The sequence below is a fragment of the Haloferula sp. BvORR071 genome (genome assembly GCF_000739615.1).
Lineage (GTDB): Bacteria > Verrucomicrobiota > Verrucomicrobiia > Verrucomicrobiales > Akkermansiaceae > Haloferula.
Genome location: NZ_BATP01000057.1, coordinates 115,343 through 173,013, shown reverse-complemented (window position 1 = coordinate 173,013; position 57,671 = coordinate 115,343). Strand labels below are relative to the sequence as shown.

The following is a 57,671-nucleotide window of genomic DNA, read 5'->3' as shown; positions in this document are numbered from 1 at the left end:
CTCGCGCGAGCGCCACTGGCCTTTGTCGTCCTTCGAGACCAGCCAGACGAGGGCCTTCTCCCAATTCACTTCGTTGGCAACCACACAAGCCGTAGAATTCGCGTTCCAGGCGGCTTGGGTGGAGCGCGAGGTACCGACAAAGGAGAACAAGGTGCTATCAGGATCCGATGAATCGCGGACGGCAATCGAGCGGGTCACGCCAAAGGGCTTGCCGCCATCATGATCGAACCAAGCGGCGACGATGCGCCCGTCCGGCGACCAGGATGCCTGCTCCCCTGCCGCCACAGCTTGGCCGGAATCCTTCCGCCACTCGGCAAGGCTCACGATGCGATCCGCCACCCGGTCCCACGCGTGGATCTCACCATCCGCATCCACGATGAAGCGATTCCAGAGCGATAGATGATCAGCCACCGGATCGTGGACCAGGGTGTGCACGTCCAAGCGCCATGCGGGGAGCTTGATCGCTTCTGGAAGTTCGCCGCGTTCGGAGATCGTTTCGTTGTCGTCGAAGGTGGACTCGTGGGCCGCCGCGTAGTGGATGAACTCGGGGAGAGCCCTCACCTTCTCCATCGCCTGCTCTTCCGTGATTTCGGCAGCAGCTACCAGGCTTGACCACACGAGAACCAAAGGCAGCAAGAGCGGTTTCATCGGATTGACGATGGAACGACATTCGTAGACGGCATCTTGCAAATGGCCGCAAGCAATGCCTCTTCAGGGCCAAAGGCCCGGCCTATCGTAGCCTAGGCCAACGGCCTAGGAATAGGCCTAACGAGGTTCCGAGGGCTGAAAGCCCGACCTAAATCGGGGACGCTTTGATTCGCCCATCCCCCATGTTAGATCGGGCTTTCAGCCCTGCGTCCCTGTGGTGCCGGCAACCTAGGCCTCTGGCCTAGGCTGGTATAGGTAGGGCCTTTGGCCCTAAAGCAAACGGCCCGCGGTTGTTCCCGCGGGCCGTTCACAGAATGAATAACTGAGCTGCCAGGAAGCCCTCCTCACATCTCCAGCATCAACCGCGTCGGGTTCTCGATGCAGTCCTTGATGCGGATCAGGAAGGTCACGGCCTCCTTGCCGTCCACCAGGCGGTGGTCGTAGCTCAGGGCGAGATACATCATCGGGCGGATCACCACCTGGCCGTTCACGGCCATGGGGCGCTGCTGGATAGAGTGCATGCCCAGGATGCCGCTCTGCGGCGGGTTAAGGATCGGGGTGCTGAGCAGCGAGCCATAGGTGCCGCCGTTCGAGATCGTGAAGACGCCGCCTTGCAGGTCCTCGATGGTGATCTTCCCTTCCTTGCCCTTCTTGGCGTAGTCGATGATGTCCTGCTCAATCTGCGCGAAGCTCTTCTTGTCGGCATCGCGCACCACCGGGACGATCAGGCCCTTCTCGGTGCCGATCGCCACGCCGATGTCGTAGAAGTGGTTCTCGACGATATCCTGACCTTCGATCATCGCGTTGACCTGCGGCACGTCCTTGAGCGCCTGCACCACGGCCTTGATGAAGAAGGACATGAAGCCGAGCTTCACGCCGTGCTTCTTGAGGAAGTCCTCTTGCACCGCCTTGCGCAGGTCCATGACTGCAGTCATGTCCGCTTCGTTGAAGGTGGTGAGGATCGCCGCGGTCTGCTGGGCATTGACCAAGTGCGTCGCGATCTTGCGGCGCAGCATGCTCATCTTCTTGCGGGTCACGCGACCATCGGCAGAAGCCGCGGGAGCGGCTGGTGCTGCCGAAGGAGCCGGGGCGGCCGGCAATTCAAAGGTGCGGGGCTTGGGAGCCTCCGCAGCAGGTGCAGGAGCGGCAGCCGGGGCCGCTGCTGGAGCAGGTGCAGAAGCCGGGGCGGCGGGAGCCGGGGCCACGTTCTCCGGCGACGAGGCCGAGTTGCCGACGGCGATCTTGGCGATCAGCGTGCCGATTCCAACTTCGGAGCCTTCCGCGACGAGGATCTTGAGCAAGCCGGAAGCTTCGGCTTCGAGCTCGCTGGAGACCTTATCGGTCTCAAGCGTCACGAGCACATCGCCCTTGGTCACCGCGGAACCGTCACTCTTGTGCCAGCGCGCGACGTTGGCGGAGGTGATCGATTCACCGGCAGCCGGGACCTTCACGTCCACCACTTGGGCACTAGCAGCCGGGAGCGGCGGCGGAGATGCTGCGGCAGGGGCCGAAGGCGCAGGCGCACCGGCCGGAACCGGAGCCGCGACGGAAGCCGACGAGAGAGCACCATTGGCCGTGCCACCTTCCAAGGTCGCAATCACGGTGCCGATGGCCACTTCCTCCCCTTCCGCGACGACGATCTTGAGCACACCGTCGGCCGCGGCTTCGAGTTCGCTGGAGACCTTGTCGGTTTCCAAGGTCACGAGCACCTCGCCCTTCTTCACGGCATCGCCGCTTTGCTTGTGCCAACGGGCCACGTTGGCGGAGGTGATGGATTCGCCGGCGGCGGGAACTTTGACTTCGAGAGACATTTGAGGGCGGAGCAGTGTGGAAGAAACTTCGGCAAGTGAACTAGGCGTCGTGCAAGATGGCAATCGTATCGCCCGCGGAAACGAATTTTCCCTCGGGAGCAAGAATCTCAAGTTCCCCCGGGTCTGCCGCTTCAATCTCCCAGACGGCTTGCTCCGACTCCATGGTCACCAGAGTATCGCCAACGGCGATTTTCTGCCGGGGAGTCGCGTGCCAGCGGGTAATCTGAAACCGCTCCCCGAATACGGGACCTGCTGCAGATGGAACTTGGATCGATATGGCCACGAGCGACGCTGGTGAAAAAGTTGTGAGAGGGGGCGGATGTGACATTATGCCCCACCCGCCATCTCTCCTCACCGCCTTCAGACCGTGAAGGCGGCTTCGACTAGTGCTTTCTGTTCGGCGTAGCTTCTGGCCTTGGAGCCCGCGGCGGGGCTTGAGGCGCGGCCACGGCCGGCGTAGCGGACCTTGGTGCCGACGACCTCTTCAAGACGCGGGAAGATGTAGGACCAAGCGCCCATGTTCAGCGGCTCTTCCTGGCACCAGACGAACTTGGAAGCGGAGCCATACTGGCTGGCCAGCGCGCCCACGAGTTCCTTGTGGAAGGGATAGAGCTGCTCGACACGCAGGATCGCGGTGTTGGTGATACCCTTCTCCTGACGGTAGGCGGCCAGATCGTAATAGACCTTACCAGTGCAGAAGACGATACGCTCGACCTTCTTCGGATCGTCGTGGTGCAGCGGATCCGGCAGCACTTCCTGGAAGCAGGAACCTTCGAGGAAATCGGCCTCCGTGGAGACGGCTTCCGGGCGGGTCAGCAGACTCTTGGGCGTCATCAGCACCAGCGGCTTGCGGAAGGACCGCATCTTCTGGCGACGCAGGGCGTGGAAATATTGGGCCGGCGTGGTGAAGTTGCCGACGATCATGTTCTTGTCCGCGCAGAGCTGCAGGAAGCGCTCAAGACGGGCACTGGAGTGCTCCGGGCCCATGCCTTCGTAGCCGTGCGGCAACAGCAGCACGAGGTCCGTCGGCGTCTGCCACTTCGACTCCGCGGAGGAGATGAACTGGTCGATGATGACCTGCGCGCCATTCGAGAAGTCACCGAACTGGGCTTCCCACATGGTCAGCATATTCGGCGCACCGATCGAGTAGCCGTAGTCGAAGCCGAGCACAGCGAACTCCGAGAGGAAGGAGTTATACACGCAGAACTTCGCCTGTGTCGGGCTCACGTGCTCCAGCGGGATGTAGCGGGCACGGGACTCGGAATCGTAGAACACCGCGTGGCGCTGGGAGAAGGTGCCGCGGCGGCAATCCTGGCCGGAGAGGCGGACTTGGTGGCCTTCAGTAAGCAAGGCACCCCATGCGAGGGATTCGGCGAAGGCCCAGTCGATCGGGCCGCCATTCTGCAGCGCCTCCTGGCGGCGCGGGATGAAGCGCTTGGCCAAGGTCGGGTGGAGATTGAAGCCATCCGGAACCGTGGTCAGCACCTTGCCGACGTGTTGGATGATGTCACGCGAGATGCCGGTCGGCACCGGGGCGTGGTTGTAGGGCTCCTGCTCGACGGCGGTGGAGCCGCTGAAGACGCTGCGGTCACCAGTGGCCTGCATCTCCACCATCTTGGCATGGCCCGCCTCGAAGCGGTCCCAAATGTCCTTCTCGATCTTGTCGGCTCCCTCTTGGGTGAGGACGCCCTGCTCCACGAGCTGCTTCTTGTAGATCTGGCCGATCGTCTGGCGGTCCTGGATCAGCTTGTAGATGTGCGGCTGGGTAAACGCGGCCTGGTCGGTCTCGTTGTGACCCTGGCGGCGGTAGCAATACATGTCGATGATCACGTCGCGGCCGAACTTCTGGCGGAATTCGAGGGCGAACTGGGCGGCCCAGTAGAGCTCCATCGGCTCCTCGCCGTTCACGTGCAGGATCGGGGCCTCGATCATCTTGGCCACGTCCGTCGCATAGGCGGAGGAGCGCGCGTCAGCCGGCATCGTGGTGAAGCCGATCTGGTTGTTGATGATCAGGTGAATCGTGCCGCCGGTGCGGTAGCCCGGGAGCTGGGAAAGGTTGAGCAGCTCGGCGACCGAGCCTTGGCCTGCAAAGGCGGCGTCCCCGTGGAGGAGGATCGGCAGCACGCGCTTGCGATCGGTGGCAGCGCCATCATCCCCCAGGATACGCTGGCGGGCGCGGGCCTTGCCCTCGACCACCGAGTTCACGGCTTCGAGGTGGCTCGGGTTGGCGGCCAGACTGACGCGGACCTTGCCGTCCGGCAGTTCGCGCACGCTCTCGTAGCCGAGGTGGTATTTCACGTCGCCGTCGCCAGCGACGAGGTCGGGCATGTAGTTCGGCGTGAACTCGTACAGAATGGTAGTCAGCGACTTACGAACAAAGTTCGCCAGCACATTGAGGCGACCGCGGTGGGCCATGCCCATTTCGATCTCCAAGACCCCTGCGGCAGGGCATTTTTCGAGAATGGCATTCAGGACGACCATGGCGCCTTCGCCGCCTTCCATCGAGAAGCGCTTCTCGCCGAGGAACTTCTTGCCGAGGAAATTCTCGAAGCTGTCCGCCTCGATCAACCAGCCGAGGGCGCGGACCTTGCGGTCGGCGGGATCGGCAGAGCGCAGGGCGTGGGCCTCGATCTGCTCGCGGACCCAGTGGCGGACCACGGTATTATTAATATGCGTGAATTCGAAGCCGATGAAGCCGGAGTAGGTGGCCTCCAAGGCCTGCAGCATGTCGCTGAGCTTCATCTTCGCGCCGTCGCGGAACAGCGGATTGGAAGCCTCCTTGTCCATGTCCTGCTGGGTGAAGCCGAACTGGGAGGGTGCCAGACGCGGGTTGCGCTCCGGGCCGCTCAGGGGATTGATGTGGGCCTGGGTATGGCCGAGAGCGCGGAAATTGTACACCAAGCCGACCACCCGGCCGTAGAAAGCCAGTTGGCCCTCGCTCGGGGTCGCTTCCAAAACTGGAGCGGCAGCGGGAGCCGGGACGGCGGCGCCGTTCGCAGCTGGCGCTGCCGCGGCTTCGCCGCGGGGCCGGAGCTGGGCGACTCCCAGTTCAAAACCTTCAAAAAAGGCCGACCACGTGGGGTCGACCGAGCGCGAATCCGCGCACCACAGCGCGTATTGTTCCTCCAGCAAGTCCGCATTGAAGCGGGCGGAAACCGACGATTTCATGGGCGGTGATTACGGGTGCCGAGCGGGAGATTGCGGAAATTCCCGCTTGGCCCCTCGCGCGTAGCGCTTAGGTAAGAGGCCGCCCCGGAACCGTCAACGCACAAGGCCGGTTTTTCCGGTAATTCCAGTAATCGCCGTCTTTCCTGCCATTCATTCGCACCCGCCATCCATGATCGAAGTCCGGCAACTTACCAAGAGCTTCGCCCGCCACACGGCGGTCAAAGGCATCGATTTCAGCGTCCAGAAGGGCGAAATCGTCGGCTTCCTCGGGCCGAACGGCGCCGGGAAGACCACGACCATGCGGATGCTGACCGGCTACCTGCCAGCCAGCTCCGGCAGCGCCAGCATCGCCGGGCACGACGTCTTCCGGGCCTCGCTGGAAGCCCGCAAGTGCATCGGCTACATGCCGGAAAACGTTCCACTCTACGATGACATGCGGGTTCGCGAGTTCCTGCGTTACCGGGCCTCCCTCAAGGGGCTTTGCGGCAGCGAGGCCAAGCGCCGGGTGAATGAGGTGATCGAGACCTGCGGCCTGGAGGCCGTGCGCCGGAAAATGATCCGGGTGCTCTCCAAAGGCTACCGCCAGCGCGTCGGCTTGGCTGACGCCTTGGTCCACGAACCGCAGCTCCTGATCCTGGACGAGCCGACCAACGGCCTCGACCCGAACCAGATCCGCCAGATCCGCGAGCTGATCAAGCGGCTGTCCGAGAATCACACGATCCTGCTCTCCACCCACATCCTGCACGAGGTCGAGATGACCTGCGGCCGGGTGATCATCATCGATGGCGGGGTCATCAAGGCCCAGGACACGCCCCAGAACCTCGTCGCCGGGATGCGTGCCGCCGGCCGGATCCACGCCGAGATTTCCGGAGACCCGGCGGTGATCGCCCCTGCCCTGCAGCGCCTCGACCACGTCAAGCGCGTGACCAACGAGGCCAAGGGGGAGGACTGGTCCCACTACGAGATCCTCGTCGACTCCGGCAGTGATGCCCGTGAGCGCATCCACGAGCTAGTGTCCCAGTATGGCTGGCCCCTGCGCAGCCTGCACCGCAAGGACGCGACGCTGGAAGATGTCTTCGTGGAGCTGACGCGGAGAGATTAAGAGTTCGAAATCACGGGGGCGGTCATCCCGAGAAGGCCGCCCGTGACCTCGCGCCTTCCTCCTTTTACGGCGCCTGCGTGACCTCTACCCGGAAGTAGCGGCTCGCGCCCTCTTCCGGGAAGGCGACGGAAATCACCTCGATCTCGCCGTCATCGGCGATCACCACGGGTTCGCTCTCCGCGTCCAGCCAGGTCGAGAGATCATTGCTGAAGACCGGACGAACGATCAGACCGACGCCCGCTCCGCCCTTGCGCTGGCAGAACATCGCGCGCCGGACTCCGACGGTGTCAATCTCCGGGACTCCGCGGGCGGCGAAAAGCTCGCCCTGGATCTTCAACCTCTGGGGACTGGGGACCTGCGGATCGGTGCCGAAGGCGTATTCGCAGAGGTTCAGCACGCCGTCGCCATCGCGATCCGCATCCGGACCGCTGATCGTGAGGTCAGCCAGTTCCGCTGCACTGAAGTTGAGTTCGCGCCACTGGGCAAAGGTCATCACTCCGCCGCCCGTGTGCGGCGGTGGATCTTCCTCGCCCGGCGAACCGCCGAGATCAGAACTCGCCCGCCAGCCGGCGGCGGAATTCCACAGCGCGGCATCGCCGGCCGGTTGGGCCGCCACCAGTGAGTAGCCACCGCCATTGGCCGTCGGGAACCAGGTGACGTCATAGACGAAGTCGATCAGGGTCTCCCCTTCCGCGCTCTTCAGGCGGATCCGTTCGCCGGTATTGTCCAGGCTGCCCTCAAAGGTACCCGCGATGTTGAGGCCACTGCCATAGCGGAGCGAGAAGGCCGCCGGGTTGTGGACCAGCAGGATGCTTTCGCCGGGGTGCAGGATCCGCTCGCCGAAGGTGAAGTCGATACCGCTGGTGAACTTCGCACCGCTCAGGTTGATGCCGTGGTCGCCGTGATTGTGGAGTTCGATGAACTCAAACTGCTCGTTATCGGTGAAGCCTTCCGCGATCTCATCTGGGGTCGGCTGAGACGGATTGTACATCAGCTCGGTCACGCGGAGCGGCGGCAAGCTGCCGGAGACGAAGTTCCGCTCGTTGAGCGCGCTCCAGGTGCTGCCATTGAGCACGCGTGCCTTCACCGCCAAGGTGTAGCCGATGCCCACCGGAGAACCGTAGACCAGCGCTCCCGGGTTCAGTGCGCCACCGGAGAGGCGTGGGTCAGAACCGTCCAGGGTGTAGTAGATGACCCCGGTCGGGTTGGGATTGCTCATCGCCAGGGTGAAGCCCTCGGGAACGGCACCTCCCTCCTGGCTGAAGGCCGGCGGGTCGATATTGGGATAGAAGCCTTGGGCCCGCATGGCAGCGCGGAGGATATTGGCGTTACTGGAAGTGCCGGTGCCATCGACGGTGCCCTTCAGCATCAGGTTGCGAACGCGTGTCACCTCCGCCTGCCACTCCACGTCGCGGCGGGCCGGCGGCTCCTGGATGGCATCGCCCCAGCGTGCCGACTCGGCGATGATCGCGTTGCGCAGATGGTTGTTGAGGATATCCCAACGCGCGACCGCTTGCTCCGGACTGAGGGCCCCGCCCTGCGAGAGGTGTTTGTGGACGCGGTCCGCCACCGTCATCAGGAAATCGGGATTTACACGCGCCGAGTTCCAGATGCGGGTCGCGGGAGCGCTGGTGTCGATCGAGGTGGCACGGAAAAGCGGATGCACCCAAGCCGTTAGATTCGAGCCGTTGCCGGTGCCCCAAGAGGTCTCACCGTCCCAGTTGTAGAAATAGAAGGGCCCAGCCGGATTGTTGCGGTTGCCGCCCCACCAGTTGTTCACCGGCCAGTCGTCCATCCCAATGTAGAAGGAGCAGAGCAGGTAATCCACGAAGTTCGGGATATCCACGTAATCCTTCAGCTCCGAATAGTTCTCCGGGATGGCCATGTTCTTGGCCGTGAGTTCGCCGATCGTGTAGTAGAAGCGGGTGGAATCACCGTCGTGCGTGCCACCGTGGTTCACGCTGAAATAGTCTTCCTTGGAACCGCCGAATTCACTCGCGGAGAAGCTCGCATCCGGACGCTCCACCGGGTTGTAGAGACCCCAGTAGATGCCGTTGATGAAGAGGTGCACGAAGCGTCCCGGCTCGGCAGGTCCACCCATCGCGACACGGGTGGTGCGATACCATTCATCCTCGGTGTAAGTGCTGCGGGTCGGGTTCCAAGTGCGGGCGAAGCTGTGATTGTTACCCGCGCGCAGGATGATCTTGTCCACGGAGGTGTTCCCCGCCTCCGGGAACAGCGGCGAGCCCTTGAAGAGCATCGACTCGAACTTCGACTCACCGTAGGCGCTGGAGAAGGACAGGCGCAGCGAACGCTTCAAGCGGTCATGGCTATGGCCTTCCACGCTGCAGTCCGCCTGCACGTTCTCGGTCGGATCCTGTGGATTGATGTACTCGATCGAGGCGGGCTTCTTCAGGTCGTCGTTGCGGTAGAAGCCGCCGCCGCCGGCGGAATTCCACATGTCCGATTGCTTCACCACCAGGGACATGGTGGGGATCTCGGTCATTCCCTTGATCAGATCCGCGGTGTAGGCGGGATCGTTCACGATCTCCGGGTCCATCTCGTAGTCATGCGTCCGCGAGCCGACGCCCACCGGAACCACCGGCTGCGGCCAGCCCGGGATGGAAGCCGGCTGGTGAATGATATCGGCGATCTTCAGGTAGGTCCGGGTCTCCGGCTTGCCGGTACTATAACCGCTGCGGAAGCCCGCCGCGCGGATCACCGTGGTCGTGCTGATCGGGATCGGGGCGGTGTAGATGGTGCCGGTGGTCGCCGTGGGAGCGGAGCCATCGGTGGTGTAGCGGATGGTCGCCTCCTCCATCTCATTCGAGAGGGTGAGATTGAAGGGCTCAGTGAAGTAGCCGCGCTCGATATCGAAGGTGGTCTCCGGAACGATGCCCAAGGTGCTGTTGTCATTCACCGCACCGGGCGTGGCGATGGTGTAGTACTGGTAGTAGGGCTGCACCTCGCCGCCTGCGATCAGTTCCGGAGCGAGCAGGAACTTCACGTCATTGAGGGACGAGTTGAGGCCTTGGATCGCCAGCACGTTCGGTTGCCCGGCGACGAGCAAACTCAGGTAGGCACTGATATCGATCGTCTCGGCAATCAGACCGGTCTCGGTCGTGCGGGTCGCGGTTGCCACGGAATCCCAAGCCACCACCGCGGGAGCATTCCGGCGGGCCACTTCCACGCCATTGAGATAGGCTACGAAGCCGTCGTCATACTTGATCCGCAGCAGCAGCGAATCGAAGGAGTTCACCGATTCCGGGACAAAGGGGATGCGCAGCAGGGCGCTGGTGCCGAGCCCCTTCATGCTGCCGACGATGTTCGTCTTGTAGACGTCGTCGTAGGGGTTGGTGGGCGTGTAGTTGCCGAGAGCGTAGACCACGCTCGCATCGAACAAGGCCACACCTGCCGGGGTAAGCGGGGGAATGCCATCGTCACCCAGGAAAGTCTCGATCCGCACCGCGGGAGCCACGGTATTGCTACGCAGCATCTGACCTTGGTCGACAACCAGAATCGCAGGCTCGCCGGTCGTTGCGGTCGCGAGCACTTTCGCACCCGGCGCGATGTTGCTGATGGAGGCGACATTGAAGGTGCCCGGATTCTGGCGAACCGTCAGTGGCCCGGCTGGAAGACCGGCACCCAGCACGTGGGAGGCACCCAGCGTGGTCATCGTGATATCCGTCTGCAAGTTCACCGCGCCGCCTGCGCTGCTGAGCAGGAAGTCATCGGTCAGGCCGCGCTCCCAGTTGATCACAGGCACCGCCACATCGCGCAGCTTGGTATTCACCGCGCTGGAACTGACGGATGAGGAAACGATCACCAGATTCATCCCGGCGGCATTCGCAGCCACCACCGCGTTGTCATCAACCACTGTGACGCGGTGCCCCATCACATTCCTCAGCCGGTCGATCACCGTCTGGTCACCGGCCGGAGCCGTGCCGTTGGACGCCAAGTTGCCGACGAAAAGAATCTTCGCGCCGCCGAAGGCAATCGGCGTGTCATCGAAGCCGATGCCACTGCGGCATGACGACCACCCCGCCGCCGGAGTGAACCCGGTTTGGATCCAATCGGCGGGAGGGGCGGCCGGGGGGATCATGAATTGGGCCTCCGAGCCGGTTCCCGCCAAAGTCGTGGGCGGGCCCGGGATCGGGGTAATGCCATAGGAAATATTCGTGAGCTGCTCCGGGAAGACCGGCGCATACTGCCAGGAGACGGTCACCCCGTCCGGCTTGATCAAGCCCAGATACTCGCCGCCGGCACTCAACTTGAAGTTGGTGTGCAGGGGCGCGGCCGGATTGCGGCGGTTCTTGTCCGAGGCGAAGACCACCAGGAAGCCCTTCGAGGGCAGGGTCACCGCGGGGAACTTCCACTTCTTGAGGTTGTTCGCGTCGTCAGTGAGGTACCAGCCGTCCAGATTGACAGCAAAGGGCGTGGGGTTGTGGACCTCCAGCCAGTCTTCACGGGAGCCGTTCTCATCCGCCAAGCCATTGCCATTCGAGGCAAGGAACTCGCTGATGACGATGCTCGACGAATAGACGCCGACGGCGTGGACGGGGGCAAGAAGGAGCGCCAGCAGTACGCAGACGATCCGAAAACAGGGGAGATGAACTCTCATGCGCGGGGGAACGTAGAGATTGGGGGGATGGTTCCGCCGGCGTGGGAAGAGGGGTGCGCCGTGCGGGACAGACCGAGAGAACCCGATTCCCCCCTTGATTTACAATGTCAAAGCCCGGAGAGGGCCACGAGTTGGGGTTTCCCCTACAAGAAACTAAGACCCGGAGGAGCCTTGGGCGCGCTGGAACCCGGAATTTCGTGAAATTTGCAACTCGGGATGGAGGCATCCAGTTAGCATTTCCCTGCGCGCCCCGACCCGCCGACCGATTCCGATCCTCCGCTCTGCCCCCCCGTTTGGTGGCTTGCCACCTCCCCGTGGGGAGTGATTGGATGATACCCCGAATGAATGGCTCCGTCTGGTTCCTCCTGCCTCTCCTTACGTCCGTCGCCCATGCCGCGCCGGAGACCTACCCCTGCCAAAATGGCCTGGTCCGGAGCCTTGTGGCACGGGAGCCGATGTTCATGAACCCGGTGGCCGTGGCGGTGGATACCGACGGCACGATCTACGTGACGGAGACCACCCGCCGGAAGCAGGCGGACCTCGACATCCGGGAGATCATGGCCTGGGTCCCGGAGGACCTTTCCCACACCAGCGTCGAGGACAAGCGCGACTTCTTCCACCGCTCGATCGACAACGAGCTCTTCCGCAAGCACCCCTCGCTGAAGGACCACGACAAGAACGGCCAGATCGACTGGCATGACCTGACGGTCCACAGCGAGAAGATCCACCGTCTGGTCGATACCGATGGCGACGGGGTGGCAGACAAGGCGACGGTCTTCGCGGAGGGCTTCAACACTGAGGTCACCGGCATCGCCGCCGGGGTGCTGGCCCGCCATGGCGATGTCTATGCCACGATCATCCCCGATGTGTGGAAGCTCCGGGATACGAATGGCGACGGAGTGGCGGACGAGCGCAAGGCGATCGCCAGCGGCTTCGGCGTCCACATCAACTACGCCGGCCACGACATGCACGGCCTGATCTTCGGGCCGGATGGGAAGCTCTACTGGACCATCGGCGACAAGGGGACCAATGTGGTCAACGGCGGCAAGCGTTGGTTCTATCCCCACGAGGGTGCCCTGCTGCGCTGCAACCCCGACGGCAGCGACTTCGAGGTCTTCGCCCGCGGCCTGCGCAACGTCCAGCAGATCGCCTTCGACGATTACGGGAACATCTTCGGGGTGGACAATGACTCCGACCAGAAGGGCGAGAAGGAACGCTTGGTCTACATCGTGGAGGGTTCGGACACGGGCTGGCGCTGCTACTACCAGTATCGTGGCGGGAAGTACAACCCGTGGATGGATGAGCGGATCGCCTTCCCCGATGGCGAGGACCGGCCGGCTGCGATCCTGCCGCCGCTCTCGCTCTACCTCGATGGTCCGAGCGGCTTCGCCCACAATCCCGGCACTGCGCTGAACGAGCGCTACCGCGATCACTTCTTCCTGACCCAGTTCCCTGCCGGGAAGATCAATTCCTTCAAGCTGGAGCCGGATGGCGCGGCCTACAAGATGGCCGACGACCATCTGATGGCAAGCGGCACCCCCTTTGTGGGCTGCAACTTCGGGCCGGACGGCGCACTGTATGTGGCCGATTGGCAGGGCGGCTATCCCCTCAAGGAAAAGGGCGCGCTCTGGAAGATCGATGACCCGGCGGCGGCAGGCAGCGCTGTGCGCAAGGAGGTAGCCGCAATGCTCAAGGAAGGCGCGGGCAAAGCCAAGGACGAGGAGCTGCTGGAGCGGCTGGGCCACGTCGACCAGCGGGTGCGGCTGGACGCCCAGTGGGAACTCGCCCGGCGGACCAAGTGGCAGGCCCTGATCAAGGAGGCGGGAACCGCCAAGGTGCCCCAGATCGCAAGGATCCATGCGCTATGGGGTCTCTCGCAAGGGAAGCAATTCGATGCCTCTCTGTTCTCGGCGCTGATCAAGGAGCCGGATCCCGAGCTGCGGGCTCAAGCGGCAAAGTGGGCGGGTGAGTGCCAGGCGACCCCATCCGCGCTTGGCCCCTTGCTGGGTGATCTTTCGCCACGGGTCCGCTTCCAGGCGGCGATCGCCATCGGGAAGGCTGGCATGCGGAATCAGGCCGACGCGATCCTCGCCATGCTGTCTGAGAATGCCGGCAAGGATGCCTATCTCACGCACGCAGGAAGCCGCGCCTTGAGCCATTTCATCGATGAAGCGCTCGCGACCAAGATCACCAGGCACCCCTCAACAGCGGTCCGGCTCGCCGGTGTCGTAGCCTTGAGGAATTCGATCGAGGACTCGCTTCGCAAGATCCCCGCGGAGAAGAGCGGCGGTGGAGAATCCAAGTCCTTCGACGCTCACAAGGCGCTCGCCCTCTTCCTCTCCGATGCCGAGCCCGCCGTGGTGGCGGAGGCGGCAAGGTCCATCTATGAAACCGCCCAAGGAGAGCAAGGAGTGGCCCCGCTCGCGCCGCTGCTTGAGGCGAAGCCCGAGCCACGAGTTTCCGCGCTCCGCCGCTCGATCAGCGCGAACCGCCGAATCGGCGACGAAGCCGCGCTGCTGCGTCTCGCCACCTATGCTGCCGATGCCAAGCGTCCAACACCCCTGCGCACTGCCGCACTGGAGGCGCTGGCCAGCGTGAGATCGTCCGAACTGCTCGATTCCGTGGACGGCCACTTCAGCCCGACGCCTGCAGTGGATCTGGCCCCGGCGCTGGCCGCGAAGCTGGCGGGAATGATCACACCACTCGGACGCGACGCCGCGGTGGCCAAGGCCGCGAGCGCCGCGCTGGACGCACTCGGAGTGGAGCAGGACTTGGCGACGCTGGCCAAGCAGGCAGCAGATCCGCAATTGGATCCCGGTGCGAGAATCCGCGCCCTGTGGCATCTCAAGAATTCGCGGGCCCCGCAATGGGCGGACCTCGCGGAGGCCTTGCTGCGGCAAGAATCCCCTGCCCTCCGCTCGGCGGCAGCAGACGCTCTTTCCGACGAGCGGCCCAAGCTGATCCTCGACTACGTCCGCCAGACCGGCCTCAAGTCTCCGGACACGACCGAGCGTCAGATCGCAGTGCGCCTTTTGCTGTTCCTGCCTGACTCCAAAGCCGTGCTTGATGGCCTCGTCGGCGACCTCGGGACCGGCAAGCTTGATCCCGCCATCCAGCTTGAGGTGATCGAATGCGCCTCCAACCTGCAGCTCGACAGCATCCACGAGGCGGAAGCCGCCCTCGCCGTGAAGGGCGGACTGGCGAAGTGGTCCTATGCCCTGGCCGGTGGCAACGCCGACGCTGGCAAGAAAGTCTTCGAAACCAATCTGGCGGCAAACTGCACCGCCTGCCATCGCGTCGGTGAGGAAGGCTCAAACGTCGGGCCGCCGCTTTCAGAGATCGGCAAGAAGGAGCGCAGCTATTTGCTGCAGTCTCTGCTCGATCCGCAGGCCGTGATCGCCCCGGGCTTCGGGATGATGACCTTGACCAAGAAGGATGGCAGCGCAGTGGCTGGCACCCTTGCCGAGGAGAAGGATGGTGTCATGACCTTGCAACTGCCAGACGGCAGCAAGACCAGCGTGCCTGCCGCGGAGATCGCCACCAAGACCCCGCCGGTCAGCCCGATGCCGCCCATGGGTGAGATCCTGAAGCCGCAGGAGCTACGCGATCTTTTAGAATACCTCGCGAGCTTGAAGTGAGGCTGCTGGGGACCGTTCCCCGAGCGAAGTCCGGGGAACGCGATCACGTAATGGTGGATGGTGCGGGATCGGGGCAGAGTGTGCGAGTAAGTCCGGCCGCACCCTCCCCGCGGCCGGGCTTACCACCTCCCGAAAATGGAGCCGTCCGCCCTCCCGGCGGACGGCGCACCCCACCCCCCTTTCCCTGATTCACCCAATAATCCATCCGGCCGCACCCACGGCCGGATCACCGCAAGCGTGATCGGCGAGGGCTCCGATGAATGGTCCATCCCCGTCCAAGCCGACACGCTGCGGCCCCTCACCTGCTCTGTTTTTCAAAGAGGTGAGTTGAGTGGCTCTTGCCCAGGCGGAGAATGTGGTGAAGGAGGACTAGCCTGGAACTTGGTTCCCTGGGTGAGTCCGCCGAAAAAGCGGCGATGTTCGCCGCACTCCTAAAGTGGCTGCGCCACAAAAAGGACCACGCGGCGGTGGAGCCGTATCGGCACCAAACCATGCCGGACAAAAAATAGGACTTGCAATTCCCACCTCCAAGTGGGAATTGAAATCAGCATCGCGCAGCTAGCCCTTCGTAGGGCCGCGCCGGGTTGCTCCCGCGGTTCCGCCTTCCTGCGGACCATTTGAGACCCTGCTTCCTAGAAAATCGGATTCCATGATCCTCGTTCTTACCAGCTTCGACACCGCGAGTGGACGCCTCGGCGACACGGGACGTTGTTGTTGCTGTCTTTGAATCGATCCTGTGAGAGCCGATTCCAGCCTGAGGGCATGATGGGATCGCGTGTCCCTTCTCTTCCCCGGACCTTGGCTTATTTGCCAGCCGGCCGGATCCAAAGTGGCACTGCCATCGCTCGCACTTCCTGCTCCGACAACTTGTTTCATCCATCCTGGCACCTTGCTTTCCCAATTCATCCTGACATGAAGAATCACCTCCTGGTCCTCCTGCTCTTTGTCGCTCCCCTTCTCAGAGCCGAGGAGGCGCGTAGGCCCAACATCCTGCTCATTGCTGCCGACGACCTGAACCATTGGGTCGGCTATACAGGCCGCAACAAGCAAACTAAGACGCCGAACATTGACCGGCTCTCGGCCCGGGGCCTTAGCTTCACGAACGCCCACGCCACCGTGCCGGTATGCAATGGCTCACGCTCCAGCCTTCTCTCCGGGGTGCGTCCCTACACCTCGGGGGTTTATGGAAACGGCGATGATTGGCGGAAGGTGATCCCGCCGGAAAAGACGCTGATCTCCGTATTCCGCCAAGCGGGCTATCTCACGCTCGGCTCCGGCAAGATCTATCACGGTGCCTATGACCGGAAATCGGAGTGGGATGACTATCTGCAGAATGAGGGCCCGATGGGGCCTTCGCCGGCTGGCAGCAAGGGAGTGGGCGGGATCCGCTTCGGTGCGGTGGATGCCGATGACTCGGAGCTCAGCGATCACCGCATTGTCGACTACGGGATCGCCCAGTTGCAGAAGAAGCACGACAAGCCTTTCCTCCTGACCGTGGGACTGCACAAGCCCCACATGCCGTGGTTCGTGCCGAAGAAGTACTTCGATCTTCATCCTCTGGAGTCGATCGAGCTGCCGCCCATCCAGGAAAACGATCTGGCCGATGTCCCAGAGGCAGGCGTGGCCTTCGCGCGGCCCAAGGGAGATCACCGGCAAATCATTGAATCGGGTCGCTGGAAAGAAGCGATACAGGCCTACCTGGCCGCGGTCTCCTATGCGGACGCGGAGATCGGCCGCTTGCTCGACGCACTGGATGCTTCCAGCTATCGTGAGGACACCATCGTCATCCTCTTAGGCGATCACGGCTGGCATCTCGGCGAGAAGGAGCACTGGAGGAAATTCGCCCTGTGGGAAGAAGCGACGCGCGCGCCCTACATCTGGGTCGTGCCTGGTCTTACCAAGCCCGGAACACTCAGCACTCGTCCCGTTGACTTCAGCAGTCTCTATCCCACGCTCACGGAACTTGCGGGCATCCCGAGGCCATCCCACGTCGAGGGTGATAACATCCATCGCCTTCTCGAGGATCCTGCGGCGGAATGGAAAGGCTATGCATTGAGCACCTGGCTGCAGGGGAACCACTCCATCCGCACCGAGCAATGGCGCTACACGCGCTATGCCGACGGTTCGGAGGAACTCTACGATCATCTCAGTGATCCCTATGAATGGAAGAATCTCGCCAAGGACGAAAGCCAGGCGTCCGTGAAGCGCGAGTTGGCGGCACTGCTGCCAGACCACAACGCAGCGGGCCTGACCAATGGTGACGGATGGCAGGACGCTGGCCGGGGAAACGCCAGGCGAGCTGCCGCCGACAGCGAAGGAGACACGGATCCCGACTAAGCTGGGAGCGGGCTTCCGAAAGCTTCCACACTTCCCACCTTCCCAAGATGAAGCAAACCTCTCGTCGCGTGATCGCGGCTACGGTGGCGTCAGCCGCGGTCGCCGGCGGCCTCTACTTCTTGAACTATCGGGAAATCCCTCAAGAGGTGCGGGTCGAAAGAGCTGAGGGCCGGCGGCGCACGCTGCCTCCAGCTCCAGCGGAGATGCCAGCGAAGATAACGACCTTACCTGTCGCAAGCGAGGCATCAGCGGCCTTGGGTGCCGCAGATGGCACCGTAGAGGAAGATCTCTCCACGATCGAGTTGCTGCTTTCAACCTATGGACGCACTCACGGTGGCAATCCGACCGGAGAGAATGAGGAAATCGCAGCTGCGCTCCTTGGGAAAAATCCGGAGCGTCTGGCCTACTTGGAACAAGGCGGAAGCTATTTGGACAGATCGGGACGCTTGATCGACCGCTGGGGAACTCCCTACTACTTCCATAGTATCACGGCGTCCAACACCGAACTCCGATCTGCCGGCCCTGACGGAAGAATATTCACGAGTGACGATGTCGTTCACGGCGACGGCGAGACCGTGAAGTAGCAGGGTTGCCACGCGAGGCATCCGGCCCAAGCACGCCCAGATAAGCCGCGGAGGCTCAATCCATACGAATTAAAGCACTATTTGCATATGGTTTTTAGTTGCGCATTCCGATCAAGGTAGTAACCAATGATCCAGCTTGAGCACTCTGCTAGATCCGAGTGCTTGAGCAGCGACTGAGACCTCCGAAGAGGATCGTCAATTTCGCCCACCGCGTCTTCCCCGCGGCGGCGGTCCAGCCCGGAAGACATTCGGGCGACCAAGCAACCGAGAAATCCACCCTCGCCCCAGGCCACGTGGCTCCTGGCGTTGGAAATCCTTACGTTTCTAACATGAACTATCCCTTGTCAGGGCGGCGTGGCGTCGCCCTCAGCTCCTTGTTGTCCGCCGGCCTCGTTGCCAGTGCGGTAGCCGCCCCGAAATATGAGTCCGGATCACTGATCCTTTCCCAGCCGAATGCCGGGACGTGGCAAGAGGTGACCTTCACCACCGCCTTCCCTACGGCTCCGGTGGTGGTGCTCGGCACGCCGACGAACGCGGATGCGGCGGGCTTCGCGGCCCGCGTTCGCAATGTCACCGCGACTGGCTTCGAATACCAAATCGATGAGTGGGACTACCTCGACGGTGTCCACGGACAGGAGACCTTGAACTACCTGGCGATCGAGGCAGGGACCCACACGATCGATGGCAAGACCTGGCAAGCGGGCCGGACCTCTGGAGTGACCCGCACGACGCAGACAGTGACCTTGGGCAGTGGCTTCAGTGCTGCACCGGTGGTGCTGGCTCAAGTAGAGTCCACGGCGAATGCCAAGGCAGTGACCAGCCGGGTCCAAGCGGTGACCACCTCGAATTTCCAACTCAAGGCAATCACGCAGGAATCCGATACGGCGGCCCTCTCGAATGAGTCCGTCGGCTGGATCGCGATTGCGGCTTCGACCGGCAACTTGGACGGAGCGGTCTTCCAAGCCGCGAAGACCGGCGCAAACGTGACCGACGCGTGGAAGACGATCACCTTCGGTAGCACGGTACGACAACCGCTCATTTTCGCACAGTCGCAGACCAACAACGGAGTCGATCCCTTCACCATCCGCCGCCGGAATCTGAGCGGCACCGGCGTGGACATCTTCCTGCAGGAAGAGCAATCCGCCGGAACGGAAACGGTGCATGGCAACGGAGAGGACGTCGGCTTCCTCGTTCTCGGCGAGACCGAGGGCGAGGTGCGTGCGAAGCTGGAGATCGGCAAGCTGGTCCACGACCAGGCAACGGCAGCTACGTGGCACACGGTGAACTTTGCCGTGAACTACACGAACCCGGTGGTGATCTTCGGGCCGTCGACGCAAAACGACAGCGAGCCGGTGGGGATCCGCGTACGCAATGTGACGTCCACGGGATTTGAGTGGCAGTTCGACGAGTGGGACTATCAGGACGGCAGCCATGCCCAGGAGCAGGTCCACTATCTCGTGGGGGAAGAGGGCAGCTACATTGTTGGCGGCCTTCTTTGGCAGCTTGGACGCGCCAGCGCGGTGAACAACACGGCAGCGGCGCTCACCTTCCCGCAGGCATTCACGGCGGCACCCGTGGTGCTGACGCAGACGGCTACACGGAATGGTGCCAGCGCGGTTAAGTCCCGGATCAGCGGTGTCACCACCACCGGCTTTTCCGTAAGGCTCGAGGAGGAAGCCGGGCAGGATCAGACGCACGTCGATGAGACAGTGCACTACCTCGCAGTGCAGCCCGGCAATGGCCGCTGGGTCACCCCGCCCTTCCTCTCGGTCAACTCTGTCGTGACGGCAGCGGATGTGACCGAGTTCTTCAAGTCGCAGTCCTTCACCCGGAAGGTCGCCGATCCCTTCCTCTTCGCGGATGTGCAGACGCGCAACGATACCGATCCGGTCACGCTGCGTTTCCGCAATCTCAGCGCGAACGGCGCGGACCTGCGCTTGCAGGAGGAAAGCTCGCTCGACGTGAACCTCGCGCACACTGCTGAGAAGACGGGATTCCTCTCGATCGCCAGCGTGCTCGATACGGACGAAGACGGGCTTCCCGATGCGTGGGAACTCGCCAACGGGCTGAACCCTAACAACGCTGCCGATGCCACGCTTGATCCCGATGGTGACGGGCTCAACAACCTCGCCGAGCAGACTTACGGGACCAATCCGAATGCCGCCAATGGCGCAGGAAGCATCAGCGTCACGACTTTGACCCCGGATGCCTTCGAGAAGGAAGGCGGACGTGCGGCCTTCCTGATCACCCGCAGTGGTGGCGTGGCACCAGCGACAGTGGCATTCGCCCTCGGCGGAACGGCATCGGCCAGCGAGTATGCGGTGAAGGACGACCGCGGGGCAACGCTCAGCGGCTCCATCTCCTTCGCGGCCGGTGAGACCTCGCGCACGGTATTCATCGTCCCAACCCTCGATGCGGTGGAGGAGTATCCGGAAAGCGTTTCGCTGACGGTCTCCACCGGCTCCGGTTACTCGGTCGGCTCGCCGAACGTGGCGACGGTGAAGATCAAGGACGCGACTGATGTCCCGGCCAATGAGCAGCTCTTCGTGGCCTATCTCACCCGGCAAGGCACGGCCCAGAGCTATGGCTCCGGCGTGGCGACACTGTTCCTGAATGGTTCAAAGACCGCCGCGCGCGTGAATCTCAGCTTCAGCGGCCTTACTTCGAATCAGGTGAATGCCTACCTGCGCTATGGCGTGACCTCCGGGGTAGGACCGGAACTACGCCCGACCCTGCCGATCGGCCAGGTGACAAATGAAACCTGGACCATCAATCCGGTGGGAGCACTTGCCGGACAGGATCTCATCGATGGACTGCTCCAGAGTTCGGGCAAGTGGGTTTACCTGAACATCGGCACCGGCACCTATCCGGGTGGTGAGATTGCGGGCACCTTCACCAAGCAAACGGGATCCAGCACCTTCACAGCGCCCCCTGCCCCGCCGACACCGGCGGTACTGACGGGCGATGCGCTGACCCGCGACGTGTCCCGCTTCCTGACACAGGCGACCTTCGGCGCGACCAAGGCGGAGATCGATGCGCTGGTGAGCTCGATTCAGACCACCTACGGCGGCGACCGCCTGGCGGCCTACTCGGCATGGATCGACACCCAGCTGGGCTACGACCAGACCAAGCTGCTGGACTACACCGAGGCGGCGGATGCCCACGAGTGGAACCTGCGCGGTGCCTCGCCCTCGAACTTCACCAACAATGACGAACCGGCCTACCACAACCGGCGTCGCGGCTGGTGGTTGATTTCGACCAAGGCCCGGGACCAACTGCGCCAGCGGGCGGCCTTTGCGCTGAGCGAACTCTTCGTGGTCTCGGAGGATCTCGCCCTGCTGCGGAACAAGCACTACGGCCTGGCGAATTACTACGACCAGCTCGGCAGCCGTGTGGACGGCAACTTCCGAACCCTGCTCGGGGACGTGAGCAAGAGCCCGGTGATGGGTAAATACCTGAGCCACCTGCAGAACCAGAAGACGGTCACGGATGGCAGTGGCAACGTGCTGATCAGTCCGGATGAAAACTACGCACGGGAGATCCTCCAGCTCTTCTCGATCGGCCTGGTCGAGCTGCATCCGGATGGCACGCTGAAGCTTGGAAGCGACGGCTTGCCGATCACCACCTACGACAACGACGACATCACCAACCTCGCCCGTGTCTTCACCGGCTGGAGCTTCAGCAAGAGGAATGGTGCGGCAGGCAGCGGCTATCCTGTTCAGGACAACACCAGCTTCTTCCAGGGGAATGGACCAGCCTACTACCAGGCCTCGTGGACCAATCCGCTGAAGAACTTCGTGGCGTATCACGACACCGATGCGAAGACCTGTTGGGAAGCGCCATTCCGTCGGGACTGGCCGGCCAAGCGGATCTCGATGCAGCGCTGGACATCATCTTCGCGCATCCGAACGTCGCACCGTTCATCAGCCGCCAGCTGATCCAGCGGCTGGTGACCTCGAACCCGAGCCGCGGCTACGTCTATCGCGTCGCGCAGAAGTTCGAGAACAACGGTTCCGGCACCCGTGGCAACTTGAAGGCGGTGATCAAGGCGATCCTCCTCGATCCGGAAGCCCGCGACCTGCAGCTCGTCCAGCAAGTCGGCTACGGCAAGCAGAAGGAGCCCATCGTCCGCTACATCCAGCTGCTGCGCGCCTTCGATGGCAAGTCGGCCCTGCCCCTGTCCGCGCTGAGCGCCTACGGCTATCCGGAGGGCCAGCTCGACAACTTCCCCACGGGCACCACGCTATATCGCTATCCGAACACGGACGACGCGCTCGGCCAGACCCCGCAGAACGCGCCCACCGTCTTCAACTGGTTCCTGCCTGGCTTCAATCCTGGCGGCGAACTGGCCGCAGCCGGACTGGTCGCGCCGGAGCTCCAGCTTAGCACGGAGACCGGGGTGATCCGCACCGCGAACTACGCGAACACCATCATCCAGAACAACGACGGCCAGAACGTGAATCGCCTGGTCGGTTCCACCGATGCGCTGGAGGAAAACGTGAAACTCGATCGCAGCACCTACGAGCAGCTCTACGACGCGCGCATCACCGCGGGCGATAGCGTGGCGCAGGCCGCCACGGTGGTGCTCGACCAGCTCGATCTGCTGCTCACCGCGGGGAACTTCAAGGCCAGCTACGCCGCCGCCGCCACGCCGAACCCGCGAAGCATCGTGATCAACACGGTCGCCTCGCTGGATCCCGCCACGACAACCACCGCCGCACGGGTGAAGGAGCTGCTCTACCTGCTCGCCACCTCGCCGGAGTATGTGAACCAAAAGTAATCCCACACCATTTCCTCATCATGAAATCACAGGACAAAGATTCGCTTCAAGGCCGCCGCTCTTTCCTCCGCCAGTCCGCCTGCGCTTCGCTTGGCTTGACGGGCGTGATCAACACGCTGGCACACCTGCGGCTGGTGAACTCGGCAATCGCACAAGGAGTTCCGGCGGGTGACTACAAGGCCCTCGTCGTGCTCTTCCTCTTCGGAGGAAATGACTCGAACAACCTGCTCATCCCGCGCCAGACCCATGGCTCATACAGCCAATACAAGTCTGCTCGCGGCGTGCTGAAGATCCTCGATGCGAACGATCCCGCCTATGTGGCAGGTCAGCCGGCTTCGATCCCGCTGACAGGAGCAGGCGCGAACTACGGTGTTCATCCCGCGGCGGGTGGCCTCGCGCAGCTATTCAATACTGGCGAACTCGCCTTCGTCGCCAACGTGGGCACGCTGGTGTATCCGACCACGCGAAACGAGTACAACGCAGGCACGGTGCCGCTGCCACCGCAGCTCTTTTCCCACTCCGACCAGCAGGTCCAGTGGCAGAGCTCGGTGCCGGATCAGCCGTTCAGCCGCGGCTGGGGTGGACGCATCGCGGATCTGCTGGCCTCGCAAGGTCATGCCCAAGGACAGGTCTCGCTTTCCGTGAGCCTGGCGGGAATCAACAGCCTGCAGGTGGCGGACCAAGAGGTGCAATACGCGGTGACCCCGGATGGGGCCATTCCCCTAGCGGGCTATGCCGCCGGCGGTGCCCCCTACGGCAATGCGCTGAATGGCGACGGCAGCTACAAGACGACGATCCAAGGCAAGCGTCTGAAGGCCTTCGACGACATCACAAATCACACCTACCAGCACTTGCTCGACGACGATCATGCCAAGGTGGTGAAGCGGGCGCGGGCGAATGAAGGACTCGTCGGTGCGGCGCTCACCGCCGCCGCGACCAGCGGGGTGGACTTCGACAACCTCTTCCTGAACGCGCAGTCGAGCCTGGGAGATCAGTTGAAAGCGATCGCCAAGCTCATCGCCGGACGCACCGCCTTGGGGAATAGCCGCCAGATCTTCTTCGCGAGCATCGGTGGCTTCGACACCCACCAGGATCAGCTCGACGCCCAGACCAACCTGCTCGGCGAGCTCGGCAACGGACTCAAGGCCTTCAACGACACCTTGAAGGCGCTCGGCGTGAACGACAACGTGGTTACCATCACCCACTCCGACTTCACCCGCACGCTCACCCCGAACGGGCAGGATGCCGCCACCGCTGGTTCCGACCACGGTTGGGGTGGTCACCAAATCGTGCTGGGTGGTCCGGTCAACGGCGGCCAGATCTACGGTGCCTTCCCCTCACTGGCCCTGGGCGCCGGACTCGACGCCGGCTCCAGCAACCGCGGCCGCTGGATTCCCACAACCTCGGTGGACCAATATGCCGCCGTGTCCGCAAAGTGGCTCGGCGTCTCGCCCAGCTACCTCGCGGACATCTTCCCGAATCTCGGGCGCTTCGAAGACCCCTTCGGCAGCGGCGCGAATCTCGGGTTCCTGTGAATAAAGCGATACGAGAAGCACGACTGCTCGCGCAGGAGGTTTTCCTGGCGGTGACGCGGTAACTGCGGGGTGGAGGGAGGCTATAGGGTCTTCCTCCACCCTCGACCGAGGCGGAGACTACTCGCCGCGGTCGATGATTTTGCCACCGCGCTTTTGAACGGCTTCCATGAGCGGGCCGTTGGGGTCTTGCCAGGCGGGGTCGTGGTTCTTGGCGTAACTAAAGACGTGCTTGTGGAAGTACTCGAAGTAGGTCTCGCGCTCGTCCTTTTTCAGGCGATACCAGATGGCGATATTCAGGCCGCGGGTGACCTTCTGCATCATGTGCAGGGTGAGGGTGCGGCCGGTGCGGGCGCGCTGGACCTGCTTGTGGGTCAACTGCTCGGTGGAGGCGTCGACGAGGTCGTGGTTTCCCAGGCCCCAGGCGGTCATGAGGGCATCCAGCGGCTGCAGGCCGTGCTCGCGGTCTTCGTTCACGGGCCGGGTGTAGGAGGATTTGGGAGCAATCATCAACCACTAATCCGCTAATTATCAATTGGGCCGCGTTGCGCGGGAGCCGCCAAGGGCCTTGGTGGGCGAAAAGCTGCAATGAGCGAGCCTCATTGGGGGGATGATTGTTCCGGCCCGGGCTACCAATGAGGGGCTGGAAACGTGCACGGGGACTGCTATTCTGGGGCTCTGTGCCCCTGATTCCCGCCGCGATTTCGAAGTTTCTGAAGCAGCATAGTGGTCCGCTGACGGCGGATCTGGTGCTGGAGCCCGGGAATTTCGGGCTGGGGAAGGTGCCGAAGCGGCTGATGCCGGCAGGAACCACGACTTCCATCTGCGGCTTCTGTGCCACGGGGTGCCAGCTGAAGCTGCATCTGGACGACGAGGGCCGGGCGATCAATCTGAGCCCGCAGGCAGGCTACCCGGTGAATCTGGGAATGGCCTGCCCGAAGGGCTGGCAGGCGCTGGACCCGCTGGACTCCGAGGAGCGGGCGAAGGTGCCGCTGCTGCGGGACGCCGAAACGGGCAAGATGGTGCCGGTGGGCTGGGAGGAGGCGCTGGACGCCTTTGTGACTCGCTTCAAGAAAATCGGTGAGGAGCACGGGCGGGAGTCAGTGGCCTTCCTCTCGACGGGGCAGATCCCCTTTGAAGAGATGGCCTTCCTGGGCTGCTTGTTCAAATTCGGGATGGGCTTCCTGCACTGCGATGCGAACACGCGGCAGTGCATGGCGACGGCGGTGACGGCGTACAAGCAGAGCTTCGGCTTCGACGCGCCGCCGTATTCCTATGCGGATTTCGAGGAGAGCGATGTGATCGTGCTGGTCGGCTCGAACTTGTGCATCGCCCACCCGATCCTGTGGCAGCGGGTGATGCGGAATAAGCGCAACCCGCAGATCATCGTGATCGACCCGCGGGCGACGGAGACGGCGCAGGCGGCGACGCGGCATGTGAAGCTGAAGCCGAAGGGTGACCTGCCGCTGCTGTATGCGCTGACCCACTGCATCCTGCGGGATGGGAGGACGGATGCGGAATCGATCGCCCGGACCGAGGGGCTGGAGGAGTTTCTGGAGTTCATAGGCGACTATAGTCCGGAGTCCATGTGCGAGCGCACCGGGATGAGCGTGGAAGAGATCGAGTCGCTGGCACGAACGGTATCCGAGCCGGGCAAGCGGGTCTCGTGGTGGTGGACGATGGGCGTAAACCAGTCCTATGAGGGCGTGCGGGCAGCGCAGGCGATGATCAACCTGGCGCTGATCACCGGGAACATCGGCAAGCCGGGCACGGGTGCAAACTCGATCACCGGGCAGTGCAATGCGATGGGCTCGCGATTATTTTCCAATACCACATCCCTCGTAGGCGGGCATGACTTCGCCTACCCCGAGCACCGCGAGAAGGTGGCGGCGGGGCTGGAGATTCCACTCGAGAATATCCCTTCCGAAACATCGCTGGCGTATGACCAGATCATCGCGGCGGCGGAGGAAGGCAAGATCAAGGGGCTGTGGATCATCGCGACGAATCCCTTTCACTCGTGGATTGATAGCGGGCGACTGGAGGCGCTGCGGGAGAAGCTGGATTTCCTGGTGGTGCAGGACATGTATCACACGACGGAGTCCGCGCAGGCGGCAGACCTAGTGCTACCGGCGGCGGGCTGGGGCGAGAAGGATGGCTGCTTCATCAACTCCGAGCGGCGGATCGGCACACTGAAGAAGGTGAGGCCGTCGCCGGGGATCGCGCTTTCGGATTTCCGGATCTTCCGGCTGATCGCAAATGCGTGGGGCTGCGGGGATCTCTTCGCGAAGTGGACAGACCCGGAAGCGGCCTTCCGGATCTTGCGCGATCTGACCAAGGGACGGCCCTGCGACATCACGGGGCTGGAGGGCTATGAGATGATCGACCGGCTGGGCGGGGTGCAGTGGCCCTTCCCGGAGACGGCGGGCGATGGTGCGACGACGGCGCGGGAGCGAAGGCTTTTCGAGGACGGGATTTACTACACTCCTAGTGGCAAGGCGAAGATCCTCTTCTCCCCGCCGGCGGAGATGCCGGAGTCTGCGGACAAGGATTACCCCTTCACGCTGCTCACCGGACGCGGCACCAGCAGCCAGTGGCACACGCAGAGCCGCACGGCAAAATCCGATATTTTACGAAAGCTGTATCCCCAGGAAATCTATGTGGAGGTGAATCCGGCGGATGCGGCGCGGCTGGGGGTGAAAGAACATGATCCCGTGACGATCCGCTCGCGGCGCGGGGAGCTGGTGGCGTCCGTGTATATTGCGCCGACAGTATCCGCAGGGCAGGTGTTTTTGCCGATGCACTATCCGGAGGTGAACCGGCTGACGCATCCCTCCTTCGATCCGCATTCGCGGCAGCCGAATTACAAGGCTTGTGCGGTGGTGCTGGAGAAAGTGCGCCGAAATTGAAAATTGAATCCTAGGCCAGAAAGGACGAAGTTCATCCCATGTCGCGCGTCGTGATCCACGGCATCTACACCTCGCCGGGCCACAATTACTTCGGCCATCACGAGCGGGAGCCGGATGCGCACGGGCTTGAATCGCACGAGTCGGTGGAGCTGGTGGCGGGCAAGGGTATTCCCGGCGATCGCTTCTTCGGCTGGAAGGACGGCTACAAGGGCCAGGTGACTTTCATCGAGCGGCAGACGATCGATCTGGTGCGGGAATTCGCGGGAAACATGGATCTGGAGGCATCGGCCTTCCGGCGGAATGTGGTGATCTCCGGAGTGGATCTGAACCAGCTGGTGGGAAAGACCTTCCGGCTGGGTGATGTGCTGCTGGAGGGGACGCAGAAGTGTGCGCCCTGCTACTGGATGGATGCGGCCTGCGGGAAGCAGGGCACGGAGAAGGTGATGTTCAACCGCGGCGGGCTAAGGTGCCGGATTTTGGAGAGCGGGAGGATTTCGCTGGGGGAGATGGAGGTGGAGGAATTGCTGATGACTCAGCGCTAGTTCTCAAACGGGAGTGTTTGGAAGATGGAGGACCTGGAACTTCAGAGGAAGGCGTTTGAGTTGAAGTGCCTGTTGGAAGCTGGAGCGATTGCGCCGGTGGAGGTGATTGCTTGGGCGGATGGCGCCGTGATGGCGGTCGAAGGCTACCATGATGCTTTGGCGGAGGTGGCGATGGCGGCGAAGGAAAGCCGGGCCGAGGTGGTGGCGCGGCTGGGAGTGCTGGCGGGAGATGTCGATTCCATTGAGGTGATGCCGCGGGTTCTTGCGGGGATGCATAAGGCTTTGGTGAAGGATCGCTCGCGCTTGGATGATTTCCTCCGCTTCCTTTGTGCATTCTGCGCCCACCGCAGCTATCAAGTTCCAAATTATCTGACGGAGTGCATCGGGTATGAAGAAGACTTATGCCTCGCCCGGGAAGGGATTTGCGGCAGTGAGAAGGAAGCCGCGGCGGGATTTCTCGAATATCTCGCGCTTCATGGGGATCGGGTAGACTAGACCGTGTGGCTGCGGTTTTATCGTCGCGTGCGATTCGACCGGAACTCGACAGCAGCCAGCTTGCTGGTGGTGCTTGCGTGTGGACTGGTGGTGGTCCCGGTGGGAGACCGGGGAAAGGTCTCGGCAGATTTGCCGATGTCGGCAGCTCCGGCGAAGTCGGCGCAGCGGCTTTCGCTGAAGAAGGCGGAAGAGGCGGTGGCGCGGATCCATTCGATCGCGGGAAGGGCGATTGTGGATGTGGAGTTCAAGATTGAGAGGCGCTCCTTGGACAAGGCGGTGGCGCTGCTCGGCGAGACTGAAACCCTGCGAATCTTGGAAAACCGGCACTATTGGCCGGAGCCGATTCCTGAGGATGATGCCAGTCACCGAAGATGGGAACGGCTTTTGCCACTGCGGGAAGCCCTGCTGGGTCGGCTGGGCACCATGAACCCCGGTATAGCTCTCAATCGTTTTCCTTCCGGTGCGCAGGCTATTCTGCGTGCGGCTGCGGCGGTGGATGGCCCTGCTGCGCTGAAGCTCTGGCTTGAGACAAGGGACGGGTGGAGGACGGGCGGGATGCCCCCAGGCCTTTACGGCAGTTCCGAATGGATCGAGGGAGTCGGGGAGATTCCGCTCATCGGATCACCGGGTGCGCGGGAAAGTGCGATTGGGGCCAGCTTGGTGGAGGGTTGGGCCTCGGCGGATCTGGAAGGGGCATGGGAGGAGATCGGCAAGGTAGAGAGCGAGCTTCATTCCGCCCCGGAGTTGAATGCTCTCGTCCGTGAGTTGCCGGCTGGTTCCGACTGGAGCGAGTGGGCCGCGAGACTGCTTCCCATTCCGTGGAAGAATGATTGGTATGACAATGTGGAAGAGTCGCAGAACCCCATGCTCACACTCACGAAGCGATGGATCAAAGATGATCCGGACGCCGCGTTCGCCTGGCTGCGCGAGCAACAGGTGAAGTGGGATGAAGAGTTCCGGGCGGCACTCAGTACCGAAGACTATCCCATCAATCGCGGCAGCGTGCCATCTTGGCCCTTGAGCGCCACCACCGGGCACACTGTGTTTGTCGAAGGAGAAGTCTTCGTGCTCGCCGATTGGCTCAGGTCACGGCTTGCGGAAGCACTGGAGTGGATGAATGCGAATCCCGTGAAGGACGAGATTTTGGCCGATACGATAGAGTGGTCACGCCTCCCTAGCTCCACCAAGATCGACTTGATACGACGGATCGGGAATCCGAGCACGCGGGGCAGTGCCGCGACAACACTGGCTTGGATCGAGGCACCCGCGACAACAAGGGGCCAGGAGCGGGAGGGGGAACTCGCAAAGTTCCATTCTTTGATGACGGAACTGCAAGCGATCGAGAACATCCAAGAGGATCAGAAGGCTCGTCTGGCGCGAATCGCGGCGGAAGGGAAAAGCGGCGCTTACGAACGGGTGCAGAGCGAGTGAGTCGTCGCAGCACTCCCCAAGCCGCTAGTGACAGCTCCGCCAACCGACGGTTTTATTGCCGGGTGCACTTCAACCGGACCTCCTCGGCAGCCAGCTTGCTGGTGGTGCTGGCGTGTGGGCTGGTGGTGATGCCAGCGGGAGATCGGGGCAAGGCATCGGATGGATTGCCCCTGCCGGTGGCTCCTGCGAAGTCGGTGCGGAGACTTGTGCTGAAGGATGAGGAGGGGGTGGTGGCGTGGATCCATTCGATCGCAAGGAGGGCGATAGCGGATGCTGAGTTCAAGATTGAGGGGCGGTCATTGGAGAAGGCCGTTTCGCTGCTGGAGCTGGATGAGGTCTTGCGGCTTTTGGGGAATCCCGACTACTGGCCGGAGGAGTCGGTCTATGAGCAGTGGTGGAGACTACTGCCGCTGCGCAGGATGCTGCTGGAGCGGGTGGCGGTGCTCGATGTGCGGCGAGGACTGGGGGAGTTTCCGCATGAGGCGCGCTTGCTGCTGGAAGTGGCGGCACGACAAGATGGGGCAGCAGCGCTTAAGGCTTGGCTCGCGTGCAAGGAGGAGTGGCGGAAGCGGCCGGGCCGGATCTCCGTCGATAGTGACGCGAGCTTGCAGTGGATCGAGGGTGTCGGGGAAGTTCCGGAGACCTCGATTACGGATGGATATGAGACTGCGGAGGCGTCGGTGCTCGCGCGGCTGATGAAGGGCTGGGCTAGCTCGGCTCCGGAGGAGGCCTAGTCAGCGGTCTTGCTGATGGAAGCGATTGGGGGAGATGGGCATCGCGGATCGAGTCATTCGGGTGGGCGACTCCGGGCCAGGATGAGTTGGATTTCTCTCCTGGTCCGGAAAGCAAATCGACAGCGGCACTGGCGAGCCGCTGGATTGTGGAGGACGCCGGCGCGGCGCTTGAATGGTACCGGGCACAGGAAGCGACTTGGGAAGAATCACAGACCTATTTCCATCTGTCGGCTTTCAATTTCGAAGAGCCAGGCAATAGTCACGGGCCCGTCGTTCCGATGCTGGCACCTGTGTACGAGGCATGGCTTGAGAAGAGGCCGGGGTTAGCATTGGCTTATCTGGAGAACTCCATCGGTGCCCAGCGGGAGCCTTTCCAGTATCTCGTGAAGTGGACGGAGCTGCCGGATGAAACGAAGATCGGGGTGCTTGCGATCATGCCCGGCGGAGAGAAGAAGGATAATGCCGCGGTCAGCCTGGCGGGAAGGGTTAGGTGGACCAAGTCCGCTGATCACAAAACAAGGGTGGCGAGACTTGATGAGATTGCCCGACTCCAAGGCCTGGGTGCCGGAACCTTGGCAGAGATCGGAACCATCAAGGAGGAGCTCGATGCGGATGGAGCCAAGGGCAACAAGAGACCCTTGAATGAGTGAGGCGGAGGACTTGGGCGTGATCTGAGGCAATGGCGAGCAAGGGGCGGAGCCTGTTGGTGACAGGTTTGCCGATCGGCGGTTTTATTGCCGGGTGCGATTCGACCGGAACTCGGCAGCAGCCAGCTTGCTGGTGGTGCTGGCGTGTGGGCTGGTGGTGATGCCGGCGGGGGACCGGGGAAAGGCTTCGGAGGGATTGCCGATGGCGGTGGCTCGGGCGAAGTCCAGCCACCGGCTCTCGTTTTGCAGCGAGGGCGATGCGGTCTCTTGGCTGGACAAGCTGGCGCGGCAGGCCGCCAGCGGAGACAAGATCAAACTCGACCGCCACGCCTTGGAGCAGGCGGCATCCAAGCTCGGCGTGGCCGCGGTCGAGGAACTGCTGGGGCGGCACTGGAACGAGGATGAGGAATTTTTTTGGAAGGAGGAGGAGCACGAGCAATGGGAGAGGCTGAAGCCCCTGCGCAAAGTGCTCTTGGAAAGACTGGCGATGCTGGATCTCCCGCAGGGGCTGCAGCGCTATCCCCGTGAGGCGATGCTGCTTTGGGAAACCGCTGCTCGCCAAGACGGCCGTGGTGCCCTGGAGACGTGGCTGGCCTTTGAGAAGGAGGTTCTGGAAGCACCTTGGAGGCCCTGCGTGGACGGTCTATTCGGGCAGTTCATCCAGGGCGTGGGAGAAGTTCCTATCATCATCAACGGCATGTCATTTGATCAAGAGGTCCGCAAGGGGCTGGTGAAAGGCTGGGCGAGCTCACAGCCGGAGCAAGCCTGGGAGGCTGTGATTCCCCGCAGGGACTTGGACTACCAGAACGCCGGCGTCCTTGAGGGCTTGATCGATGGACTGAGGATTGGATCGGACTGGAAGGAATGGGCGTCGCGCCTTGATGCGCTCGATTGGTCTGCGTCAAAAGAGAGGGACTCTTCAAGGGGTGCGATATTCGGGAGCGGCTCTGACGATCCGAAAGCTGCCGCCGGGGTGGCATTGGCAAAGCGATGGATTGTGAGTGACCCGGATGGAGCCTTGAGCTGGTTTGGAGCCTGTGAAGCGGCTTGGGAGCAAGACGGGCAACCGCGCTTCATCGACAGCTTCAATTCCGGGACCAATGGATCGGGTGGGTCGAGCATCGCTCCGATCAGGACCCTGATTTATGCATCCTGGCTGGAGACTCGCCCGGCAGAGGCGATCGCTTGGCTGGCGGATCCCGGACAGGACAACGAAGATATCCTGACCAAGATGGCAACTTGGTGCCAGTTCTCCCCGCAAACGAGGGTTCCAGCGCTCACCGCCATGAAGGCAGGAACGAGCAGGGACCGCGCAGCAATTGAATTGGCCCGCTCGCTGATTTTGTATGACTCAAACGGAGATCCGGAGGCCATGGATCTGCTAGATGGCCTCGGGCGGGTCCCGGGACTCGGTGAGCAGGCGTTTGAGGCGATCGACAAGATGCGGATTGAGGCACATGCCAAGCCGCGGTGAGCGATACGCTGGATATTAGAATTTGAGTTCGCGTTCCCTGCCGCGCTTGGACTTCTTCTCCGGAAGCCGCGCGGGCTCGGGTGGGCGGAGAAGCTGAACGAGACGGACGAGGTCTTCCTCCGAGATATCGACGAAGGAGTCGAGCTGGCGGAGGGCGGCCATGATTTCCTCGTGGGAGGGGGCCGGGGTCTTGTGAGCGGTGACGCTTGCCGGGCGGTTAAAGGCGGCGGGGTAGCGGCGCCAGCGGAAGAAGGAATTGAAGAAGACGGCGACGCCGAGCATGACGAGGCAGTTGGCGAAGACCGGGTAGAGGACGAAGCCGAAGCCGAGGGATTGGATGGCGGGTCCGCCGAGGACGGCTGTAAGGCCGGTGGCACCGCCGGGCGGGTGGATGCACTTGAGCTGGTGCATGACGCCGATGGAGAGGCCGACGGCGCAGGCCGCTGCGAGCGGGACGGGGTGGATCCAGCGGGCGCAGGCGACGCCGATGATGGCGGAGAGGCAGTGGCCGCCGAGGACGGGCCAAGGCTGGGAGAGCTGGCCGTGCGGGACAGCGAAGAGGAGGACGGCGCTGGCGCCCATGGAGGCGATGAGTCCGCTGGCGTGAGGCAGGTGCAGGGTCTTCTCGCTGATGAGGACGAGGAAGAGGATGGAAATGAAGCCGCCGAGCAGGGAGAGGAGTTTCTCCCGCTTGCTGACGACATTGAGCTCGATGCCAAGCCACGCGATGGCGGATTTCATGCCGGGTGGGCGCCCCCTTGGGTGGGGCGGGCGGCGCCTGTGTCAGCTTGCGGGCGAGAATGCAAGCGCGGCGCGAAATATCTGGAGAAGCGAGGAGGCCCCGTGGAGGGCGGACATTTTTGTCCGCCCAAGGCTTCGGTGGGAGGCGACTCCAGCGACAGGAATGTCGCTGCTCCTTATCGAGCGGACAGAGTGTCCGCTCTCCACAGGGCTTTGGGGTGCGGGGTGGACTACTCGACGGTGACGCTCTTGGCGAGGTTGCGGGGCTGGTCGATCTCGCACTTGCGCTCGTTCGCGATGTGGTAGGCGAGAAGCTGGAGGGCGACGGCGGTAGGGATGGTGCTGACCAGCGGGTGGCAGGCAGGCACTTCGACGACGTCGTCCATCACTTGGGCCGCTTCGTGGTCGCCGGCGGTGATGATGCCGAGGATGCGGGCACCGCGGGCGCGGCATTCCTCGACGTTGCCGAGGGTCTTGTCCTTGCCGGGGATGTCGTTGGCGAGGGCGACGACGGGGGTGCCTTCGGTGAGCAGGGCGATGGGGCCGTGTTTCAGCTCGGCGGCGTGGTAGCCCTCAGCGTGGATGTAGGAGATTTCCTTGAGTTTGAGCGCACCTTCCAAGGCAACGGGATACATCGGGCCGCGGCCGATGAAGAAGGCGTGCTCGTGGTGGGCATAGCGCGCGGCGATGGCCGCGATGGTTTCGCTCTGGGCGACGACTTGCTCGACAAGTTCGGGGATCTTCTCAATCTCGCGGGCGAACTTCATGCCTTCATCGCGGGAGAAGCGGCGGCCGCGGCCGAGCTTGAGGGCCATCATGAGCATGACGGCGACCTGGCAGGTGAAGGCCTTGGTGGAGGCGACGGAGATTTCCGGGCCGGCGTGGAGATAGACGCCGCGACCGGTCTCCCGGGCGATGGTGGAGCCGACGACGTTGCAGAGGCCCATGACGAAGGCGCCCTTCTGGTTGGCCTCTCTAACAGCGGCGAGGGTGTCGGCGGTTTCGCCGGACTGGGAGATGGCGACGACGAGGTCGCGGCTGCCGATGATCGGATTGCGGTAGCGGAATTCGGCAGCCTGCTGGACCTCCGCGTGGATGTCCGCCATATCCTCGAAGGCGTATTCGCCGACGAGGCCGGCGTGCAGCGAGGTGCCGCAGCCGACCAGGACGACGCGGTGGATCTCCGCGAGGTCGCGGGGCGAGGTGCCCATACCGGAAAGCACTGAGGAGCCGAGGTTGAAATCGAGGCGACCGCGGATGGCATTGCGCAGGGAGTCCGGTTGCTCGTGGATTTCCTTGAGCATGAAGTGGGCGAAGCCGCCCTTCTCTGCCGCGGCGGCATCGAAGCCGAGTTCATTGACCTCGCGGGTGACGGGGACCTGGTGAAGATCGCGGATATCGACGTTGTCGGCGGTGACGACGGCGATGTCATTGTCCTCCAGGTAGATCACCTGACGGGTGTGGGCGATGATCGCGGAGGCATCCGAGGCGACGATGGTCTCGCCCTCCCCCACCCCGATCACGATCGGGCTGCCGCGGCGCGCGGTGATGATCTTGCCCGGCTCCTTGGCGGAGATCACGGCAATTCCGAAGGTGCCTTCCACCTGGCTGAGGGCGTCGCAGACAGCTTGGAAGAGATCGCCCTTGTTGCGGTCGCCGATCAGGTGGGCGAGCACTTCGGTATCGGTCTCCGAGTAGAAGTGGTGGCCCTTGCCTTCGAGGCGGGTGCGCAGGGCGCGGTAGTTCTCGATGATGCCATTGTGGACCAGCGCAATGTCGCCGGACTCATCGAGGTGCGGGTGGGCGTTGGCCTCGGTCGGCGGGCCGTGGGTGGCCCAGCGAGTATGGGCGATGCCAGTGGAGGATCTAACAAAGCGCTCGGCAGGCCAATCGGCATGCGCCTTGTCATTGAGCGCGGAGACCTTGCCGGGGGCCTTGCTGACGACGACCGAACCATCCTCGAGGATGGCCATGCCGGCGGAGTCGTAGCCGCGGTATTCGAGGCGGCGCAGGCCGCTGATGAGGACTGATGGGGCGGAGGCTTTTCCGATGTATCCGACGATGCCGCACATATGCTGAAGAAAATTACTAATTACTAAGCACTAATTTTGAAACTGAAGTGTGAGGAAGAGTAGTACTCATTCCTCGGGCACGAGATCGTGCTGGACGATGTCGCCGGGGCGGGTGCTGGTGCCCGGCCAGAGCTTGCGGCCGGGGTAGATGGAGGTGTGGATGCCGGTGTGGACACCATCGCCGATGATGGAGCCGAACTTGCGGCGACCGGTGTCAACGAGGACGCCATCGACCATGCTGCGGTGGTTTTTGCCGTCGTGGCGGAAGTTCGAGGTGATGGTGCCGGCGCCGAAGTTCACCTTCTCGCCAACGACGGAGTCGCCGAGGTAGCTGAGGTGGCCGATGCTGGTGCCGGAGAGGACGATCGAGTTCTTGATCTCGACGGCCTGGCCGATGTGGCACTTGTCGCCGATGGCGGAGGAGCCGCGGATGTAGCAGTTCGGGCCGAGCTTGGTATTGGCACCGATGACGGCATTGCCCTCGATGTAGACGCCGGGGAGAATGCGGGAGCCGGGACCAAGGTGGATTACCCCCTCAATGACGGCGTTCGGGTGGATGTCGCCTTCAATGCGGGATTCCGTTAGAGTGCCGACGGAGAGTTCATTCGCGCGCAGGAGGTCCCAGGGATGGACGATGATGAAGGAGTTGCGAGCGACTTGGGAGCGGGAGAGATCCGGGGCATCACCGAGCCAGGCGAGCGGGGTGCGATCCTCATCCACCAGGGTGGTGCTGCCGAAGGGCGTGAGGAAGGGCAAGTCGCTGCTGTCCACCCAAGCTTGCGGGTGGGTGTGGAGATTCTCGAGGCCCAGGCTCTGGTGGTGATCGCGGAGAGGAAGGTTCCCGATGGGGAAGGCTTCGACCGGGCGTGTGATGAAGACGGGCATGAAAGATCGGGGGGAAGAAGGATTAACCGCGAAAGGACGCGAAAGAACGCGAGATTTGAAAGGCTGGTGAGGAAGAGATCATTGGGCAGCTCCTTCTCGTGCGAGCAGCGTCATATGGGCATCGGAAAGTGGCGTGGCGTCCTTGGATGCGGGGTTCAGGACGAACCTCTCCACGAGTGGCAGGAAGTAGCGCAGGGACTCGCCGGTGGTCGCAAAGGTCTGGAAGACGAAGCTGCGTGGATGGGAGCGCGAGTATTGTCGGGTGAAGGCCTGCAAGTCGGCATCCGTGGTGAAGACGCCCAAGCGGCGTTCTCCGCCTTCCTCTACGACTAAGGGCGAAAACTGTTCGTTACCCTGCAGGTGTTCGCAGTTTTTGCGGATCTCCGCCAGCAGGCTGTCTTCCGTGACCTCCGATGCTTCCAGGCCATCCTTACTCCAGAGTCCGAGGAGAGTAAGGTGTGAGCCTAACAGGGATTCAACGAAGGCTTCGGCACTACTCTCCCGCGCGATGTCGCTGAGTCTCTCGAGGCCGAGAAATCGTCGGATGATGCCTTTCATGCGCTCTGAACCGCGGAGCCGGATGCCCTCACACCGCCACTCCGATGTCTTCCTTCACCGCTTCGGTGAACTTGCCGATCCACTGGTGGACGGCATCGGCATCGCGGTGTTCGACGAGGATGCGGATCTTGTTCTCGGTGCCGGAGTAGCGGATGAGCTGGCGGCCGGCGTCGCCGAAGGATTCGTCGGCCTCCTTCATGAGCTTCTGGATGCCGGGCAGGTTGGCGAGCGGCGGCTTGGCGGCGACCTTGAGGTTCACCAGCTCTTGCGGGAACTCGCGCATGCAGGCGGCGAGTTCGGCGAGGGTGGCCTTGCGCTCTTTCATGACGCGCAGCACCTGCAGCGCGCTGAGGATGCCATCGCCGGTGGTGGCGTGGTCGGCGAAGATGAGGTGGCCGGAATTCTCGCCACCGAAGGAGCCGCCCTTTTCGCGGAGGGCCTCGATGACATTGCGGTCGCCGACGGCGGTGGTGAGCACCTCGATGCCGTGGCGGCGCATGGCCTCGTGGAGGCCGAGGTTGCTCATGACGGTGCAGGCCATCTTGTTGCCGCGGAGCTTGCCCTGCTCCTTCAGCGAGATGGCAGCGAGGGCGAGGATACGGTCGCCGGAGACCGGAGTGCCGGTGGCATCGGTGAAGATCACGCGGTCGGCATCGCCGTCAAAGGAGATGCCGAGGTCGGCGCCGTGCTGGCGGACCAGCTCGCCGGCGGTCTCCGGGTGGAGAGCACCGCACTTGTCGTTGATGTTGATGCCATCCGGCTCACAGCCGTATTTGATCACTTCCGCGCCGAGTTCCTTGAAGATGAGCGGGGCGATGAAGTAGGCCGCGCCGTGGCCGCAATCGACCACGATCTTGAGACCGTGGAGCGGGACGTTGTCGGCGGTGTGCTTGGCGAACTCGATGTAGCGGCCGCGGGCGTCATCGATGCGGTAGGCCTTGCCGATCTTCTCCGGGGCCATCGCGCGCGGCTCCGGCTCATCGCCTAAGATGTGGCGCTCGATGATTTCCTCCAGCGCGTCGGAGAGCTTGTAGCCATCCGGGCCGAAGATCTTCAGGCCATTGTCCTCGTAGGGATTGTGGGAGGCGGTGAGCATGATGCCCGCGGCGCAGCCCATCGACTTGGTGAGGTGGGCAATGGCCGGTGTCGGCAGCGGGCCAGGCAGGAGCACGTCCATGCCCATCGAGACCAGGCCGGCGGTGAGCGCGGTTTCCAGCATGTAGCCGGAGATGCGGGTGTCCTTGCCGATCACCACGCGGTTGCGGTTGTGGCCGGAGGAGCGCAGGACCTGGGCGACCGCCTTGCCGGCCCGAAGGGCGACCTCCGGGGTGATGGGAAATTCGTTCGCTTTGCCGCGGATGCCGTCGGTTCCGAAAAGCTTCATGTGCGGGCGAAGATTGGACGATCCGTCACGAAATGAAAGCTTCGACCGTGGATGCGGGGATTTTTGGAGATTCCGTGTCAGGAAAGCTCAGGAAGGCCGGAATTTTTGAAGTCCGGGGCGTTTCAAGGAGCCGCAGGCAAGGGCAAGGCGTGGACACCGAGGTGATTCGCCACGCTGCGCTGCACGCCGCCGGGAATGGAGTTCAGGATGCGCGCTTTTCCGTCCGGGGCCTTCACGACGAGTGTGCTGGAGCCGCCGCCATCGAGGTTCATGGCGTCCCAACAGCCCAATTGCTGCTTCATCCAGGCGGCGAGCTCGACCAGATTGATGCCCTCGCTGAAGCCTTGCTGGCGGCCATCGGCGACGAGAAGGTAGACATAGCGGGCGTCCTGCGAGAGGCCGATGGCGGTGCGCGGGTGGAGGTCGCGGTTGCCGGTGACGATCTTGCCATCATCGAGCAGCATGCCGTCCTCGCCAGACCAGCCTTGGAGGGCGGTGCGGGCACCGGCGAGATCTTGCTCGGTGAAGGGCGCGGGAAGGATGCGGGCTTCGTTGCGCTCGCTCACGAGGAAGGCGGGATTGCCTCGTTCGTGGTCGGCGGGACTGACCAGCTTGCCCTCGGAGAGGGAGAGGCCGATCACGTCGAGCGGCTTGCCCTCCGCGGTGACCGGAGCGAAGCCGGTGCCGTTGATGGCGAGTTCGAGGTCGAACTCCTTGAGGAAGGTCACGGTGTTGCGGCCATCGACCTCGGCTGGCTTGTCGCCATTGTCCGGGGTGGAGAAGAAGCGGATGCCGGGCGCCTTGGTGTCGATGCGGGCGGTGTGGATGCGAAGGCGGCGGGGTTTCGCGAGTTCGTCGAAGCGGTAGTCGATGCCTTGATAGAGAGGCTGCCAGGCGGGGGCGGGCTGGTCGGGATTGAGCGGGGCGAAGGTGGGTGCCTCCTCTGCCCTGGTGGCCGTGAGCGAGAGGAGAGTCATCGCCCCAAGGTAAAACATCGATCTCATCGAGGCCTAAACAGGCACTGAGTTCGCAAGCTTACAAGCGAGGCCGCGGAAACTCATAAGGCGGCGGTGGAGGGAGCCGCGGCTCCCGATAGGCCGGACAATGCGAGCAGCCGGCGCGGTGCCCGCTGAGGAACTTGGCAAACATCGCATCGAGCATGTCGAAAGCCGTCACATCCTCGTCTTCCAAGGCGCCGCTCTCCGCTGGGTCGTCCTCACCAAGCTCCAGCCACCGAAAGAGCTGATCGCGGGTGACCAGCTCATCATCGAGCGCCTCATGGAGGAGATCGCGGAGTTCGGGATCCTCGTTGTAGGATCGGATTTCGGAGACAAAAAGGGAGCCTCCACAGCTCAGCGGCATGAAATCGATCGCGATGAAGCGCTCCCTCAGCCGCGCCTCGAAAAGCGGGCTGTCATGCCGACGAGTGAGCTTCGCGGAGACATGCGACCACTGGTGATGGGGACAAAAATCCGGGAAGTCGGAGAAGAGCCGCGAGGCTTCGACCACGGGCCGGGAGTCATTGCTTCCCCTGAGCCCCCAGAAACACCAGTCGTGCTCCTCATGCTGGGAAGTGGACTCACAAATTGGGCAGCTCTCCACCACAACCCGCCGCGCCGAGTCGAGCCCAAGCCAAGCCAAAGCCGGCAGCAGGGCGAGGGAGAAGGCGAGGACGTAGCGGGAGGAGGATTTCATGGGAGCACCGCGGGGGCGTCAGATCCATGAACGGCGCTTCAAGCAAGATTCTTAGGAGCATCCCCAGCATCAAGGGATTGCCAGCCACCGGAGCCGCTGGAACACTCCGCGCATGCAGCGCGTGGCGGTGATCAATGTGGTAGGGCTCTCCCCTTCCCTGCTGGGGCCGGGGATGCCGCGGCTAACAGCTTTTGCCCAGAAGCACGGGATGCAGGCCTTCCGGCCGGCTTTTCCGGCGGTGACCTGTACGGCGCAGTCTTCCATGCTGACCGGGACCAGCCCGAGGGAGCACGGAATCGTGGCGAATGGCTGGTATGACCGGGAAAGCGCCGAGGTGCGCTTCTGGAAGCAGAGCAATCATCTGGTGCGTGGGGAGAAGGTGTGGGAATACCTCAGGAAGAAGCATCCGGACTTCACCTGCGCGAAGCTGTTCTGGTGGTACAACATGTATTCCAGCGCGGACATCGCGATGACCCCGCGGCCGCTCTATCCGGCGGACGGACGGAAGGTTTTCGACATCCACACGCAGCCGATGGACTTGCGGGAGAAGGTGAAGGCCGACCTCGGCGAGTTCCCCTTCCCGAGCTTCTGGGGGCCCGGTGCGGGGATCGCTTGCTCGGAGTGGATCGCAGCCTCCGCGAAGTGGACGGAGGAGCGCGAGAAGCCGACCCTGAGTCTGGTGTATCTGCCGCATCTGGACTACGGCTTGCAGAAGTGGGGCCCGGGCGCACCGGAGATGGCAGCGGAGTTGCTGGCGATCGACAAGGTGGCCGGTGAGCTGATCGACTACTTGGAATCGCGCGGCGTGAAGGTGCTTGTGCTTTCCGAATACGGAATCTCGAAGGTCTCGCGACCGATTCACTTGAACCGGATCTTCCGCAAACAGGGCTGGATCCAAGTAAAGGAAGAGCTCGGCTACGAGACGCTGGACACGGGCGGCTGTAAGGTCTTCGCGGTAGCCGACCACCAAATGGCGCATATCTACGTGAACAATCGTACTTTGCTGCGAAAGGTGCGCTCGGTGCTGGAGGAGACTCCGGGGATCGACGAGGTGCGGACTGCGGGCGAGATGTGGGGCAGCGGGATCGGTGCGCAGCGGGCCGGGGATCTGGTGGCGATCTCGGCGGCGGACGCGTGGTTCACCTATTACTTCTGGGAGGACGATGCGATGGCACCGGATTACGCGCGCTGCGTGGATATCCACCGCAAGCCCGGCTACGATCCGGTGGAGCTCTTCATCGATCCCAAGATCGCGAATCCGAAGCTGAAGATCGCGAAATTCCTGCTGAAGAAGAAGCTGGGATTCCGCGGGCTGCTGGATGTGATTCCGCTGGATGCTGGATTAGTGAAAGGCTCACACGGGCGGGATGTGGTGGAGGCCGGGGAGCAGCCGCTGGTGATCGGTTCGCCGGTGCCAGTGACTTGTGCGGAGGAGGTGTTCGGGGCGATCGTGAAGGCAGTCGAGGCTTAGCTTTGCGCCGCGAAGTTACGACTTGCGCGAAGACATCTCATTGCGCAGCGTGATGTCTTCATGAGACGTGGGTCGCTCTTCCTCGGCATTGTGGTTTGCTTCGCGGCGCTTCTGTTTCTGCTGTGGCCCGCAGCGAAGGACGGGGAGCACGGGATTCAGAAGGCGGAAGAACCCGGGGCCACTGCCAACGAGGGCACTGCGCTCCGCCGCGACTCCCGCCAGCCGGAGCTGGTGCAGGCCAGCGCGATCCTGCGGATTGAGACTTCCGGGAACGTCGCAGCGGCGGATTTGGCGAGTGCCCTTGCGGCACTCTTGGAGCGCCCGCAGCTCGATGAAATCTCCGCGCGGCTCGCCTTGGAAACAGCGTGGTCCATGGATGCGGAGCGAACCGCGCAGCACTTGGCAAAGCTCCTCGAGGTCACCCTCAGTGACGACAGCAAGGGCGGGATCGTCCGGGCCAGCGATGCCTCACCGGTGATGGCGGCAAGCCTGGCAAATACCGCGGCCTCGGTGCTACGTGATCATTTCGAACGCTCGGCGCAAGCAACCCGACGCTTGGAGAGGGATATCAAAGACCAGCATGAGACAGTCGAGGACAAGCGCAAGCTGCTCGCATCGATCATCCGCGCGGGAATGATCATCCACCAAAGTGAGAGGGAAACTCCGACAGACTCCACAGCCTTAGCATCCCCTACGCCGCCGGCAGCACCGGAGAAAGGCGCGGCCGTATATGTTGATGCCAAGGGCGACTTCGAGCGCGAGACCCAGGAGCTTTCTCGGCTGGAAAGCCACCGGCAGGAAGTAAAAGAGATCACGATCCATCACATCCTCTGGGCCGGAGCGAAAGCGAGAGAATGAGCGAGTCCACGAGGATCAAGCGTCTTCCCGCAGTTCCGCTGTCCGGGCTCTGCTGGATCAAGTCTGCTGGTCGAAATCAGGAAGAAAGCCCGGCCCGGCCCGGCAAGCCCCCTCCCCTTCCCGCGCAGGAAGGGGCATGAATCCTGCTTTACGGTTGCGCTCGGCGGGTCGGCTTCCTAGGTTTTGCTCCGGTTTTCCGAACCAAGCACCGATCTTCCCATGAAACGCCGCCATTTTGCCATCCCCGCTTTCGCCGCCGCTATTGCCGCCATTGGATTTACCGGCTGCAAGGGTGGCGGGGGTGACAAGATCAAGGTCGGGGAATTCGCCTCGCTGACGGGCAAGGAGGCCACCTTTGGCACCTCCTCCCACGAAGGCACTCTGCTGGCGATCGAGGAACTCAATGCCGCCGGTGGCGTGCTGGGCAAAAAGCTGGAACTGCTGACCGAGGACGACCAGTCCAAGGCCGGTGAGCCCGCGAATGCCGTGAACAAGCTGATTTCGAAGGACGGCGTGGTCGCCATCCTGGGCGAGGTCGCCTCCAGCCGCTCGCTGGAAGCTGCTCCGATCTGCCAGCAAAGCCAGATCCCGATGATCTCGCCGGCCTCCACCAATCCATCCGTGACCCAAGCCGGCGATTACGTCTTCCGCGCCTGCTTCACCGATCCCTTCCAAGGCGCGGCGCTGGCGAACTTCTCCACCGGCACGCTGAAAGCCACCAAGGTGGCGATGCTCACCGACGTGAAGAGCGACTACAGCAAGGGCCTCGCCAAGTGCTTCAAGGAGAAGTTCCTGGCCAACGGCGGCACCCTCACCACCGAGCTGGACTACAATGGCGGTGACAAGGACTTCAAGGCTCAGCTTACCACGATCAAGAACGGCAACCCGCAGGCGGTCTTCGTCCCGGGCTACTATACCGACGTCGCGCTGATCGCGATCCAAGCCAAGGACCTCGGTCTGACGGTCCCGCTCTTCGGCGGCGACGGCTGGGAGAGCTCGGTGCTGCTCGACATCGGCAAGGAAGCGATGAACGGCCACTACTTCTCCACCCACTGCGCCGCTGACCAAGGCACGCCGAAGATGACCGCCTTCGTGGAAGCTTATAAGAAGCGTTTCGGCGGCAAGGTTCCGGACGCCATGGCGGTGCTGGGCTACGATTCCGCGATGCTGCTGGCTGACTCGATCAAGCGCGCCGGCACGACCGAAGGACCGAAGCTTCGCGATGCGATCGCCGCTACCAAGGACTTCGAGGGCGTCAGCGGCAAGTTCTCGCTCAATGCCGATCGCGATGCGGTGAAGGCGCTGGTCTTCATCAAAATCGACGGTGGCAAGTTCACCTACACCGCGACGGTCAATCCCTGATCCTGGCGGCACTGCAGCAACCTAGCGAGCATAGCAAACACCAACCGCCCGCCTCCTCCCGCCAGTGGATTTCCAGCAAACGGTCCAACAGCTCATCAACGGTATCGGGCTGGGATCGATCTATGCGCTGATCGCCCTCGGTTACACGATGGTGTATGGAGTGCTCCGCTTCATCAACTTCGCGCATAGCGATGTGCTGATGCTGGGAGCCTTCTCCGCCTTCTACATCGCACCGAAGGTCGAAAAGGTGATGGGCCCGCAATCCGCGGCGGGCGCGATCGTGGTGATCGCGCTGGCCGCGGTGATCTGTGCTTGCATCGGCATGCTGATCGAGTTCCTGGCTTACCGGCCGCTGCGCAAGCGGCCCAAGCTTACAGTGCTGATCACGGCGATCGGGGTTTCGCTGTTCATCGAGTTCAGCTGCCAGAACCCCGCGCTTTTCAACTCTGACACCAAACGCTTCCCGACCCTGCTGCCCGAGAAGCAGTTCAATTTTGGCGGCTTGGTGATGGGCAGCAATGACATCATCGTCCCGTTGGTCACCGCGTTGCTTCTGGGCGGCATGTGGTTCATCGTCCAGAAGACCAAGGTCGGTACGGCGATGCGTGCGGTCTCCTTCAACCAGCAGGCAGCCTCACTGATGGGCGTGCCGGTGAACCGGATCATCTCCTTCACCTTCGGTCTGGGCTCTGCGCTCGCTGCGATCGCGGGCATCCTTTATTCGATCAAGGCTCCTGGCATCGAGCCGCTGATGGGCGTGCAGCCTGGCCTGCGTGCCTTCATCGCGGCCGTCGTCGGTGGCATCGGGAACCTTCCCGGCGCGGTGCTTGGCGGTCTCTTGATTGGCATCGTCGAGACCTTCGCGGGTGGTATCCCGGGACTGTCGAACTACCGCGATGCCATCGCTTTCGGGATCTTGATCCTGATTCTCCTCTTCAAACCGGCCGGCCTGCTGGGTCGTGCCACCATCGAGAAAGTCTGATGCCGGACCCTCTCCCACCTGCCGAAAAACCCGCCCCGGTTGCCGCCCGCTTCTCCTTGCTCACGGGTGCCAAGCGCTGGCTCTTCCTGGGGATCGCGATCGCCATTTTACTTTCGCAGTTCTCCGGCGAGTTCAACCGCTACTACCTCGGCATCGTCATCGATGTCGGGATCGCCATCATTCTAGCCGTCAGCTTGAACCTGATCAATGGCCACACTGGCCAGTTCAGTCTTGGCCACGCTGGTTTCATGGCGGTGGGCGGCTACTTCGCGGCTTGGCTATCGCTCACGCTGGGGCCGAATGCCAAGATGCTCTTCCCGGTCTCACTGCTGGCGGGTGGACTGCTGGCGGCGCTAGTAGGCTTGGTCGTGGGCATCCCCTCGCTGCGCCTGCGCGGCGACTATTTAGCGATCGTCACCCTTGGCTTCGGGGAGATCATTCGCGTAGTCGCGCAGACTACCGACGCCGTAGGAGCCGCCAGTGGTCTCAAAGGCATTCCGAAGTTCACTGACCTCGGCTGGACCTTCGGCTTGGTGGCCGTGACCGTCTACACCATCACGGCGTTAGTGAACTCGACCTACGGTCGCGGCTTCCTGGCGGTACATGATGATGAAATCGCGGCCGAGTCATCGGGGATCGGCACCACCCGCTACAAGGTGACCGCCTTCGTCACCGGGGCGTTTTTCGCGGGCATTGCCGGTGGTCTGTATGCCCACCACAAGCAATTCCTCTCCCCCACCGGCTTCGACTGGATCAAGTCGATCGAGATCGTGGTGATGGTGATCCTCGGCGGAATGGGCCGCACTGTCGGCGTGATCTGTGCGGCAATTCTCCTGACCGTGATGCCTGAGTTGCTCCGCGAGTTCTCCGAATACCGGATGATCGTCTATGCCCTGCTGATCATCTTCCTGATGCTGCTGCGCCCGGGCGGTCTTTTCACCCTAAACCGGAAGCGCCGTTCCGCCGCATGAGCTCGCCCCTGCTGGAACTGGAACAGGTGACGATCAAGTTCGGCGGCCTCACGGCGGTCTGCGACTTTTCGACGACCATCGGCGAAGGCGAGCTGGTCGGGTTAATCGGCCCGAACGGAGCTGGTAAAACGACGGCCTTCAACATGATCACCGGGGTCTATCAGCCGACCTCGGGCAGCATCCGCTTCGCCGGACAGCCGACCGCTGGCGTCAAGCCGAGCAAGCTCGCGGGCCGCGGGATCGCGCGGACCTTTCAAAACATCCGCCTCTTTGCCTCGCTCAGTGTGCTGGATAACATCCGGGTGGCGAAGCAGCTCCACAACACCCAGAACTTCTTGGGTTCGCTGTGGCGCGGCAAGGCATGGAAAGAAAGTGAAGCGGAGATCGAGAGGGATGCGATTGAGTTGCTGGAGATCTTCGATCTGGCCAAAGTGCGCGATGAGATGGCGACCTCTCTGCCCTATGGCGACCAGCGCCGCCTGGAGATCGTGAGAGCCTTGGCGACCAAGCCGAAGCTGCTACTGCTCGACGAACCGGCCGCGGGAATGAATCCATCCGAAAAGGAGGATTTGATGCATCTCATCCGCTCGATCAAGGAGCGCTTTGGCTTGGCTGTGCTCTTGGTGGAGCACGACATGAAGGTCGTCATGGGAATCTGCGAACGCATCGCCGTGCTGGAGTATGGCCGCAAGATCGCGGAAGGAACCCCGAAAGAGATCCAGTGCAACCCGAAGGTGATCGAAGCCTATCTCGGCGCAGCCGCCACCCCGATCGAGCCGAACCATGCTTGAGGTTGAAAATCTCCACGTGTCCTACGGGGCGATCAAAGCTCTCCACGGCGTTTCTCTGAATGTGCCGAAGGGCAGCATCGTCACTCTGATTGGCGCGAATGGCGCGGGCAAGTCCACCACCTTGCGTGCGCTTTCCGGATTAGTGAAATCCACGGGCAGCATCCGCTACGATGGCCAGGACATCAGTGGGCTCGCCCCGCACAAGATCGTCTCGCGTAGCCTGTGTCACGTCCCGGAGGGGCGGATGGTATTCGCGAACCTGACCGTGAAGGAAAATCTCGCGATGGGTGCTTACCTGCAGAAGGACAAGGCTTGGATCGCGAAGCAGATGGATTACGTGTTCCATCTTTTCCCACGGCTCAAGGAGCGCGAGAATCAGGCGGCCGGGACGATGTCCGGCGGTGAACAGCAGATGCTGGCGATTGGCCGGGCGCTGCTGGGAAATCCGAAGTTCCTGATGCTGGACGAGCCCTCGCTGGGGATCGCGCCGCTGCTAGTGAAAGCGATTTTCGAGCGGATCGTGGAGATCAACCGCGAGCAGGGTCTGACGATCCTGCTGGTAGAGCAGAATGCGAATCTCGCGTTGGATGTGTCCAACTACGGCTACGTTTTGGAGACTGGATCGATCCTGCTGGAGGGGCCGTCCGCGGATCTGAAGGCGAATCCGCGGGTACAAGAGGCTTACTTGGGAGCTTGAGGTCGCGCGGCTTCTCCTGAACTGCGGATGCGGCCCAGGAACCCTAGGAGCAGCCGGATTACGGGGTTAGGGTGAGTTTTCCCATTCGCGGCTCTGGAGAGGCCGCGCCACTTTTGCACTCTCCCTTGATCCCGCGGCCAAATCCGCGAAGCTCTCCCGCACATGGCGCGCGAGTACACCCTGCACCGGCAAACGGCCGGACCCACCTCGGGGATCGACTACCGGGCGGAGCTGAATAATGAGCAGTATGCTGCCGTCACCTCTCCTCCCGGCGCGGCGCTGGTGATTGCCGGTGCCGGATCAGGCAAGACGCGGACGCTGACCTACCGCGTAGCCTACTTGCTTGATCAGCAGGTGGAGGCGCGGAACATCCTGCTGCTGACCTTCACCAACAAGGCAGCCCGCGAGATGACCGAGCGCGTGCGCCACTTGGTCCCGCACGATGTCTCGGCACTGTGGAGCGGCACCTTCCACTCAATCGGCAACCGGATCCTGCGCCGTCATGCGGAGGTGCTGGGCTTCACCAAGTCCTTCTCGATCCTCGATCGCGATGACCAAAAGTCGCTGCTTACCGGCGTGATCGCGGCGCTGAACATCGATACGAAGCAACGCCGTTTCCCGAAGGCTGAGGTGCTGGCTACGATCTTCAGCTTGGTTGAGAACACCGGCGAGTCGCTCGATGATGTGATCCGCCTGCGCTACCCCTACTTCGACGAGTGGCAGAAGGAGATCCACACCGCCCAAGCCGGGTATACGAAGCGAAAGAAGGACACCAACTCGATGGACTTCGATGACCTGCTGGTGCTCACGCTGAGGCTTTTCCAGCAGGACGAAGAATTGCTCAACCTCTACCGCAAACGCTTCAAGCACATCCTGGTGGACGAATATCAGGACACGAACGCGGTGCAGAGCGAGCTGATCGATCTGCTGGCGGGTGGCGGGGCGAGCATCATGGCCGTGGGCGATGATGCGCAGTCGATCTACTCCTGGCGCGGCGCGGACATGGGCAATATCCTGTCCTTCCCAAAACGACACGAAGGCTGCCAAGTCCACAAGATCGAGACCAACTACCGCAGCGTGCCAGAGATCCTCGATCTCTCGAATGCGGCAATCCGCGCCAACCGTGCGCGCTTCGACAAGGACCTGCGCTCGGCCCGCGAGCAGCTCGGCGTGAAGCCGGCGCTGGTGCCGTTGGAAGATCCAGCGACCCAGGCAGCCTTCATTGCCCAGCGGATGCTGGAACTTCGCGACGAGGGCATCGAGCTCGAGGAGATGGCGGTGCTCTACCGGGCGCATTTCCAATCGCTGGAGGTGCAGCTTGAGTTGACCTCGCGCGGCATTCCCTTCGCTATTACCAGCGGCCTGCGCTTCTTCGAGCAGGCGCATATCAAGGACGTCGCGGCCTTCCTGCGCTTCGTCACCAACCGCCGGGATGAGACCAGCTTCAAGCGGATCTGCTTGCTGATGCCGGGCATCGGCGCCGGCAACGCGGAGAAATTGTGGAGCGAGTGGCTGGCAAGCGGCTGGGCTGAACTGGATGAGATTCCGGAGTGGAGCGAGGTGCTGTCCAAGCTCAAGCCGCCGAAAAAGGCTGCGAAGCTGTGGGAGCAATTCGGCTACATTCTGGACGAACTCACGCCCGGAGGAATTTTCGCCCGGCCGTCCGAGATGGTCTTCAGCGTGTTGGAGGGCATGCTGAACGACCACCTGCAGGCGACTTACGACAACTACGAGAACCGCCGTAGCGACATCGAGCAATTGATGGCCTATGGTGGAAACTTCGACGACGTGCTCGAATTCCTCTCGCAGCTCTCCCTCCTCAGCTCCGCCGATGGCGAGCCGACCGGCGATAAGGCGGAGAAGGACGACGAGAAGGTCATGCTGTCCTCGATCCACCAGGCGAAAGGGCTGGAGTGGAAGGTGGTCTTCGTGATCTGGTTGACCGACGGACAGTTCCCGAACGGGCGGATCCTGGAGTCCGACGATGCCGACCAACTGGAGGAAGAGCGGCGGCTTTTCTACGTGGCGATCACGCGGGCAAAGGATGAGCTGTATCTCACCTATCCGTTCATCAACCCGAAGTCCTATACGGGCGATATCATCCAACGCCCCTCGCGCTTCCTGGACGATTTCCCGCGGAATCTGGTGGAGGAATGGAAGATCCGGCCCGAGTGGGGCAATCCGGATGATCCGTTTTGACGGGTGCATCCCGGATAGCAGGATGGGGCGAGGATTCCCCTGCGCGACCCGCAACACGCTTGCACCCTCCCCCACTGCCTGCCGAAGCTCCGTGCATGTCCACGCTGAAGGTATTCACGGATCTGCAGACCTCGCCGGAATTGATCGACTGGCTGCGAGAATCCATCGCTCCCCACGAGCTGCTGGTGCCCGCGCCGACCGGGGCCTCGGTGCTTTCGGACATTCCGACCGATCCGCTGATGCAGGAGGCGGATATCGTGCTCGGCCAGCCGCGGACCGATGCAGCGATCTCATCCCCGAAGCTGAAGTGGCTGCAAGTCAGCACGGCCGGATTCACCCGCTACGACACGGCCGAGTTCCGCGCAGCCATGAAGGAAAAGGGCGTTCCGGTGACGAACAGTTCCCATGTCTATGACGATGCCTGCGCCGAGCACGCCATGTCCTTCATGCTGGCAAATGCCCGCCAGCTTCCCCAAAACTTGGCTACCCGCACGCCGAACGGTTCACCGGAATGGCTGACCCTCCGCCAGAACAGCCGCCTCTTGCAGGGGCAGTCGCTGGCCATCGTCGGCTACGGTGCGATCGGCGAGCGCCTGGTCGAGCTGCTCACTCCCTTCCGCATGAAAATCACGGCGGTGCGGCGCTCCGTGCGTGGCGATGAAAAAGTGCCGACCGTCAGCCTCGATGAAGTCGATGCCGTCCTCGCCAGCGCGGATCACGTGATGAATATCCTGCCGGACAATGCCGCCTCGCGCCACTGGTTCAATGCCGCCCGCTTCGCCACGATGAAGCCGGGCACGGTTTTCTACAACATTGGCCGGGGTACCACCGTGGACCAAGATGCACTCGCGGTGGCCCTCACTTCCGGCCATCTCGGCGCGGCTTGGCTGGACGTCACCGATCCCGAGCCGCTGCCGGACAGCCATGCCCTCTGGGGCTGCAGCAACTGCTTCATCACCCCGCACACTGCCGGAGGACAGGGCGGAGAGAGCCGGGTGCTGATCCAGCATTTCCTCGATAATTTCAGCCGCTATCTGAAGGGCGAATCCTTGGTAAACCGGGTGATGTAGGCAGCTATTGCCACGCAAAATTACGAGGCTCCGTAAAGATATCGCCGGGGATATCATACAGAGAGCCGGATTGAGCTTGTGAATATAGGACCAGGCAAGGCATGATGAGTTCATGCGTTTCTTGCCTGCCCTACCTCTGTTGTTTCTCACGACCGCCCTATTCGCCCAAGAACCCGCCGCTGGAGGCAAAGAGCCGAGCGAAGCGGAAGTCAAGGCCGCGATCGAGGAGCACATGTCGAAGGTCATCGGCAATGTGAAGTATCAGGAGGGTAGCGCGGAGCTTCCCGGCGGCGTGGCCCATTTGGAACTGCCGAAGGGCTACCGCTACCTCAATCCGAAGGACGCGAAAAAAGTGATCGTGGACCTGTGGGGCAACCCGCCGGAAAAGGCCTCCGATCTGCTCGGCATGGTGGTTCCGGCCGGAGAAGATCTCAGCACGCCGGATTCCTGGGCCATTGTCGTCACCTTTGATGATGATGGCTACATCTCGGACAAGGATGCGGACAAAATCGACTACAACGACCTGCTCTCCCAGCTCAAGGAAGGCACCCGCGAGAGCAACAAGCAGCGCACTTCCAGCGGCTATCCCACGATTGAGCTGAAGGGCTGGGCCGTGCCTCCGCGCTACGACAAGGACAAGAAGGTGCTCTACTGGGCCAAGAATATTCAATTCGCCGATAGCAGCGAAGGCACGCTCAACTATGACGTGCGCGTGCTCGGTCGCCGCGGGGTGCTATCCCTGAATGGCGTGGCCAGCATGAGCCGCGTAAGCGATGTGGAAAAGGCAACTCCCGCGATCGTCTCGATGGCGAAGTTCAACGACGGCCATCGTTACGCAGACTTCAACGAGAGCACCGACAAGAAGGCGGAGTATTCACTCGCTGGCCTGGTGCTCGGAGGAGTAGTCGCATCCAAGCTCGGCCTATTCGCGAAGCTCGGCAGCATCCTAGTGGCGGCCAAGAAGCTCGTGATCGTGGCCATCGCCGCAGTGGCGGCGGGGCTCAAGAAGCTCTTCGGCCGCAAGAGCCAGGCTTGATTGACCGCGGCGCCGTTATTCGCGATGGCAGTGATTTCCCGCTGCCGTCGCGAAGACCATCCGGCCATTGAGGATACTCACTCCTTCGCTTCGCCGGTCATCGGCACGAAGACAACGGGCAGGAGCTTGCGCTCCTCCATCCTGCCGCCGCTCTTCTTGAGCAGCACGAGATTCTGCGGTTCACCCTGCGGACCCACCGGGATGATCATGGTGCCGCCTTCCGCCAACTGCTCAACTAAGGGCGGCGGAATGGCGTGAGGCGCACAGGTAACGATGATCGCATCGAAGGGGCCGGCCTCCTGCCAGCCGCGGTAGCCATCGCCGAGGCGAGTGTGGACGTTCCGGTAGCCGAGGCGGCCCAGCGTTTCCGCAGCCTGCCTGCCGAGCGGCTCGACGATCTCGATGGTGTAAACTTCCTTCACCAGCTCCGCCAGCACCGCAGTCTGGTAGCCGGTGCCGGTGCCGATCTCGAGCACGCGGCTCTCTGGCTTTAGTCCCAGCTCCTGGGTCATGAAGGCGACGATGTAGGGCTGGGAAATCGTCTGCCCGTAGCCGACCGCGATTGCCCGGTCGTCATAGGCAGTATCGCGGACGTCCGGAGGCATGAATTCGTGCCGCGGGATGTCGCGCATCGCCGTCAGCACCCGGGAATCATTCACCCCGCGACGCTGGATCTGCTCGATGACCATTCGGGCGCGGGCGGTGGTCAAGGCAGCCGGCTCAACGAATGTAGGGCCTTGGGGCGCGGCCGGAGGAGTGGCCGTCTCAGCATCGGGAATGGCACCGGCATCCGGTCCCACAGGAGCGGCCGCCGGCTCCTGCCCACACGCGGAACCTACCAATCCGATGGCCGCGGCCAGTCTGAATGTGAAAGCTCTCATCCGGGCACGATACGCCTGTCGGCAGGTCACGCCACCGCTTCCTTTCCTGCCTTGCCCACGGCGGGGTCCTGACATTCCTTAGCGGCATGCCACGCCTCGCCCTCCTCCAGTCGAAGGGATTCGCCACCAAGGCCGAATCCTTTGACCATCATGAAGCCCTGATCCGCAAGGCCGCCTCCGGTGGCGCGCAGATCGTGGTGACGCAGGAGCTGTTCCTGACCCCGTATTTTTGCACGGTCGAAGACCCTGCGCTTTTCGATCTGGCGGATCCCCTGCCCGGTCCGGTCACCGACCGGCTGGGAAATCTCGCGCGGGAATTGGGCATCGTGCTGGTATCCTCGCTCTTCGAGCACCGCGGCGCTGGTTTGTATCACAATACCGCCTCGATCCACGATGCGGATGGCTCTCTTCTGGGACTCTACCGCAAGAGCCACATTCCGCAGGACCCGGCCTTCGAGGAAAAATTCTACTTCACCCCCGGCGATACCGGCTGGCCGGTGTGGAACACCCGCTTCGGCAAGCTCGGCGTGCTGATTTGCTGGGACCAATGGTACCCGGAAGCGGCGCGGCTGATGGCCCTCGGCGGGGCGGAAGTGCTGGTCTACCCCACCGCGATCGGCTGGTTGCCGGAGGAGAAGCCGACCTTGGGCGATGCCCAGCATTGCGCTTGGGAAACGGTGCAGCGCGGCCACGCCGTGGCGAACGGCTGCTATCTCGCGGCAGTGAACCGGGTAGGCACCGAAGGGAATACCGAATTTTGGGGCCGCTCCTTCGTGGCGAATCCCTATGGCGAACTGGTGGCCAAGGCCTCCACCGACCAAGAGGAAATCCTCTATCACGATCTCGACTTCAAGAAGGTAGAGGACTTCCGGCGGATCTGGCCCTTCTTCCGTGACCGCCGGATCGATGCGTATGGAGAGCTGACGAAGCGTTGGCGGAGCTGAGCGGCATCGTTCATCGACATGAAAATCCGCGCCGCGCGTGCAGAGGATCATCCGGTGCTTGCGGAGGTCTTCCTGCAAGCGCGCCGCGATACTTTCACTTGGGAGGATGCCGAAAGCTTCCGTCTAGAGGACTTCGCGGAGCAGACTGAGAGCGAAACGATCCATATCGCCGAGGACGAGCATGGCGAGCTCGCGGGCTTCCTCTCGGTGTGGGAGCCGGAGAACTTCGTTCATCATCTCTTCATCGCGAGCCGGCAGCGGGGCAAAGGAGCAGGCCGGGCACTACTAGAGGATCTGCAGGAAAGGCGAAAGGCTCCCTTGCGCTTGAAGTGTGTCGCGGAGAATACCGCTGCGCTTGGTTTTTACCGGCGCCTCGGCTGGGTCGTGACCGGACATGGAATGTCGGACGGCCGTACCTATCTGCTGATGGAGTGGGGCAAGCTTCCCAAAGGTTTCCAGTGCCGTGGCGCAACGGAAGACGACCTCGGCTTCTTGTGGGATCTTCATGTCCTCACCATGCGCGACTACATCGAGCAGACCTGGGGCTGGGAGAACCTCTGGCAGGAAGAGAATTTCCGGCGCTTCTACGAGACTCGCGACATGGAGATCCTCACGGTCGACGGCAAGCCCCTCGGGGCAATCACCGTGAAGGAAAACGAGGATCACCTCTATCTTCGCAACATTCAGATCACTCCGGCATGGCAGAAGCGAGGGATCGGCAGCATTCTCGTCGCAGAGTTTGTCGCGAGAGCCAAGGCCCGCGGATTCGCCGCCAGGCTACAGGTCCTAAAAGTGAATCCAGCACGAACGCTGTATGAGCGCTTGGGCTTCCGCGTGAGCAATGAGAGCGAGACCCATTTCCTGATGGAGCACGCGGAAGATGCTCAGGCCGCCGTCACTAGCTCATCAGCCACATGATGCCCTTGATCAGGGCCGCGACGATGCCAAGGCCGCCGGCAAAGATGCCGAAGGTGCTGGCGACGCCGCCGCGCTTCGCGGGTGAGAGCGAGATGACGACGCCGAGGATCCCGAAGACGATCGCGATCAATGCGAGGACCAAGCCACCCATCGCGGAGGCAAAGAAGCTCCAGATGGCCGCGACGACGGCAATGATCGAAGGGAGGCTGAAGGAGTTGTTGGTGACAGGGGTAGTGGTAGCCATGTCGCACCGGTAGGCGCGGTTTCCGGAGTGTCAAAAGCGAATCTGAAGAGCGGCATTGCGGGGTCATCAACGACCGGTTAGCATGCAGGCAAATGACGGTGACCTTGGATCTCCCGGAAATCCGCGACAGGCACGCCTTCAACTTGGCGCGCTGGAAGGAGATCTGCGCCGATCCGCAACTCTCCAAGGTTGAGGGCAGGATCGAGTCCGATGCCCACGGACATATTCTCATGAGCCCTCCTCCCGGTTTCAGCCACTCTTCGCGCCAAGGGGCCATACTAGCTCTGCTTTTGAAGAAAAGCGGTGGTCGGGCTTTGCCGGAGTGCCCAGTTTCCACCTCCGGCGGCGTGCGGGGTGTGGATGCCGTCTGGATCTCCGATTCCCGCGCAATGCAGGCCCTCAAGGAGAACGTCCTCATCATCGCACCTGAGATCTGCGTGGAGGTCCTCTCCTCCGGCAACACCCGTGCCGAAATGGAAGAAAAGCGCGGCCTGCTCTTCGGAGCGGGCGCGGAGGAAGTTTGGTTCTGCGACGGAAGGGGGCGGATGTTCTTCTTCATGAAGGAAGAGCCCGAAAACGCTGCGGTAAAATCCCGCCTCTGTCCGGACTTCCCAGTAACGGTCGAGTAAGCAAGGCTGGCGGCCCCGCGCCATGCCCGTATTCTTCCTGATAGTCGCCTGTGCCTTGTGGGGATTGAGCTTCCCGATTGTAAAGTCGCTCGATTTTGAAGTCTCGGCACGACTCGGGGATATCTCGAAGCCCTTCCTCGCGGCCTGGCTGCAGATGGCGCGCTTCGGGCTGGCGGCGCTCCTTATGGCTCCTTTGCTGCTGCATCAGCGGCCGACCAAGAAGGAGATTGCCCAAGGTGCGTGGCTGGCCTTGTGGGGTGGGCTCGGAATGGCCCTGCAGGCTTGGGGGCTCACGCGGACAGAAGCCTCCACTTCCGCATTCCTGACGCAGGCCTACTGTGTGATCCTGCCGTTGATCGCCTGCGTGCGGACCCGCAGCGCCCCTTCGCCGCGGATTCTGATCGCCACGCTGATGGTGGTGGTCGGCGGCGCGATCCTATCCAAGATCACTCCCAGCAACCTCAAGATTGGCGATGGTGAACTCGCCACGCTGGCCGCGGCCTTTATCTTCACCTTCCAGATCCTGACCTTGGAGAACCCGAAGTATGAGGACAACCGCGGTCTGGTCGTTACCTTTGCGATGAGCGTGTGGATCGCGGTGATGTTCCTGCCTGTTAGCCTGGCGCTGGCCCCCCATCCGTCGGCGCTGCTTGCAGCGGGTGCTTCGTGGCCGGCCTTCATTCTGGTGCTGGCCCTGGCCCTTCTGTGTTCGGTGGGGGCCTATGGCCTGATGAATAGCTGGCAGCCCAAGGTGCCGGCCGCGGAGGCCGGGCTGATCTACACCACGGAGCCGGTGTTCACCGCACTCTTCGTCCTCTTCCTGCCGGCGCTGCTGGGGCAGATGGTGGGACACCCCTATCCGAACGAATCCTTTACAAGGCCTCTGGTTTTCGGAGGCTCCTTGATCCTCGCAGCGAACATCTTGATGCAATGGAAGCGCCCTCCACATCCTCCAGCGATAGCACCTGCTCCGTGAAGAAACGCGGCTGCTTCCTCTGCACCCTCACCCGCTGGATCTTCCGTCTGATCCTGCTGCTGGTCATCCTCTGGTGCTTCGGCGCGATTTACTTCGACGGGCCCTTTCCCGGCACCGGCAATCTGGTGATCGCCTGCGTCTGGCTTGTGCTGACCGCGCTGGTCGCTTTCCGCCTGCGCTCGCGCCGCTGCCTCGGTCTCGCCGTCTGCATCGCCGCCGTGATTGCGCCCTGGTGCTTCAAGAAGCCCTCCAACAACCGCGATTGGGCGCCCGAATACGCCCGCACCGCGAATGCCATCGTGGAGGGCGACGCCGTGACCTTCACGAACTTCCGCAACTTCGACTACGGCTTGGACGAGAGCGTCACCGAGCGCTGGGAGACGCGGACGGTCCATCTTTCCAAGCTGCGCGGGATCGACTTTTTCCTGAATTACTGGGGCTCCCCGCTGATTGCGCATCCCATCTTCAGCTTCGACTTCGGCGATGAGGGCCATGTCGCCTTCTCGATCGAGACGCGCCGCGAGAAGGGTGAGGTCTACTCCACGCTCGGCGGTTTGTACAAGCTCTACGAACTGAGCTATCTCGTCGGCGACGAGCGCGACTTCGTCCGCGTGCGGACGAACATCCGCAAGGATGAGGACGCCTACCTCTTCCGCCTGAGCACGCCGCCGGACCAGGCGCGCGAGCGCTTCCTCGAATACGTGGGTCAGGTACAACAGCTCGCCGGGCACCCGCGCTTCTACAATGTCCTCTCCGCCAACTGCACCACCGCGGTGCGCTCGCAGGTGCACATGAAAAAGAAGACTATCCCCGACTGGCGGCTGCTTCTGAACGGCAAGTTGGATGAGATGTTCGCAGAGAAAGGTGCCTTCGCCGTGAAGGACATGCCCCTCGCCGAGTTGAAGGAGAAGGGCCACGTGGATGCGCGGGCGATGGAAGCGCAGGACGATCCGGATTTTTCGAAGAAGATCCGCGAAGGGGTGCCGGGGGAATAGGAGCTCCGGCGCTTCCAAGGATTATTGCGGATAGTTGATGGCTAACAGCCTTCCTCAACATCCTTGGTTCTATCTTTATTCTTATCCTTCGCATTTTCAGCCTCCGCACAGGGGCTGGTTGCACTTTCTTGCAAAGCGCATCATCGCGTCCGATTTTGCACTAAGTCACTTATTTACAACCCTGCAATATTTTCAAAAACCGATTTTACGGTTTCATTAATTTTAAATTTATGATCTTCATGGCGGGCTGTCACACCCACCCACCTCCCTATGAAGGTCCATGCCCTTGTCCTTGGCGGCCTCTTGGCCGCCATCTCCGTGCCGTCCCTACATGCAGGCTGTTGCGCCGCCCACGATGCCGCGACGCAACATGCCGAAGCGCAAGCGATCGGCGAATACCGGATCACCTCCCGCGAGGACGTGACCGATGCTACATCGGGGCGAATCTTCACCCACTACACGGCGCAGCTCAATGCAACGCTCAAGGGTGAGGCACCAGCCCAATTGGACTTCCGCACGCCCGGCGGACGCCGCGGTGAAGTCGTGGAAATCTCTTCGCTGAACCTGGATCTCACGATCGGCGAGGACTACATCCTGCACTTACGCCAGGGAGCCGATGAATCCTGGGCACCGGTCCCCTTCGAGACCCGCCTCAACCGCGGCACACCGGTGCAGAAGAAAGCGCTGCGGAACTACTTCCAAAACGGCGCGAGCGGGAGAATGCCGGTCGCGACCAGCGATCTCAGCGTCGGCCGCGACCAAGGGACTTCCGGGGTCCCCGGCTCCGTGGTGACGGCCACCGGCTACTCCGAGGACGGCGGCTATCCTTCCCGTTTCACGATCTGCGACGGCGGCCTCCCGA

At 62.5% G+C, this 57,671-nt stretch carries 44 protein-coding genes (2 of these 44 running past the window's edge); 30 read left to right on the top strand and 14 right to left on the bottom strand.

Annotation, left to right across the window (positions count from 1 at the left end):
- The 3 genes from BV071_RS28125 to BV071_RS28110 all read right to left on the bottom strand — a co-directional run.
- On the bottom strand, positions 1-648 hold the 5' portion of the coding sequence (locus BV071_RS28125) for a hypothetical protein (protein WP_265595002.1). The gene continues 228 nt to the left of window position 1, outside the view; 648 of the gene's 876 nt are visible here — the first part of the coding sequence; the start codon lies at positions 646-648; its stop codon lies beyond the left edge, outside the window.
- A gap of 344 nt (positions 649-992) precedes the next feature.
- Positions 993-2,459: a dihydrolipoyllysine-residue succinyltransferase gene (gene sucB / locus BV071_RS28120; RefSeq protein ID WP_035614524.1), complete on the bottom strand. Its 1,467-nt coding sequence runs from the start codon at positions 2,457-2,459 to the stop codon at positions 993-995.
- Positions 2,460-2,819: 360 nt separating this feature from the next.
- Entirely contained in the window at positions 2,820-5,627 is a 2,808-nt protein-coding gene (locus BV071_RS28110; RefSeq protein WP_035614519.1) for a 2-oxoglutarate dehydrogenase E1 component, read from the bottom strand.
- Positions 5,628-5,796: 169 nt separating this feature from the next.
- Between BV071_RS28110 and BV071_RS28105 the strand changes: the two genes are divergently transcribed.
- Complete coding sequence (locus tag BV071_RS28105) at positions 5,797-6,729, top strand: ATP-binding cassette domain-containing protein (RefSeq protein WP_035614517.1); 933 nt, start codon at positions 5,797-5,799, stop codon at positions 6,727-6,729.
- Between the two features lie 64 nt (positions 6,730-6,793).
- Here the strand turns inward: BV071_RS28105 and BV071_RS33860 are convergent, their stop codons facing one another.
- Complete coding sequence (locus tag BV071_RS33860) at positions 6,794-11,350, bottom strand: lamin tail domain-containing protein (protein ID WP_052573979.1); 4,557 nt, start codon at positions 11,348-11,350, stop codon at positions 6,794-6,796.
- A 341-nt stretch (positions 11,351-11,691) separates the two neighbouring features.
- Here BV071_RS33860 and BV071_RS28095 point away from each other — a divergent pair, with 341 nt between their 5' ends.
- The 6 genes from BV071_RS28095 (at position 11,692) to BV071_RS28070 (ending at position 24,224) form a co-directional block, all read left to right on the top strand.
- A complete protein-coding gene (locus BV071_RS28095) occupies positions 11,692-14,988 on the top strand; it encodes a PVC-type heme-binding CxxCH protein (RefSeq protein ID WP_035614515.1) in 3,297 nt (1,098 codons plus the stop codon).
- 912 nt (positions 14,989-15,900) lie between these two features.
- Entirely contained in the window at positions 15,901-17,325 is a 1,425-nt protein-coding gene (locus BV071_RS28090; RefSeq protein ID WP_035614513.1) for a sulfatase, read from the top strand.
- Between the two features lie 47 nt (positions 17,326-17,372).
- Positions 17,373-17,909 carry a type II secretion system protein GspG gene (locus tag BV071_RS28085; RefSeq protein WP_035614512.1) on the top strand — a complete coding sequence of 179 codons (537 nt, stop codon included), beginning with the start codon at positions 17,373-17,375 and terminating at the stop codon, positions 17,907-17,909.
- A gap of 329 nt (positions 17,910-18,238) precedes the next feature.
- On the top strand, positions 18,239-21,847 hold the full coding sequence (locus BV071_RS28080; protein ID WP_035614510.1) for a DUF1800 family protein: 3,609 nt from the start codon (positions 18,239-18,241) through the stop codon (positions 21,845-21,847).
- Positions 21,739-22,689, top strand: a complete 951-nt coding sequence (locus tag BV071_RS28075; protein ID WP_052573978.1) for a DUF1800 family protein — start codon at positions 21,739-21,741, stop codon at positions 22,687-22,689. The genes BV071_RS28080 and BV071_RS28075 overlap by 109 nt, the downstream gene beginning before the upstream one ends.
- 20 nt (positions 22,690-22,709) lie before the next feature.
- Positions 22,710-24,224 (top strand): DUF1501 domain-containing protein, encoded by a 1,515-nt coding sequence (locus BV071_RS28070; RefSeq protein WP_035614508.1) that lies wholly within the window; start codon positions 22,710-22,712, stop codon positions 24,222-24,224.
- 117 nt (positions 24,225-24,341) lie between these two features.
- On the opposite strand, the gene BV071_RS28065 is transcribed toward BV071_RS28070, so the two are convergent.
- Positions 24,342-24,731, bottom strand: a complete 390-nt coding sequence (locus BV071_RS28065) for a hypothetical protein (RefSeq protein ID WP_265595001.1) — start codon at positions 24,729-24,731, stop codon at positions 24,342-24,344.
- A 170-nt stretch (positions 24,732-24,901) separates the two neighbouring features.
- On the opposite strand from BV071_RS28065, the gene BV071_RS28060 reads away from it, so the two are divergent.
- From BV071_RS28060 to BV071_RS28030, 7 genes are all read left to right on the top strand, one after another.
- Complete coding sequence (locus BV071_RS28060; protein ID WP_265595000.1) at positions 24,902-27,127, top strand: nitrate reductase; 2,226 nt, start codon at positions 24,902-24,904, stop codon at positions 27,125-27,127.
- Positions 27,128-27,165: 38 nt separating this feature from the next.
- Positions 27,166-27,669, top strand: coding sequence for an MOSC domain-containing protein (locus BV071_RS28055; protein WP_035614506.1), 504 nt, complete (start codon positions 27,166-27,168; stop codon positions 27,667-27,669).
- A 24-nt stretch (positions 27,670-27,693) separates the two neighbouring features.
- Entirely contained in the window at positions 27,694-28,164 is a 471-nt protein-coding gene (locus BV071_RS28050) for a hypothetical protein (RefSeq protein ID WP_035614504.1), read from the top strand.
- A 27-nt stretch (positions 28,165-28,191) separates the two neighbouring features.
- Positions 28,192-29,595 carry a hypothetical protein gene (locus BV071_RS28045; protein WP_265594999.1) on the top strand — a complete coding sequence of 468 codons (1,404 nt, stop codon included), beginning with the start codon at positions 28,192-28,194 and terminating at the stop codon, positions 29,593-29,595.
- 62 nt (positions 29,596-29,657) lie between these two features.
- Positions 29,658-30,329: a hypothetical protein gene (locus BV071_RS35920; protein ID WP_035614500.1), complete on the top strand. Its 672-nt coding sequence runs from the start codon at positions 29,658-29,660 to the stop codon at positions 30,327-30,329.
- Positions 30,330-30,475: 146 nt separating this feature from the next.
- Positions 30,476-30,979, top strand: a complete 504-nt coding sequence (locus tag BV071_RS28035; protein ID WP_035614498.1) for a hypothetical protein — start codon at positions 30,476-30,478, stop codon at positions 30,977-30,979.
- Positions 30,980-31,070: 91 nt separating this feature from the next.
- Positions 31,071-32,450, top strand: a complete 1,380-nt coding sequence (locus BV071_RS28030) for a hypothetical protein (protein WP_265594998.1) — start codon at positions 31,071-31,073, stop codon at positions 32,448-32,450.
- Positions 32,451-32,465: 15 nt separating this feature from the next.
- Here BV071_RS28030 and BV071_RS28025 read toward each other — a convergent pair whose 3' ends face one another.
- From BV071_RS28025 to BV071_RS27995, 7 genes are all read right to left on the bottom strand, one after another.
- Positions 32,466-33,191, bottom strand: coding sequence for an HPP family protein (locus BV071_RS28025; protein ID WP_052573977.1), 726 nt, complete (start codon positions 33,189-33,191; stop codon positions 32,466-32,468).
- A gap of 230 nt (positions 33,192-33,421) precedes the next feature.
- Positions 33,422-35,263, bottom strand: a complete 1,842-nt coding sequence (gene glmS / locus BV071_RS28020; RefSeq protein WP_035614494.1) for a glutamine--fructose-6-phosphate transaminase (isomerizing) — start codon at positions 35,261-35,263, stop codon at positions 33,422-33,424.
- A gap of 66 nt (positions 35,264-35,329) precedes the next feature.
- Positions 35,330-36,148 carry a hypothetical protein gene (locus BV071_RS28015; RefSeq protein WP_052573976.1) on the bottom strand — a complete coding sequence of 273 codons (819 nt, stop codon included), beginning with the start codon at positions 36,146-36,148 and terminating at the stop codon, positions 35,330-35,332.
- A 78-nt stretch (positions 36,149-36,226) separates the two neighbouring features.
- Positions 36,227-36,706, bottom strand: a complete 480-nt coding sequence (locus BV071_RS28010) for an SseB family protein (protein ID WP_035614492.1) — start codon at positions 36,704-36,706, stop codon at positions 36,227-36,229.
- A gap of 28 nt (positions 36,707-36,734) precedes the next feature.
- The gene (gene glmM / locus BV071_RS28005) at positions 36,735-38,090 is read right to left on the bottom strand and encodes a phosphoglucosamine mutase (RefSeq protein WP_035614490.1); all 1,356 of its coding nucleotides are present in this window, start codon (positions 38,088-38,090) and stop codon (positions 36,735-36,737) included.
- Positions 38,091-38,212: 122 nt separating this feature from the next.
- Positions 38,213-39,067 (bottom strand): phosphodiester glycosidase family protein, encoded by an 855-nt coding sequence (locus BV071_RS28000; RefSeq protein ID WP_265594997.1) that lies wholly within the window; start codon positions 39,065-39,067, stop codon positions 38,213-38,215.
- Between the two features lie 58 nt (positions 39,068-39,125).
- A complete protein-coding gene (locus BV071_RS27995) occupies positions 39,126-39,785 on the bottom strand; it encodes a hypothetical protein (protein WP_035614488.1) in 660 nt (219 codons plus the stop codon).
- A 112-nt stretch (positions 39,786-39,897) separates the two neighbouring features.
- Here BV071_RS27995 and BV071_RS27990 point away from each other — a divergent pair, with 112 nt between their 5' ends.
- The 10 genes from BV071_RS27990 to BV071_RS27945 all read left to right on the top strand — a co-directional run bounded on the left by BV071_RS27990 (position 39,898) and on the right by BV071_RS27945 (position 51,222).
- On the top strand, positions 39,898-41,256 hold the full coding sequence (locus BV071_RS27990) for a nucleotide pyrophosphatase/phosphodiesterase family protein (RefSeq protein WP_035614486.1): 1,359 nt from the start codon (positions 39,898-39,900) through the stop codon (positions 41,254-41,256).
- A gap of 60 nt (positions 41,257-41,316) precedes the next feature.
- Positions 41,317-42,114: a hypothetical protein gene (locus tag BV071_RS27985; RefSeq protein ID WP_035614484.1), complete on the top strand. Its 798-nt coding sequence runs from the start codon at positions 41,317-41,319 to the stop codon at positions 42,112-42,114.
- A gap of 219 nt (positions 42,115-42,333) precedes the next feature.
- Positions 42,334-43,476 carry an ABC transporter substrate-binding protein gene (locus tag BV071_RS27980; RefSeq protein WP_052573993.1) on the top strand — a complete coding sequence of 381 codons (1,143 nt, stop codon included), beginning with the start codon at positions 42,334-42,336 and terminating at the stop codon, positions 43,474-43,476.
- Between the two features lie 64 nt (positions 43,477-43,540).
- Positions 43,541-44,458, top strand: coding sequence for a branched-chain amino acid ABC transporter permease (locus BV071_RS27975; RefSeq protein ID WP_035614483.1), 918 nt, complete (start codon positions 43,541-43,543; stop codon positions 44,456-44,458).
- Positions 44,458-45,429 (top strand): branched-chain amino acid ABC transporter permease, encoded by a 972-nt coding sequence (locus BV071_RS27970; RefSeq protein ID WP_081886281.1) that lies wholly within the window; start codon positions 44,458-44,460, stop codon positions 45,427-45,429. Before BV071_RS27975 ends, BV071_RS27970 begins: the two co-directional genes overlap by 1 nt.
- Complete coding sequence (locus tag BV071_RS27965; protein WP_052573974.1) at positions 45,426-46,220, top strand: ABC transporter ATP-binding protein; 795 nt, start codon at positions 45,426-45,428, stop codon at positions 46,218-46,220. Before BV071_RS27970 ends, BV071_RS27965 begins: the two co-directional genes overlap by 4 nt.
- Complete coding sequence (locus BV071_RS27960; RefSeq protein WP_035614481.1) at positions 46,213-46,917, top strand: ABC transporter ATP-binding protein; 705 nt, start codon at positions 46,213-46,215, stop codon at positions 46,915-46,917. The genes BV071_RS27965 and BV071_RS27960 overlap by 8 nt, the downstream gene beginning before the upstream one ends.
- Before the next feature lie 162 nt (positions 46,918-47,079).
- A complete protein-coding gene (locus BV071_RS27955) occupies positions 47,080-49,116 on the top strand; it encodes an ATP-dependent helicase (RefSeq protein ID WP_035614479.1) in 2,037 nt (678 codons plus the stop codon).
- Positions 49,117-49,211: 95 nt separating this feature from the next.
- Positions 49,212-50,186: a D-2-hydroxyacid dehydrogenase gene (locus BV071_RS27950; protein WP_035614476.1), complete on the top strand. Its 975-nt coding sequence runs from the start codon at positions 49,212-49,214 to the stop codon at positions 50,184-50,186.
- A 112-nt stretch (positions 50,187-50,298) separates the two neighbouring features.
- On the top strand, positions 50,299-51,222 hold the full coding sequence (locus BV071_RS27945; protein WP_035614474.1) for a DUF2167 domain-containing protein: 924 nt from the start codon (positions 50,299-50,301) through the stop codon (positions 51,220-51,222).
- 77 nt (positions 51,223-51,299) lie between these two features.
- On the opposite strand, the gene BV071_RS27940 is transcribed toward BV071_RS27945, so the two are convergent.
- Positions 51,300-52,103: a protein-L-isoaspartate(D-aspartate) O-methyltransferase gene (locus tag BV071_RS27940; protein WP_081886280.1), complete on the bottom strand. Its 804-nt coding sequence runs from the start codon at positions 52,101-52,103 to the stop codon at positions 51,300-51,302.
- A gap of 86 nt (positions 52,104-52,189) precedes the next feature.
- On the opposite strand from BV071_RS27940, the gene BV071_RS27935 reads away from it, so the two are divergent.
- Positions 52,190-53,047 (top strand): carbon-nitrogen hydrolase, encoded by an 858-nt coding sequence (locus BV071_RS27935; protein ID WP_035614472.1) that lies wholly within the window; start codon positions 52,190-52,192, stop codon positions 53,045-53,047.
- An 18-nt stretch (positions 53,048-53,065) separates the two neighbouring features.
- Positions 53,066-53,965, top strand: a complete 900-nt coding sequence (locus BV071_RS33855; protein ID WP_052573972.1) for a GNAT family N-acetyltransferase — start codon at positions 53,066-53,068, stop codon at positions 53,963-53,965.
- Here the strand turns inward: BV071_RS33855 and BV071_RS27925 are convergent.
- Entirely contained in the window at positions 53,946-54,209 is a 264-nt protein-coding gene (locus BV071_RS27925) for a hypothetical protein (protein ID WP_035614471.1), read from the bottom strand. The two genes, BV071_RS33855 and BV071_RS27925, sit on opposite strands and share 20 nt — an antisense overlap.
- Positions 54,210-54,301: 92 nt before the next feature.
- Here BV071_RS27925 and BV071_RS27920 point away from each other — a divergent pair, with 92 nt between their 5' ends.
- The 4 genes from BV071_RS27920 to BV071_RS27905 form a co-directional block, all read left to right on the top strand.
- The gene (locus BV071_RS27920; protein ID WP_052573971.1) at positions 54,302-54,838 is read left to right on the top strand and encodes a Uma2 family endonuclease; all 537 of its coding nucleotides are present in this window, start codon (positions 54,302-54,304) and stop codon (positions 54,836-54,838) included.
- Between the two features lie 22 nt (positions 54,839-54,860).
- A complete protein-coding gene (locus BV071_RS27915; protein WP_075091023.1) occupies positions 54,861-55,814 on the top strand; it encodes a DMT family transporter in 954 nt (317 codons plus the stop codon).
- Complete coding sequence (locus tag BV071_RS27910; protein ID WP_081886279.1) at positions 55,769-56,809, top strand: DUF4105 domain-containing protein; 1,041 nt, start codon at positions 55,769-55,771, stop codon at positions 56,807-56,809. The genes BV071_RS27915 and BV071_RS27910 overlap by 46 nt, the downstream gene beginning before the upstream one ends.
- Positions 56,810-57,079: 270 nt before the next feature.
- A protein-coding gene (locus BV071_RS27905; protein ID WP_035614467.1) for a matrixin family metalloprotease crosses the window boundary here: on the top strand, positions 57,080-57,671 show its 5' end (the start). Its footprint extends 1,289 nt past the window's final position; 592 of the gene's 1,881 nt are visible here — the first part of the coding sequence; it begins with the start codon at positions 57,080-57,082; the stop codon falls past the right edge of the window.

Excerpts from the sequence above, each read along its gene's own strand:
- sucB (WP_035614524.1), bottom strand. The coding sequence starts at position 2,459 with ATGTCTCTCGAAGTCAAAGTTCCCGCCGCCGGCGAATCCATCACCTCC.
- BV071_RS28110 (WP_035614519.1), bottom strand. The coding sequence starts at position 5,627 with ATGAAATCGTCGGTTTCCGCCCGCTTCAATGCGGACTTGCTGGAGGAA.
- BV071_RS28105 (WP_035614517.1), top strand. The coding sequence starts at position 5,797 with ATGATCGAAGTCCGGCAACTTACCAAGAGCTTCGCCCGCCACACGGCG.
- BV071_RS33860 (WP_052573979.1), bottom strand. The coding sequence starts at position 11,350 with ATGAGAGTTCATCTCCCCTGTTTTCGGATCGTCTGCGTACTGCTGGCG.
- BV071_RS28095 (WP_035614515.1), top strand. The coding sequence starts at position 11,692 with ATGAATGGCTCCGTCTGGTTCCTCCTGCCTCTCCTTACGTCCGTCGCC.
- BV071_RS28090 (WP_035614513.1), top strand. The coding sequence starts at position 15,901 with ATGAAGAATCACCTCCTGGTCCTCCTGCTCTTTGTCGCTCCCCTTCTC.
- BV071_RS28085 (WP_035614512.1), top strand. The coding sequence starts at position 17,373 with ATGAAGCAAACCTCTCGTCGCGTGATCGCGGCTACGGTGGCGTCAGCC.
- BV071_RS28080 (WP_035614510.1), top strand. The coding sequence starts at position 18,239 with ATGAACTATCCCTTGTCAGGGCGGCGTGGCGTCGCCCTCAGCTCCTTG.
- BV071_RS28070 (WP_035614508.1), top strand. The coding sequence starts at position 22,710 with ATGAAATCACAGGACAAAGATTCGCTTCAAGGCCGCCGCTCTTTCCTC.
- BV071_RS28065 (WP_265595001.1), bottom strand. The coding sequence starts at position 24,731 with ATGATTGCTCCCAAATCCTCCTACACCCGGCCCGTGAACGAAGACCGC.
- BV071_RS28055 (WP_035614506.1), top strand. The coding sequence starts at position 27,166 with ATGTCGCGCGTCGTGATCCACGGCATCTACACCTCGCCGGGCCACAAT.
- BV071_RS28050 (WP_035614504.1), top strand. The coding sequence starts at position 27,694 with ATGGAGGACCTGGAACTTCAGAGGAAGGCGTTTGAGTTGAAGTGCCTG.
- BV071_RS28025 (WP_052573977.1), bottom strand. The coding sequence starts at position 33,191 with ATGAAATCCGCCATCGCGTGGCTTGGCATCGAGCTCAATGTCGTCAGC.
- glmS (WP_035614494.1), bottom strand. The coding sequence starts at position 35,263 with ATGTGCGGCATCGTCGGATACATCGGAAAAGCCTCCGCCCCATCAGTC.
- BV071_RS28015 (WP_052573976.1), bottom strand. The coding sequence starts at position 36,148 with ATGCCCGTCTTCATCACACGCCCGGTCGAAGCCTTCCCCATCGGGAAC.
- BV071_RS28010 (WP_035614492.1), bottom strand. The coding sequence starts at position 36,706 with ATGAAAGGCATCATCCGACGATTTCTCGGCCTCGAGAGACTCAGCGAC.
- glmM (WP_035614490.1), bottom strand. The coding sequence starts at position 38,090 with ATGAAGCTTTTCGGAACCGACGGCATCCGCGGCAAAGCGAACGAATTT.
- BV071_RS28000 (WP_265594997.1), bottom strand. The coding sequence starts at position 39,067 with ATGACTCTCCTCTCGCTCACGGCCACCAGGGCAGAGGAGGCACCCACC.
- BV071_RS27995 (WP_035614488.1), bottom strand. The coding sequence starts at position 39,785 with ATGAAATCCTCCTCCCGCTACGTCCTCGCCTTCTCCCTCGCCCTGCTG.
- BV071_RS27990 (WP_035614486.1), top strand. The coding sequence starts at position 39,898 with ATGCAGCGCGTGGCGGTGATCAATGTGGTAGGGCTCTCCCCTTCCCTG.
- BV071_RS27985 (WP_035614484.1), top strand. The coding sequence starts at position 41,317 with ATGAGACGTGGGTCGCTCTTCCTCGGCATTGTGGTTTGCTTCGCGGCG.
- BV071_RS27980 (WP_052573993.1), top strand. The coding sequence starts at position 42,334 with ATGAAACGCCGCCATTTTGCCATCCCCGCTTTCGCCGCCGCTATTGCC.
- BV071_RS27970 (WP_081886281.1), top strand. The coding sequence starts at position 44,458 with ATGCCGGACCCTCTCCCACCTGCCGAAAAACCCGCCCCGGTTGCCGCC.
- BV071_RS27965 (WP_052573974.1), top strand. The coding sequence starts at position 45,426 with ATGAGCTCGCCCCTGCTGGAACTGGAACAGGTGACGATCAAGTTCGGC.
- BV071_RS27960 (WP_035614481.1), top strand. The coding sequence starts at position 46,213 with ATGCTTGAGGTTGAAAATCTCCACGTGTCCTACGGGGCGATCAAAGCT.
- BV071_RS27955 (WP_035614479.1), top strand. The coding sequence starts at position 47,080 with ATGGCGCGCGAGTACACCCTGCACCGGCAAACGGCCGGACCCACCTCG.
- BV071_RS27950 (WP_035614476.1), top strand. The coding sequence starts at position 49,212 with ATGTCCACGCTGAAGGTATTCACGGATCTGCAGACCTCGCCGGAATTG.
- BV071_RS27945 (WP_035614474.1), top strand. The coding sequence starts at position 50,299 with ATGCGTTTCTTGCCTGCCCTACCTCTGTTGTTTCTCACGACCGCCCTA.
- BV071_RS27940 (WP_081886280.1), bottom strand. The coding sequence starts at position 52,103 with ATGAGAGCTTTCACATTCAGACTGGCCGCGGCCATCGGATTGGTAGGT.
- BV071_RS27935 (WP_035614472.1), top strand. The coding sequence starts at position 52,190 with ATGCCACGCCTCGCCCTCCTCCAGTCGAAGGGATTCGCCACCAAGGCC.
- BV071_RS33855 (WP_052573972.1), top strand. The coding sequence starts at position 53,066 with ATGAAAATCCGCGCCGCGCGTGCAGAGGATCATCCGGTGCTTGCGGAG.
- BV071_RS27925 (WP_035614471.1), bottom strand. The coding sequence starts at position 54,209 with ATGGCTACCACTACCCCTGTCACCAACAACTCCTTCAGCCTCCCTTCG.
- BV071_RS27920 (WP_052573971.1), top strand. The coding sequence starts at position 54,302 with ATGACGGTGACCTTGGATCTCCCGGAAATCCGCGACAGGCACGCCTTC.
- BV071_RS27915 (WP_075091023.1), top strand. The coding sequence starts at position 54,861 with ATGCCCGTATTCTTCCTGATAGTCGCCTGTGCCTTGTGGGGATTGAGC.
- BV071_RS27910 (WP_081886279.1), top strand. The coding sequence starts at position 55,769 with ATGGAAGCGCCCTCCACATCCTCCAGCGATAGCACCTGCTCCGTGAAG.